This is a genomic window from Streptomyces sp. NPDC060028, from assembly GCF_042736725.1.
Taxonomy (GTDB): Bacteria; Actinomycetota; Actinomycetes; order Streptomycetales; family Streptomycetaceae; genus Streptomyces.
This window is the reverse complement of record NZ_JBHWVJ010000021.1, coordinates 1-57,671: the sequence shown is the minus strand read 5'-3', so window position 1 is coordinate 57,671 and position 57,671 is coordinate 1. Positions and strand designations below refer to the sequence as shown.

Annotated in this window: 42 protein-coding genes and 5 pseudogenes; 22 read left to right on the top strand and 25 right to left on the bottom strand. The window is 71.6% G+C overall.

The features are described 5' to 3' along the window. The first annotated feature begins 94 nt into the window (after nt 1–94). Both ACFWBF_RS13465 and ACFWBF_RS13460 read left to right on the top strand, forming a co-directional pair. On the top strand, nt 95–1,684 hold the full coding sequence (locus ACFWBF_RS13465) for an alpha/beta hydrolase (protein ID WP_385599880.1): 1,590 nt from the start codon (nt 95–97) through the stop codon (nt 1,682–1,684). Between the two features lie 65 nt (nt 1,685–1,749). Continuing rightward, nucleotides 1,750–1,845, top strand: a pseudogene (locus ACFWBF_RS13460) (RidA family protein); the annotation flags it as partial. On the opposite strand, the gene ACFWBF_RS13455 reads toward ACFWBF_RS13460, so the two are convergent. The 3 genes from ACFWBF_RS13455 to ACFWBF_RS13445 form a co-directional block, all read right to left on the bottom strand. After that, on the bottom strand, nt 1,846–3,399 hold the full coding sequence (locus tag ACFWBF_RS13455; protein ID WP_385599877.1) for an FG-GAP-like repeat-containing protein: 1,554 nt from the start codon (nt 3,397–3,399) through the stop codon (nt 1,846–1,848). 174 nt (nt 3,400–3,573) lie between these two features. Continuing rightward, nucleotides 3,574–5,139: an FG-GAP-like repeat-containing protein gene (locus tag ACFWBF_RS13450; RefSeq protein ID WP_385599874.1), complete on the bottom strand. Its 1,566-nt coding sequence runs from the start codon at nt 5,137–5,139 to the stop codon at nt 3,574–3,576. Between the two features lie 51 nt (nt 5,140–5,190). Further along, nucleotides 5,191–5,703 (bottom strand): hypothetical protein, encoded by a 513-nt coding sequence (locus ACFWBF_RS13445; RefSeq protein ID WP_385599871.1) that lies wholly within the window; start codon nt 5,701–5,703, stop codon nt 5,191–5,193. A 485-nt stretch (nt 5,704–6,188) separates the two neighbouring features. On the opposite strand from ACFWBF_RS13445, the gene ACFWBF_RS13440 reads away from it, so the two are divergent. Further along, complete coding sequence (locus tag ACFWBF_RS13440) at nt 6,189–9,827, top strand: ALF repeat-containing protein (protein WP_385599868.1); 3,639 nt, start codon at nt 6,189–6,191, stop codon at nt 9,825–9,827. Nucleotides 9,828–10,229: 402 nt separating this feature from the next. Here ACFWBF_RS13440 and ACFWBF_RS13435 read toward each other — a convergent pair whose 3' ends face one another. Then, on the bottom strand, nt 10,230–10,787 hold the full coding sequence (locus tag ACFWBF_RS13435; RefSeq protein ID WP_385599865.1) for an adenylosuccinate lyase: 558 nt from the start codon (nt 10,785–10,787) through the stop codon (nt 10,230–10,232). Nucleotides 10,788–11,174: 387 nt separating this feature from the next. Between ACFWBF_RS13435 and ACFWBF_RS13430 the strand changes: the two genes are divergently transcribed. The 11 genes from ACFWBF_RS13430 to ACFWBF_RS13380 all read left to right on the top strand — a co-directional run bounded on the left by ACFWBF_RS13430 (nt 11,175) and on the right by ACFWBF_RS13380 (nt 24,386). Continuing rightward, a complete protein-coding gene (locus ACFWBF_RS13430; RefSeq protein ID WP_385599862.1) occupies nt 11,175–12,977 on the top strand; it encodes a 3-hydroxyacyl-CoA dehydrogenase family protein in 1,803 nt (600 codons plus the stop codon). Nucleotides 12,978–13,140: 163 nt separating this feature from the next. Beyond that, nucleotides 13,141–13,953, top strand: a complete 813-nt coding sequence (locus ACFWBF_RS13425; protein ID WP_385226525.1) for a TetR family transcriptional regulator — start codon at nt 13,141–13,143, stop codon at nt 13,951–13,953. A 383-nt stretch (nt 13,954–14,336) separates the two neighbouring features. Continuing rightward, nucleotides 14,337–15,674, top strand: coding sequence for a crotonyl-CoA carboxylase/reductase (gene ccrA, locus ACFWBF_RS13420; protein WP_385599859.1), 1,338 nt, complete (start codon nt 14,337–14,339; stop codon nt 15,672–15,674). Nucleotides 15,675–15,714: 40 nt separating this feature from the next. Continuing rightward, nucleotides 15,715–17,793 carry a protein meaA gene (locus ACFWBF_RS13415; protein WP_385599856.1) on the top strand — a complete coding sequence of 693 codons (2,079 nt, stop codon included), beginning with the start codon at nt 15,715–15,717 and terminating at the stop codon, nt 17,791–17,793. Beyond that, entirely contained in the window at nt 17,790–18,764 is a 975-nt protein-coding gene (locus tag ACFWBF_RS13410; protein WP_385599853.1) for an HpcH/HpaI aldolase/citrate lyase family protein, read from the top strand. The genes ACFWBF_RS13415 and ACFWBF_RS13410 overlap by 4 nt, the downstream gene beginning before the upstream one ends. Nucleotides 18,765–18,769: 5 nt before the next feature. Further along, the gene (locus ACFWBF_RS13405) at nt 18,770–19,282 is read left to right on the top strand and encodes a MaoC family dehydratase (protein WP_112450492.1); all 513 of its coding nucleotides are present in this window, start codon (nt 18,770–18,772) and stop codon (nt 19,280–19,282) included. Nucleotides 19,283–19,284: 2 nt separating this feature from the next. Further along, nucleotides 19,285–20,490 carry an acyl-CoA dehydrogenase family protein gene (locus tag ACFWBF_RS13400; protein WP_385599850.1) on the top strand — a complete coding sequence of 402 codons (1,206 nt, stop codon included), beginning with the start codon at nt 19,285–19,287 and terminating at the stop codon, nt 20,488–20,490. A 185-nt stretch (nt 20,491–20,675) separates the two neighbouring features. Next, nucleotides 20,676–21,332, top strand: a complete 657-nt coding sequence (locus tag ACFWBF_RS13395) for a phosphatidylserine decarboxylase (protein WP_030010161.1) — start codon at nt 20,676–20,678, stop codon at nt 21,330–21,332. A gap of 25 nt (nt 21,333–21,357) precedes the next feature. Then, entirely contained in the window at nt 21,358–22,179 is an 822-nt protein-coding gene (pssA, locus tag ACFWBF_RS13390; protein ID WP_385226595.1) for a CDP-diacylglycerol--serine O-phosphatidyltransferase, read from the top strand. Between the two features lie 149 nt (nt 22,180–22,328). Continuing rightward, nucleotides 22,329–23,810 carry an AlkA N-terminal domain-containing protein gene (locus tag ACFWBF_RS13385; protein ID WP_385599847.1) on the top strand — a complete coding sequence of 494 codons (1,482 nt, stop codon included), beginning with the start codon at nt 22,329–22,331 and terminating at the stop codon, nt 23,808–23,810. Nucleotides 23,811–23,825: 15 nt separating this feature from the next. Then, nucleotides 23,826–24,386, top strand: coding sequence for a methylated-DNA--[protein]-cysteine S-methyltransferase (locus ACFWBF_RS13380; RefSeq protein WP_385599843.1), 561 nt, complete (start codon nt 23,826–23,828; stop codon nt 24,384–24,386). Here the strand turns inward: ACFWBF_RS13380 and ACFWBF_RS13375 are convergent. From ACFWBF_RS13375 to ACFWBF_RS13365, 3 genes are all read right to left on the bottom strand, one after another. Beyond that, nucleotides 24,329–24,757 carry a hypothetical protein gene (locus ACFWBF_RS13375; protein ID WP_385599840.1) on the bottom strand — a complete coding sequence of 143 codons (429 nt, stop codon included), beginning with the start codon at nt 24,755–24,757 and terminating at the stop codon, nt 24,329–24,331. The two genes, ACFWBF_RS13380 and ACFWBF_RS13375, sit on opposite strands and share 58 nt — an antisense overlap. 90 nt (nt 24,758–24,847) lie before the next feature. Further along, nucleotides 24,848–25,348 (bottom strand): NUDIX domain-containing protein, encoded by a 501-nt coding sequence (locus ACFWBF_RS13370; protein ID WP_385599837.1) that lies wholly within the window; start codon nt 25,346–25,348, stop codon nt 24,848–24,850. A gap of 37 nt (nt 25,349–25,385) precedes the next feature. Next, nucleotides 25,386–27,116: a BCCT family transporter gene (locus ACFWBF_RS13365; protein ID WP_385599834.1), complete on the bottom strand. Its 1,731-nt coding sequence runs from the start codon at nt 27,114–27,116 to the stop codon at nt 25,386–25,388. 143 nt (nt 27,117–27,259) lie between these two features. Between ACFWBF_RS13365 and ACFWBF_RS13360 the strand changes: the two genes are divergently transcribed. Next, nucleotides 27,260–28,408 carry a glycerate kinase gene (locus ACFWBF_RS13360; protein ID WP_385599831.1) on the top strand — a complete coding sequence of 383 codons (1,149 nt, stop codon included), beginning with the start codon at nt 27,260–27,262 and terminating at the stop codon, nt 28,406–28,408. A 570-nt stretch (nt 28,409–28,978) separates the two neighbouring features. On the opposite strand, the gene ACFWBF_RS13355 is transcribed toward ACFWBF_RS13360, so the two are convergent. Together ACFWBF_RS13355 and ACFWBF_RS13350 are read right to left on the bottom strand one after the other, a co-directional pair. After that, nucleotides 28,979–29,497: a hypothetical protein gene (locus tag ACFWBF_RS13355; protein ID WP_385599828.1), complete on the bottom strand. Its 519-nt coding sequence runs from the start codon at nt 29,495–29,497 to the stop codon at nt 28,979–28,981. A 100-nt stretch (nt 29,498–29,597) separates the two neighbouring features. Continuing rightward, nucleotides 29,598–30,203 carry a cysteine hydrolase family protein gene (locus ACFWBF_RS13350; protein WP_385599826.1) on the bottom strand — a complete coding sequence of 202 codons (606 nt, stop codon included), beginning with the start codon at nt 30,201–30,203 and terminating at the stop codon, nt 29,598–29,600. 111 nt (nt 30,204–30,314) lie between these two features. Between ACFWBF_RS13350 and ACFWBF_RS13345 the strand changes: the two genes are divergently transcribed. Next, nucleotides 30,315–31,301: a GlxA family transcriptional regulator gene (locus tag ACFWBF_RS13345; protein WP_385599823.1), complete on the top strand. Its 987-nt coding sequence runs from the start codon at nt 30,315–30,317 to the stop codon at nt 31,299–31,301. After that, complete coding sequence (locus tag ACFWBF_RS13340; RefSeq protein WP_385599820.1) at nt 31,298–34,057, top strand: SpoIIE family protein phosphatase; 2,760 nt, start codon at nt 31,298–31,300, stop codon at nt 34,055–34,057. Before ACFWBF_RS13345 ends, ACFWBF_RS13340 begins: the two co-directional genes overlap by 4 nt. Nucleotides 34,058–34,126: 69 nt before the next feature. On the opposite strand, the gene ACFWBF_RS13335 is transcribed toward ACFWBF_RS13340, so the two are convergent. The 6 genes and pseudogenes from ACFWBF_RS13335 to ACFWBF_RS13310 form a co-directional block, all read right to left on the bottom strand. Continuing rightward, nucleotides 34,127–36,199, bottom strand: a complete 2,073-nt coding sequence (locus tag ACFWBF_RS13335; RefSeq protein ID WP_385599817.1) for a SpoIIE family protein phosphatase — start codon at nt 36,197–36,199, stop codon at nt 34,127–34,129. Nucleotides 36,200–36,228: 29 nt separating this feature from the next. Further along, nucleotides 36,229–39,459, bottom strand: coding sequence for a DUF3376 domain-containing protein (locus tag ACFWBF_RS13330; protein ID WP_385599814.1), 3,231 nt, complete (start codon nt 39,457–39,459; stop codon nt 36,229–36,231). A 79-nt stretch (nt 39,460–39,538) separates the two neighbouring features. Beyond that, a complete protein-coding gene (locus ACFWBF_RS13325; RefSeq protein ID WP_385599810.1) occupies nt 39,539–40,963 on the bottom strand; it encodes a phytoene desaturase family protein in 1,425 nt (474 codons plus the stop codon). A gap of 101 nt (nt 40,964–41,064) precedes the next feature. After that, nucleotides 41,065–41,889 (bottom strand): inositol monophosphatase family protein, encoded by an 825-nt coding sequence (locus ACFWBF_RS13320; protein ID WP_385599807.1) that lies wholly within the window; start codon nt 41,887–41,889, stop codon nt 41,065–41,067. 329 nt (nt 41,890–42,218) lie between these two features. Further along, nucleotides 42,219–43,085: a TIGR03842 family LLM class F420-dependent oxidoreductase gene (locus tag ACFWBF_RS13315; RefSeq protein WP_385599804.1), complete on the bottom strand. Its 867-nt coding sequence runs from the start codon at nt 43,083–43,085 to the stop codon at nt 42,219–42,221. Between the two features lie 24 nt (nt 43,086–43,109). Next, a pseudogene (locus ACFWBF_RS13310) lies at nt 43,110–43,883 on the bottom strand (amidohydrolase family protein); the annotation flags it as partial. Nucleotides 43,884–44,261: 378 nt separating this feature from the next. Between ACFWBF_RS13310 and ACFWBF_RS13305 the strand changes: the two are divergent. Then, nucleotides 44,262–44,441 (top strand): annotated as a pseudogene (locus ACFWBF_RS13305) (aminobenzoate oxygenase); the annotation flags it as partial. 111 nt (nt 44,442–44,552) lie between these two features. Here the strand turns inward: ACFWBF_RS13305 and ACFWBF_RS13300 are convergent. Beyond that, entirely contained in the window at nt 44,553–44,771 is a 219-nt protein-coding gene (locus ACFWBF_RS13300; RefSeq protein ID WP_385599958.1) for an RICIN domain-containing protein, read from the bottom strand. Nucleotides 44,772–44,939: 168 nt separating this feature from the next. On the opposite strand from ACFWBF_RS13300, the gene ACFWBF_RS13295 reads away from it, so the two are divergent. Together ACFWBF_RS13295 and ACFWBF_RS13290 are read left to right on the top strand one after the other, a co-directional pair. Further along, nucleotides 44,940–46,655 carry an LPXTG cell wall anchor domain-containing protein gene (locus ACFWBF_RS13295; protein WP_385599956.1) on the top strand — a complete coding sequence of 572 codons (1,716 nt, stop codon included), beginning with the start codon at nt 44,940–44,942 and terminating at the stop codon, nt 46,653–46,655. A 184-nt stretch (nt 46,656–46,839) separates the two neighbouring features. Beyond that, nucleotides 46,840–47,079 carry a hypothetical protein gene (locus ACFWBF_RS13290; protein ID WP_385599974.1) on the top strand — a complete coding sequence of 80 codons (240 nt, stop codon included), beginning with the start codon at nt 46,840–46,842 and terminating at the stop codon, nt 47,077–47,079. A 375-nt stretch (nt 47,080–47,454) separates the two neighbouring features. Here the strand turns inward: ACFWBF_RS13290 and ACFWBF_RS13285 are convergent, their stop codons facing one another. The 4 genes from ACFWBF_RS13285 to ACFWBF_RS13270 all read right to left on the bottom strand — a co-directional run bounded on the left by ACFWBF_RS13285 (nt 47,455) and on the right by ACFWBF_RS13270 (nt 50,980). Then, nucleotides 47,455–48,852, bottom strand: coding sequence for a glycoside hydrolase family 43 protein (locus ACFWBF_RS13285; protein ID WP_385599801.1), 1,398 nt, complete (start codon nt 48,850–48,852; stop codon nt 47,455–47,457). A 301-nt stretch (nt 48,853–49,153) separates the two neighbouring features. Further along, nucleotides 49,154–49,348: a hypothetical protein gene (locus tag ACFWBF_RS13280; RefSeq protein ID WP_385599799.1), complete on the bottom strand. Its 195-nt coding sequence runs from the start codon at nt 49,346–49,348 to the stop codon at nt 49,154–49,156. Nucleotides 49,349–49,397: 49 nt separating this feature from the next. Continuing rightward, on the bottom strand, nt 49,398–50,381 hold the full coding sequence (locus tag ACFWBF_RS13275) for an NADPH:quinone reductase (protein WP_385599796.1): 984 nt from the start codon (nt 50,379–50,381) through the stop codon (nt 49,398–49,400). A 20-nt stretch (nt 50,382–50,401) separates the two neighbouring features. Then, complete coding sequence (locus ACFWBF_RS13270; protein WP_385599793.1) at nt 50,402–50,980, bottom strand: PadR family transcriptional regulator; 579 nt, start codon at nt 50,978–50,980, stop codon at nt 50,402–50,404. Between the two features lie 125 nt (nt 50,981–51,105). Between ACFWBF_RS13270 and ACFWBF_RS13265 the strand changes: the two genes are divergently transcribed. Further along, nucleotides 51,106–51,498 carry an ester cyclase gene (locus ACFWBF_RS13265; protein ID WP_267036548.1) on the top strand — a complete coding sequence of 131 codons (393 nt, stop codon included), beginning with the start codon at nt 51,106–51,108 and terminating at the stop codon, nt 51,496–51,498. A 183-nt stretch (nt 51,499–51,681) separates the two neighbouring features. After that, nucleotides 51,682–52,359 (top strand): annotated as a pseudogene (locus ACFWBF_RS13260) (MFS transporter); the annotation flags it as partial. Between the two features lie 207 nt (nt 52,360–52,566). On the opposite strand, the gene ACFWBF_RS13255 reads toward ACFWBF_RS13260, so the two are convergent. The 5 genes and pseudogenes from ACFWBF_RS13255 to ACFWBF_RS13235 form a co-directional block, all read right to left on the bottom strand. After that, entirely contained in the window at nt 52,567–53,583 is a 1,017-nt protein-coding gene (locus ACFWBF_RS13255) for a TIGR03842 family LLM class F420-dependent oxidoreductase (RefSeq protein WP_385599790.1), read from the bottom strand. Between the two features lie 13 nt (nt 53,584–53,596). After that, nucleotides 53,597–54,997, bottom strand: a complete 1,401-nt coding sequence (hydA, locus tag ACFWBF_RS13250) for a dihydropyrimidinase (protein WP_385599787.1) — start codon at nt 54,995–54,997, stop codon at nt 53,597–53,599. Nucleotides 54,998–55,014: 17 nt separating this feature from the next. Next, nucleotides 55,015–56,310: an aspartate aminotransferase family protein gene (locus tag ACFWBF_RS13245; protein ID WP_385599783.1), complete on the bottom strand. Its 1,296-nt coding sequence runs from the start codon at nt 56,308–56,310 to the stop codon at nt 55,015–55,017. Continuing rightward, on the bottom strand, nt 56,307–57,149 hold the full coding sequence (locus tag ACFWBF_RS13240; protein ID WP_385226484.1) for a nitrilase-related carbon-nitrogen hydrolase: 843 nt from the start codon (nt 57,147–57,149) through the stop codon (nt 56,307–56,309). Before ACFWBF_RS13240 ends, ACFWBF_RS13245 begins: the two co-directional genes overlap by 4 nt. 162 nt (nt 57,150–57,311) lie before the next feature. Further along, a pseudogene (locus tag ACFWBF_RS13235) lies at nt 57,312–57,671 on the bottom strand (hypothetical protein); the annotation flags it as partial.

Sequence of the window (57,671 nt, the reverse complement as noted above, 5' to 3'; positions counted from 1 at the left end):
GAGTCATCACATCGGGCCAATAGGCTGCACAATCCCGCCTTCCGGGCGCGGGTTCCGGGACGATTCCGCCCAGAACCCTCGGCTGGGAGGCCCCATGTTCCGACCCTCGATCCGCCCCTCGACCCTGAAGAAGCGCGCCGCGGTCCTGCTGTCAATCTCCACCGTGACCGCCGCCCTGGCGGGCCCGGTCACGGCAGCCCCCGTCGCGCCCACGCCGGCCGGGGCCGCTGCCGCCGCACTGAAGTGGGCCGGCTGCTCGACCCCGCGGTACCCCACCCTCCAGTGCGCCTCCCTCCGGGTCCCGCTCGACCACGACCGGCCGGGCGGGCGCTTGATCTCGCTGGCCCTCACCCGGGTCCCGCACACCGCCGCCACGTCCCAGGGCCCGCTGCTGGTCAACCCCGGCGGCCCCGGCGGCAGCGGCCGCACCCTGGCCGGGTTCGTCGCCTCCGCGCTCCCCAAGGACGTGGCCGCCCGGTACGACGTGATCGGCTTCGACCCCCGGGGCGTGGGCAAGAGCGAGCCGACCCTGGACTGCGGCTCCGGGTACTTCTCCCCCGTACGCCCGGACTCGGTGCCGCTGGACCAACAGACCGAGCGGGCCAACCTGGAGCGGGTCAGGAAGTTCGCCGAGTCCTGCCAGACCAAGCACGCGGACGTGCTCCCGTACATCGGCACGGTTTCGGCGGCACGCGACATCGAGGCGGTGCGCATCGCCCTCGGCGCGCAGAAGATCAGCTACTTCGGCTACTCGTACGGGACGTACCTGGGCGCGGTGTACGCCAAACTCCACCCGGAGCGGGTACACCGTCTCGTCCTGGACTCGGTCGTGGACCCGAGCGGGGTCTGGTACCAGGACAACCTCGCCCAGGACGAGGCCTTCGACGCACGCCACAAGGCCTTCCTGGCCTGGGTCGCGCAGTACGACGACAAGTACCGGCTCGGCAGCGACCCGGCGGCGGTCGAGCGCAGCTGGTACGCGATGCGGGACTCGCTGCGCGAGACGCCGGCGGGCGGCAAGGTGGGCCCGGCCGAGCTGGAGGACACCTACCTGCCGGGCGGCTACTTCAACGGCTACTGGCCGAACCTCGCCGAGGCCTTCTCGGCGTACTCGGTGGGCAAGGACCCCAAACCTCTGGTGGCGGCGTACGAGCGGTTCGGCGCGGTGGAGCCCTCCGCGGGCAACAGCTACAGCGTGTACACGGCCGTGCAGTGCCGGGACTCCGCGTGGCCGAAGGACTGGAACGAGTGGCGTGCGGACATGTGGCGCACGCATGCCAAGGCGCCGTTCATGACGTGGAACAACGCCTGGTACAACGCCCCGTGCGCGTTCTGGCCGGGAGAGCCGCTCCAGGCCCCGGACGTGACCAACGCCGACCTCCCGCAGGCGCTCCTCTTCCAGGCGACGGCCGACGCGGCGACCCCGTACGAGGGCGCGGTGAGCATGCGCGACAAGCTGGCGGGCGCGGCCCTGGTGGTCGAGGAGGGCGGCGGCAACCACGGCATCTCGCTGAGCGGCAACAAGTGTCTGGACGAGAAGCTGTCCGCGTACCTGCTCACGGGCAAGGCCGCGGACGCCACCTGCCCCGCGCAGCCGGCTCCGAAGCCGGCAGTGGCGACCCGGGCGGTCCCGCCCTCGGCGGGCGGCGCCGCCCTGCACGGGCTGCTGGGCTTCCGGGGATGATCTCCGGCGGACAGGATCAGGGGCATGACCGCTCCTGATCCTTCGCCCGCCCGCAGTCACCTCACCCGGACCGCCTCCCGGCCTCCTCCGCGGTCCAGGTCAGCGCCCTGTTCCACCCCGAACTCCTGGTGGAGGTGGAGGCCTTCGCGATCACCTCCTAGCTAGGGCGTGATGACCGTGCCGACGGGGTTCCAGCCGTGCGGGCCCGAGGGGTCGCCGCCGTCGAAGAGGTAGGCGCTGACGCCGGCGTCGGCCCCGCCGCCGGTGAGCAGGTAGTCCGCATGGCTGTCGGCGTTGAAGTCGACGAGCTGGACCCGGGTGTGGTCGGTGGTCACACCGGTGGCGGTCCGGCCGAGCACCTGCCAGCCGCCGTGCCCGTCGCCGCCCCGGTTGAGGTAGGTGGTGACGGCGCCGCCGGGGCTGATCATCCAGTAGTCGGCCCTGCCGTCACCGTCGTAGTCGGCCAGACGCACCCGGCTGCGGTCGGTGGTCGTCCCCGTGGCGACCTGGCCGAGGGGGCCCCACCCGCCGCGGCCGTCGCCACCGCGGTTCAGGAAGGCGGTGACGGCGCCGTTGTCGGCGATCGTGAGGTAGTCGGCCCGGCCGTCGCCGTCCCAGTCCGCGAGCCGAACCTGGTCGCTGCGGTTGGTGGTGCCGGTGGCGACCTTGCCGAGATCCTTCCAGCCGCCGCCCACGTCGCCGCCCCGGTTGAGGTGGACGTTGACGGCGCCGTCGGGGCTGATCGTCCAGTAGTCGGCCCGGCCGTCACCGTCGAAGTCGGCGAGACGCACCCGCGTGCGATCGGTGGTGGTCCCGGTGGCGACGCGGCCGAGGGCCTCCCAGCCGCCCCCGCCGTCGCCGCCCCGGTTGAGCCACGCCTTGACCTCGCCGTCGGCGGCGATCGTCAGGTAGTCGGGGCGGCCGTCCCCGTCGAAGTCGGCCCAGCGGACGGCGCCGGCGCCGCCGGCCTCGGTTCCCGCCCGCGGCGCGCGCGGCCGTACGCCCCAGCCGTCGGCGACGGCCCGCTCGAGACCGTCGTGGAAGGTCAGGGCCATCTTGCGGTAGCCCGCGTCGTTGGGGTGGAGGTGGTCGGGCAGCTCGGCCGCGACGTCCAGGCGGGGCGGCTCGACGTAGCGGAATCGCTCGCCGCGGCCGCGCCGCGCGCTCTCCTCGCCCTGGATGACGGCGTTGAAGACCCGGGTCTGCTGCTCGAATCCGGTGGTGTCGGTGAGCAGGCCCTGGACGATGACGCTCACGCCGGGCCGGTTCGCCAGCACCCGGTCGACGAGGGAGGAGAGCCGGCGCGCCGCTTCCTCGGGATCGGCGTGGTTGTTGTGGAGGTCGTTGATGCCCAGGTGCAGCAGGACGACGTCCGGGTCGGCCGCGGCCTGCCAGCCGTCGATGTTGCGTCGGACGTCGTCGATGGTCCAGCCGCTGTGGCCCTCGTTGTCCCCGTCCGCGACGCCGCCGAAGGAACCGGAGCCGACGAAGTCCGGCGTGTAGCGGGACTGGCCGGCCATCAGGTCCCAGAGGGGCGCCCGGTATCCGGCGCCGGTGGAGCTGTTGGCGCCGGCGGTGATCGAGTCACCGAGCGGCATGATCCGTACGAGGGGCGGGGCGGGCTGCGCGGCGGCGGTGGCGGTCGTGGCGCCGAGGCCCGCGGCGGCGATGGCGGCGAGCAGCGTGAGGCTGAGGGCGGCGGTGCGTTTCGTCATGCGTGCGATGCCTTAGGGGTGTGCGGAGCGGATCCCGCGTACGCATCCGCCCACCTCGCTCTCCTTGGGGGGATGACCGGGGTGGGCGGATGCGGCGTGCGGGGTCAGGCGGGTCGAACGGGGTCAAGCGGGGTCAGGCAGGGGCGCGCGCGGTCAAGCACGGGCGCGCGGGGCTCAGGTGCCGCTGGCGACCTTGCCCAGGTTGACCCAGCCGTTGCCCGGGTCGCCGCCGTTCCAGGCGTAGACGGAGGCGCTGTTGCCGGCGCCCGCGAGGACGTAGTCGGCGTGGGTGTCCGCGGAGAAGTCGACGAACTGGACCTTGGTGTGGTCGGTGGTCAGACCGGTCGCGATCTGGCCGACGACCTGCCAGCCGTTGCCCGCGTCGCCGCCGCGGTTGACGTAGAGGTCGACCTTGCCGTCCGGCTTGATGACGTAGTAGTCGGCCTTGCCGTCACCGTCGGCGTCCGCGAAGCGGATCCGGTTGCGGTCGCTGGTCATGCCGGTGGCCACGCGGCCGACGGACTGCCACGGGGCCACCTGGTCGCCACCGCGGTTGAGGTAGACCTCCACGGCTCCGGCGTCGTTGAAGACGAGGTAGTCGGTCTTGCCGTCGCCGTCCCAGTCCGCGAAGCGGACCTTGCTCGCGTCGTTGGTGACGCCGGACGCGACCTGGCCGATGGACTGCCAGCTGCCGTGGCCGTCGCCGCCGCGGTTGAGCCACACGTTGACCGACCCGTTGGCGTTGACGACGATGTAGTCGAACTTGCCGTCACCGTCGAAGTCCGCGAGGCGTACGCGGGAGCGGTCGGTGGTCGTACCGGCGGCGACCTCGCCCAGGGTCTCCCATCCGTTCACGCCGGCGGGGTCGCCGCCGTGGTTCAGCCACACCTTGACCGCGCCGTTGTCGGCGATGCTGACGTAGTCGGGCTTGCGGTCGCCGTCGAAGTCGGCCCAGCGCACGCGGTCGGTGCCGCCGGCCTCGTTGGAGGCGGCGGAGCGCCGCGGCTCGGTGGTCTTCGCCACCCACGCGGCGAGGTCGTCGACCCGCGTGGAGATCGCCCCGGTGCGGGTCTCGGCGGGGTCGGCCGCGAGGCAGCCGCCCAGCCAGGACTTGCTGTTGACGCCGACGAGCTCGCCCTTGGCGTTGAGCAGCGGGCCGCCGGTGTCGCCCTTGCACAGGACGTCGGTGCCCTTGCCGGTGATGGCGAGGGTGGTGGCGTCGGTGGTGTTGGTGGTGAAGGTGCCGGTGTGGAGCTTGCCGGGCACCCACTCGGTCTTCGTACGGCCGAACCCGGCCGCCGTCAGGTCGACGCCGGCGGCGGGCGCGGCGGGCGCGGCCTTGACCGTGGCCAGGCCCTTGGCCGGCGCCGCGAGGCGGGCCAGGACCAGGTCGCGGTCGGTACGCGGGGCGAGCTCGGTGACCTCCACGGCCGTACCGTTGCTCAGCGTGGCGGTGGTCTTCAGCGCGGGCTTGCCGGCCGGGACCTGTACACCGGGCGTGGTGGCGAAGCAGGAGGCGGCGGTGGCCACCCACCACTCGTCGACGATGGCGGCGGTGCAGCCGCGGGAGTTGGCCTCGTCGCCGATGGTCAGCTTCGCGACGTAGGCGTACTGGCCGGCCGGGGCCTCGGGGCCGGTGAGGGCCTGGGCGGAGCCGGCGGAGACGAGGGCCGTGGTGACCGCGGTGGCGGTGACGATCAGGCCGGTCATCCGCTTCGTGCGCGGACGGAGTGCAGACATGGGTGAGCTTCCTTACGAACGTGGGTCGGCGTTGGCGTGCGGAACCGGTGGTCAGCCGGTGACGCGGAGTTCGAGGAGGATGGAGCGCTCGCCGGTGTCGCCGGCCTCGCCGAAGGGCTTGTAGTCGTTGGCCGGGGCGTCGATGACGGTCTTGTCGGTGCCGTTGGCGGTGATGGTGGCCTTGACGGGGAACGCCTCGGTCCAGATGCCGAAGGCGTCGGGGAGCTCGAGGGTGACGTAGCCCTTGGGGGCGTTGACGTCGAAGCAGTACAGCTTCTGGCCGGTGCGGGACTTGACGGTGATGTCGGGGGTGCCGTCGCAGGTGATGAGGGTGATGTGGCCGTCACCGCGCTTGAGGACGATCTGCTGCTCGGCCTGGATCTTCGCGGCGTTCGGGTACGCGAAGTCCTCGACGGCGGTGGGCATTTCGGTGCCGGCCGCCGCGGCGGCGGCGCCGGACTGCGGGCCGGCGTACGCGACACCGAGCGAGGCCGCCGCGGCGAGCGCCGTGGCCGTGCCGACGAGACCGGTGAACAGTGCCTTGCGGGCACGGGATATCGCCATGAGTTTCCCCCTTGTACAGGCCGCACGCGGCCCTTGATGTCACGAAAATGAGCGTTCGGAAAAGTCGCCCGCCAGGTCTCGACCCACAGCGCTACGGCTGTGGGGACCGCCGCACATCCCCCGGATGCGGTCCTCGGCAGGCCTGTTCCCGAGCAGACGGTAACGCCCGAACCCCGGTTGGCTCAACCATAGCTGAGTACTGTTCAACTGTAATTGATTTTTGCCGGGTCAAGACATACGGTCTGGCAGGCCGGGCGAACGCCATGCCCGGCCGCGCCGCCGCGCCCCCGGACGACACCGTCGTACGGGGCATCCCGGCGACCTCACCGATGGCAACGGGAGAGACATCGGCGGGGTCGCCCGCGGCGGTGCCGGTCTTCCATGCCGCACCGGTGATGTCGTGCGGAGTCGATCTGCGGGGGCGCTCGACCAGGCACCCGCACACAAACGGCTCTGCCACGCACCAAAGTTGGGGGACCTGCCGCATGAGACGGCCCACACTCTTCACCGGGGCGAAACGCCCCAAGACCGGCCGCCGGGCCGGCACGGGCATTTCCAGGCTGAGCGCCGGCGCCACTGCCGGTCTCCTGCCGGTGGCGCTGATGGCCGGGCTGCTGGGGGCATGGCCCGCCGCCGCGGCCGAGGACCTCGACGACGGCCTGCCCAAGGTCTCCGACCGCGGCGTGGTCGTCGGCTACTGGAAGACCGGCGGCGCCGGTATCAAGGAAGCGGCCGAGCAGGCGCTCCTGGGGTCGGACGCCGACATCAAGAAGTTCCTGGACGGCAAGGACGCCATCCAGTACGACGACGACTACGTCGACGCCAGCCGCGTCTTCAACGCCGGTGGTCCGGCGGTCCGGGCAGCGGCCAAGCAGGCGTTGAAGGGCACTCCGACCGACCTCCGCATGTTCCTGCGGAGCGGGTGGCAGGGTCCACTCAACGAGGACCGTCAGGTCGAGGCCTCCCGGGTCGTCAACCTGGGCGGTACCGGGGTCAAGGACGCGGGCAAGGCCGCGCTCAAGGGCACCCCGGCAGACGTCGCCAAGTTCCTAGACGAGGGACAGTACGCGGCGCGCGAGACGGACAACGAGGTCGCAGTCTCGAAGCTCGCGTCGTCCGGCGGCCCGAACGTGAAGGCGGCCGCCAAGGTCGCACTGCGCGGCACCCAGGAGGACATGGTCGAGTTCCTCGAGATCGGGCAGTTCACGGCCCGTAACCGGGACCAGGAGTACGCCACCGTCGCGCAGTTGACGGAGGACGCCAAGCAGGCGGGCATCCAGGCCGAGGACGCCACGAAGGCGGCCGAAGAGGCCTCGGCCCGCGCCATCGCCGCCTCCGCCCTGGCGAAGGAGGCCGCGCTGAAGGCGGCCGACGAGGCGAACAAGGCGAAGAACGACGCCACGCGCGCCGCGGTCAAGGCCAAGCAGGCTGCGGACGCCGCCCGCGCCGCGGCCGCGGCCGCGCAGCAGGCCATCAGCTCGGCGAACGCGGCCAGTCGCGCCGCGCGGATCGCGGCGCTCGCCGCCGCGCAGACCGCGACCGCTGCCGCGAACGCGGCCAACGCGGCGAACGACGCCTACAACGCGGCCATCGCCGCGGGCAACGACGCCACGCAGGCCTCCCGCGCCAAGGACCTCGCGGGCATCGCGCGGATGGCGGCAGGTCTCGTCGAGACCTCGGCCATGGCGGCCGAGATGGCCGGCAAGGCCTCCCAGGCCGCCGGACTCGCGGCCAGAGCCTCGAAGAACGCCGGCGACAACGCCAACGCCGCGGCCGACGCGGCCGACCAGGCGAACAACTACGCGGACGCGGCCGGGAACTCCTCGGCCGAAGCCCGCCAGGCCGCGGCCGACGCCCGCCGCCACGCCAACGCCGCGAACCGCGCCGCCGACCAGGCCTCCGCGCTCGCCCAGCGTTCCGCCGACGCGGCGTTCCAAGCGCGTGACGCGGCCCGGAGCGCGGCGAAGCACGCCCGCGCCGCCGCCGACGCTGCCGACGAGGCCGCCGCCCACGCCGGCCAGGCGGCGAACGCCGCCGCCGAGGCGAACAAGCACGCCGCCGCGGCCAAGACGGCCGCCGAGGCCGCCGACACCGCGGTGAAGACGGCGAAGGACGTCGTCCAGATCGCCCGTGAGACCGAGGCCACCGATCTGGCGACCCGGACCGAGGCCGCGATCGAGCGTGCCAAGTCCCGCAAGGCGCGGACCGAGACCTTCGTCTCGACATCCGCGGCCGAGTACGCCGAGGGCATGAAGCTCGAGGCCACCGCGACGGCCCTGGCCGCCGAGGCGGCCAAGCCGAACGTGGACGCCAAGGCCACCGCGGCCAAGGGCCGCACCCTGGCCATGAAGGCCCTCAAGCTCCGCGGCCCCTGGAGCCAGGAGACCGCGGCCGCCGCCCTGTCGGGCACCGACGCCGAGGTGCTGGAGTACCTGCGCACCGGCTGGACGCAGGCCGGGCGCGACGAGATCCGCGCACGCGTCTTCCAGCTCAGCGGACAGAGCCCCTACCCATCGGTGCGTACTGCCGCGGCCGGCGCCCTGACGGGCAACGAGCAGCAGATCACCGCCTTCTACACCGACGGCCAGTTCACCGCCGGCGCGGATGACCTCGCAGTCGCCGTCTCGAAGTTCAACAACGCGGGAGGCCCCGGAGTCAAGGACGCCTCCAAGGCGGCCCTGGCCAAGGGCACCGGCAAGGCCCTGGCCGACTTCCTGGCCGTGGGCCAGTACTCGGCGCGCAACAGCGACGAGCAGGTCATCGCCTCCAAGCTCGTCAACGAAGGCGGCCCCGAGGTCAAGGCCGCGGCCAAGATCGCCCTGGCGGGTCAGGCCGACCAGCTCCACGAGTTCGTCGCGGTGGGCCAGTACATGGCGGACCGCAAGGACAAGCTCGCCGAGCACCACAGGAACCAGATCGACCGCCTGATCGCGGAAGCGTCCGGCGTCGCGGCCAAGGCCAACCAGAACCGCTGGCGCGCAGCCGAAGCCGCCGCCAAGGCCAACCAGGCCAAGTCCGAGGCCGACGCCGCCGTCATCGAGGCGCGGAAGTCCGCCGACTCCGCCGCCAAGTACGCCGAGGACGCCAACAAGTCCGCCACCGCCGCCGAGGCCAGCGCCGCCGCGGCCAAGAAGTCCGCGGCCACCGCCCGCAACGCGGCCGACGCCGCCTCCCGCGACGCGGACGCCGCCGAGGAGTCCGCCGCCCAGGCCGAGTTCTCCGCGAAGTACGCCCGCACTTCGGCGGCCCGCGCCAACGAGTCCGCAACGCAGGCCCGAGAGTCGGCGACCGCCGCCGGCAAGAGCAAGGACGAGGCCAACACCCTCGCGTCCGAGGCCTGGACCGAGGTCAAGAAGAAGTTCGAGGCCGAAGAGGCCACGGCGCGCCGCCAGGCGGAGGAAGAGCGCAAGAAGCAGGCCGAGGCGGAGAAGAAGGCGAAGAAGCCCAAGTGCGTCGTGCCCTTCAACCGCGACAGCCTGCCCCCGTGCATGCTGGGAGCCGAGCCTGACGAGATCATCTTCGCCAGCCCGGACCCCCAGCTGGCGAAGCTCGTCCTGAAGGGTGTCTGGGAAGTCATCGGCGGCGGTGACATCCAGCGGTGCATCCAGGACCCCACCTGGGGCGGCTGCGCCATGGCCATCGTCGGCGTGATCCCCGTCGGCAAGGGCATCAAGGTCGTCAAGTGGGGCTACGAAGGCGTCGAAGCCATGATCGCCGCTTCTCGCTTCAAGAAGGCCGCGAACGCCGCGGACGATCTGCTCAACCCCAAGCTGCTCGATGAGCTCGCTGAGAACGGCACCAAGTTCTCGCGCGAGAATGTGGTCGCCGCCGGTCGGACCTCCGACGGAAAGATCGTATTCCTGGAGACGGGCGACGCTCGGGCCGGACTTCAGCACGTGATGAATCACGGCGAGGAATTCGCCAAGGCCGGCATTCCCGAGGAAGACATTCCGGGATTCCTCATCAAGGCCGTCACCGAAGGAAAGGTTGTCGGTTACCAGGGGAAGGGGAAGGGCCGGCCGATCTACGAGGTAGTCTACAAGGGCAAGACTCAGACCGTCGCGGTCACCACCGGGAACAATGGCTTCATCGTGGGGGCGAACATGAGGGGCAGCGGATCCTGAACATTGACACCCAGGCCATTCGCGTCCTGGCCGATTACGAATGCCACCCGCTCTGGCTCAAGGGTCAGAATTCCGGTGACCTGGCACCGAACGATCCGATTCTGGGGCTGACGCCGGAGCTGGCCGAAAAGCTGGACGAATGGGCTGACGCATACGACGCAACCCTGTGTCTGGACGACCCCAGACTGTCCGGATTCTCCAGCGACGAAGCCGCGGAGGAATTCGCACAGACCGGCGAGGTGCTTGCCCGGCAACTCGCTGCGGAACTCGGTCCCGCCTGGAAGGTGACCTACTTCGATCAGCGCTTGGGCGCTGACCGGGAGATCTCTCCGTCCTGACCCGGGACCCGGGGCAGTCCGCCGTTTCTTCGGCGGGCTGCCCCGTTCGCGTATCCGCGAGCCGTCACGGCAGGTTGCGCAGGGCCTTCGTCGCCGCCAGGGCGAGGCGGGGGTGGGACTGGGCGCGGGTCAGGGTCTCGCGGGCTCGGGGGTCGGCCAGGGCGCCGAGGCCCTCCACGCAGGCCAGGGCGACCCGCCAGTACGGGTCGTTCGGCGCGAGCAGCCGCGACAGGGTGCTGATCAGCGCCGGGGCCGATTCCGGGGCCCGTAGCGCGGTGAGCAGCCGGACCGGCTGCAGGGCGTAGGCGGTGCGGAGCCCGTTGGTCGCCAGGGCCGCCGCGGCCCGGGCGGTGCGCCGGTCGCCCAGCACGGCCAGCGCCTCGGCGGCGGCGGCGCAGCGCGGCGGGTCGCGGTGGTTGAGCAGCAGCACCAGCGGCTCGAAGGCGCGGGCGTCGCCGCCCAGGCCCAGCCGGTACGCGGCCAGTTCGCGGGCCCACAGGGGCAGCCCGGCCGAGGTCAGGGAGGCCGCGAGGGCGTCCGGCGGCGCCGCCAGCAGCACCTCGTACTCCGCCTTGGCCGACTGCCCGGCCTCCGCCCGCAGGCGCTCCAGCACGTCGTTCACCCGGCCACCCTAGGCGGGTGCGGCCGCCGCCACGGTCCGTTCGCAGTGATTGATGATCGATGATCGATGATCGGTACATTTGGGCGGTACAGGTCACATCTCCGCACTCTGGCGCACCAGTTACCGGCGGGTTACTGTCGCTCCAACACGTACGGGGACGGCCTGGTGACGCAGCCGCCTCGTGCCAGTCGGTTCTGTACGACGTATGACGTGCGACGTATACACGGCGCACTTGCACGACCCACGGCGTGGCCCCGGGACAGGGCCCGCCGCTCTCCGCCCCTTCGGGCACTGCGTGCGATCTTCCGCATCAGCCCGCCGGCCGCGAACCGTGCGCCGCGCGCCGGGCCACCCTCAGTCGTCACCCTCTTCCACTGGAGTCCCGCGATGGACCGTCCGTCCACGTCCAGTCAGTCCACCCTCCAGACCATCGCCGTCGTCGGCCTCGGCACCATGGGCACCGGCATCGCCGAGGTGCTCGCCCGGTCCGGCCGCGAGGTCATCGGCATCGACGTCAGCGACACCGCCGCCGCCCGGGCCACCGCCGCCCTCGCGGCCTCCACGGCGCGTTCCGTGACCCGGGAGCTGCTCACCGAGCAGGAGCGCGCGGACGTGCTCGCCCGGTTCCGTACCTACTCCGAGCTGAGCGCGGCCGCCGACGCCGACCTCGTCATCGAGGTCGTCCCCGAGACCTACGAACTCAAGCAGCAGGTCTTCCGCGAGCTCGACGCGGTCGTGCGGCCCGACACGATCCTGGCCACCGGCACCAACGCCCTGTCGGTGACCCGCATGGCCGCCGAGTCGCAGCGCCCCGAGCGTGTGCTCGGCCTGCACTTCTTCAATCCGGCCCCGGCGATGAAGCTGGTCGAGGTGGTCTCCTGCGTGCTGACCGCCCCGACCGCCGTCGAGGCCGTCACCGCGCTGGCCCGCGAGCTCGGCAAGGAGCCGGTTGCCGTGGGCGACCGCCCCGGCTTCGTCGCCGACGGCCTGCTCTTCGGCTACCTCAACCAGGCCGCCGCGATGTACGAGTCGAAGTACGCCTCCCGCGAGGACATCGACGCGGCGATGCGGCTTGGCTGCGGCCTGCCGATGGGGCCGCTCGCGCTGCTGGACCTGATCGGTGTGGACACCGCGCGGACCGTCCTGGAGGCCATGTACGCCTCCTCCGGCGACCGGCTGCACGCCCCGGCCCCGATCCTCGGCCACCTCGCCGAGGCGGGCCTGACCGGGCAGAAGTCGGGCCGCGGGTTCTACACGTACGCGCAGGCCGGCAGCTCGGCGATCGTCGCCGACGCCCTGACCCCGGCGGCCGACGCCGGGCTCGGCGCGGGCCGCCCGGTCACCTCGGTCGGCGTGGCCGGCTCGGGCACCATGGCCAGCGGTATCGCGCAGGTCTTCGCGCAGTCGGGCTTCGACGTGGTGCTGGCCGCGCGCAGCCAGGAGAAGGCGGACGCGGCGAAGGCCGCGATCGCCAAGTCACTCGGCCGTGCGGTGGCCAAGGGCCGGCTGACCCAGGAGGCGGCCGACCTGACGCTGGGGCGGATCACTCCGGCCGGTTCGCTGGACGCCTTCGCGGACGTGGACCTGGCGGTCGAGGCGGTCGCCGAGAACCTGGTGGTCAAGCAGGAGCTGTTCGCGTCCCTGGACAAGGTCTGCAAGCCCGGCGCGGTGCTGGCGACGACCACGTCCTCGCTGCCGGTGATCGCGATCGCCCGTGCCACGTCGCGTCCCGAGGACGTGATCGGCATGCACTTCTTCAACCCGGCCCCGGCGATGAAGCTGGTCGAGGTGGTCCGGACCGTGCTGACGGCCGACGACGTGCACGCGACGGTCCGCGGGATCTGCTCGAAGGTGCGCAAGCACCCGGTGGACTGCGGGGACCGGGCGGGCTTCATCGTGAACGCGCTGCTGTTCCCGTACCTCAACAACGCGATCAAGATGGTCGAGCAGCACTACGCCAGCCTCGACCAGATCGACGCGGCGATGAAGCTGGGCGGCGGCTACCCGATGGGGCCCTTCGAGCTCCTCGACGTGGTCGGCCTGGACGTCTCGCTGGCCATCGAGCAGGTCCTCCACAAGGAGTTCCGCGACCCGGGCCTGGCCCCGTCCCCGCTGCTGGAGCACCTGGTGGCGGCGGGCTGCCTGGGCCGGAAGACCGGCCGCGGATTCCGTGAGTACGCCCGTCGGTGAGCCGCGGGCCCAAGAGCCGGATGCGTGGGGAGGGCTGCTCGGGTCCGCCGGACCCTCACGGCGGACTGACCCTCCCGAGCCCAGTGCGGGCTCTCCCCCGCATCCATCCCCGTCCCACCCCCCTCAGGCGCGCTCTCCTGCGCGAATGAAGTACTTTCGCTCTATGTCCCAGCCCGCCAAGACCTCGCCCCGCGCCTCTTCGTCCTCCGACGCTCCGGAGACCCCGGCCGGCACCAAGGCGGCCGCGCAGCGGCTCAAAATGCGCCGTGAGCTCGCGGCGGCCGCGATGGAGCTGTTCGCGACCAAGGGGTACGAGGCGACGACGGTCGACGAGATCGCCGCGACCGCGGGCGTGGCCCGGCGGACCTTCTTCCGGCACTTCCGGTCCAAGGAAGAGGCGATTTTCCCGGACCACGACGACACCCTGACCCGCGCCGAGGCCGTCCTCGACGTGGCCCCGGCGCACGAGCACCCGCTCGACACGGTGTGCCGGGGGATCAAGGAAGTCATGAAGATGTACGCCGCCTCGCCCGCGGTGTCGGTGGAGCGCTACCGGCTGACCCGCGAGGTGCCGGCGCTGCGGGAGCGGGAGATCGCCTCGGTGGCCCGGTACGAGCGGCTCTTCACGCGCTACCTGCTGGCCCACTTCGACGAGCAGGACCACCACGACGGCAACGACGACCCCCTGCTGGCCGAGGTGGCCGCCTCCGCGGTGGTGACCGCCCACAACCACGTGCTGCGGCGCTGGCTGCGGGCGGGCGGCCAGGGGGACGTGGAGGCGCAGCTGGACCACGCCTTCTCGATCGTACGGAAGACCTTCGGTTCGGGGATCGGCGCGGGCCGCACCCTGACCACCGCGCCGGCCGCGCCGGCCGCGGTCCGCACCCAGGGCGAGGTGCTGGTCGCGGTGGCCCGCACGGACGCCCCGCTCGACGAGGTCATGCGGACCATCGAAGAGGCACTGCGCAACAAGTAGCGATCCTCGTCACAGAGGGCCGCCCCCGTCTCGGGGGCGGCCCTCTTTGTTTGTCCGGCTTGCCCCTACTCGCGGGTAACTCTGATCGATCATGGCTCATGTGCGCAGGTCAATCGGCAAATGAGAGAAACTTTTGGCACGCGGTGCCTTGCCGGGTGACACGGGGTGCCATACGTTGAATCTCGTCCGGATGTCCCCGCGGCCCTCGCCCACTCGGCTCGGAACGCGCCCCGGATGCCTGCGTCACCAGGCTCCCGCTCGCCCCACCACAGGCGCGCCAGCACCACCGCTCCGCCGAACCGACGGCACACACACCACACCCGCTCCACGCACCCGCGTATCCCTCAGCGCACCCTCATCAGCGCTAAGCCGGAGGCTCTACCGTGAAGGACATCCTGGACGCGATTCAGTCGCAGTCCGCCACCGCCGCAGACTTCGCGGCCCTGCCGCTGCCCGACTCGTACCGCGCGATCACCGTGCACAAGGACGAGACGGAGATGTTCGCGGGGCTCACGACGCGCGAGAAGGACCCGCGCAAGTCGCTGCACCTCGACCAGGTCCCGGTGCCGGAACTCGGCCCGGGCGAGGCCCTGGTGGCCGTCATGGCCTCCTCGGTCAACTACAACTCCGTGTGGACCTCGATCTTCGAGCCGGTGTCCACCTTCAGCTTCCTGGAGCGCTACGGGCGCCTGTCGGAGCTCACCAAGCGCCACGACCTGCCGTACCACATCATCGGCTCCGACCTCGCGGGCGTCGTGCTGCGCACCGGCCCCGGCGTCAACGCCTGGCAGCCCGGCGACGAGGTCGTCGCCCACTGCCTGTCGGTCGAGCTGGAGTCCTCCGACGGCCACAACGACACGATGCTCGACCCCGAGCAGCGCATCTGGGGCTTCGAGACCAACTTCGGCGGCCTGGCGGAGATCGCACTCGTCAAGTCGAACCAGCTGATGCCCAAGCCGGACCACCTCAGCTGGGAGGAGGCCGCCTCCCCCGGCCTGGTCAACTCCACCGCCTACCGCCAGCTGGTCTCCCGCAACGGCGCCGGCATGAAGCAGGGCGACAACGTCCTGATCTGGGGCGCGAGCGGCGGCCTCGGCTCCTACGCCACCCAGTTCGCGCTGGCCGGCGGCGCCAACCCGATCTGTGTCGTCTCCAGCGAGCAGAAGGCGGACATCTGCCGGGCGATGGGCGCGACCTCGATCATCGACCGCAACGCCGAGGGCTACAAGTTCTGGAAGGACGAGCACACCCAGGACCCGAAGGAGTGGAAGCGCTTCGGCAAGCGCATCCGCGAGCTGACCGGCGGCGAGGACATCGACATCGTCTTCGAGCACCCCGGCCGCGAGACCTTCGGCGCGAGCGTCTACGTCACCCGCAAGGGCGGCACCATCACCACCTGCGCCTCGACCTCGGGCTACATGCACGAGTACGACAACCGCTACCTGTGGATGTCGCTCAAGCGGATCATCGGCTCGCACTTCGCGAACTACCGCGAGGCGTGGGAGGCCAACCGCCTGGTCGCCAAGGGCAAGATCCACCCCACGCTGTCCAGGGTCTACTCCCTCGAGGAGACCGGCCAGGCCGCGTACGACGTCCACCGCAACCTCCACCAGGGCAAGGTCGGCGTCCTCGCGCTGGCCCCCGAGGAGGGCCTAGGCGTGCGCGACCACGAGATGCGCGCCACGCACCTCGACGCGATCAACCGCTTCCGCAACGTCTGAATCGTCTGAGACCGTTCAAAGGCCAAAGGGACAGCCTGAGATGACAGAGCGCCAGAAAGACCGTCCGTGGCTCATGCGGACGTACGCCGGCCACTCCACGGCCGAGGCGTCCAACGAGCTGTACCGCCGCAACCTCGCCAAGGGCCAGACCGGCCTGTCGGTCGCCTTCGACCTGCCGACGCAGACCGGCTACGACCCGGACCACATCCTCGCCCGCGGCGAGGTGGGCCGGGTCGGGGTCCCGGTCTCCCATCTGGGCGACATGCGGCGGCTGTTCCAGGACATCCCCCTGGAGCAGATGAACACCTCGATGACGATCAACGCCACCGCCATGTGGCTGCTGGCGCTCTACCAGGTGGCCGCCGAGGAGCAGGGTGCGGACATCTCGCAGCTCCAGGGCACCACTCAGAACGACATCGTCAAGGAGTACCTCTCGCGCGGGACGCACGTCTTCCCGCCGGGACCCTCGCTCCGCCTGACGACGGACATGATCGCGTACACGGTCAACCACATCCCGAAGTGGAACCCGATCAACATCTGCTCGTACCACCTCCAGGAGGCGGGGGCCACCCCGGTCCAGGAGATCTCGTACGCGATGTCCACCGCGATCGCCGTGCTGGACTCGGTGCGCGACTCGGGCCAGGTGCCCGAGGAGCGCTTCGGCGAGGTGGTCGCCCGTATCTCCTTCTTCGTGAACGCGGGCGTCCGCTTCATCGAGGAGATGTGCAAGATGCGCGCCTTCGGCCGCATCTGGGACAAGGTCACCCGCGAGCGGTACGGCATCGAGAACGACAAGCAGCGCCGCTTCCGCTACGGCGTCCAGGTCAACTCCCTCGGCCTGACCGAGGCGCAGCCGGAGAACAACGTCCAGCGCATCGTCCTGGAGATGCTGGCGGTCACCCTCTCCAAGGACGCCCGCGCCCGCGCCGTGCAGCTGCCGGCCTGGAACGAGGCGCTGGGCCTGCCCCGGCCCTGGGACCAGCAGTGGTCGCTGCGCATCCAGCAGGTGCTCGCGCTCGAGAGCGACCTGCTGGAGTACGAGGACATCTTCGCGGGCTCGCACGTGATCGAGGCCAAGGTCGAGTCCCTGGTCGCCGAGTGCCTCGCCGAGATCGACCGGATCCAGGAGATGGGCGGCGCGATGGCGGCCGTCGAGTCCGGCTACCTCAAGTCCCAGCTGGTCTCCTCGCACGCCGAGCGGCGCGCCCGGATCGAGGCCGGCGAGGACAAGATCGTCGGCGTCAACTGCTTCCAGCAGACCGAGGAGAACCCGCTCACCGCCGACCTGGACGGCGCGATCATGACGGTGGACGGGGCGGTGGAGGCGCTGACCGTCGAGCGCATCGGCCGCTGGCGCGCCGAGCGCGAGGAGTCCTCGGACCGGCAGGGCAACGGCGATCCCTTCGTCTTCCCCACCACCCGTCAGGCCCTGGACCGTCTCAAGGAGGCGGCGGCCGGCACCGAGAACCTGATGGAAGCCACCCTGGAGTGCGCCCGCGCCGGTGTCACCACCGGCGAGTGGTCGACGGCGCTCCGCGAGGTCTTCGGCGAGTTCCGCGCCCCGACCGGGGTCTCCTCCGCCCCGGTGGCCGTCACCGCCGAGCCCGGTACGCCGATGCACGAGGTCCGCGCGAAGGTGGCCCGTACGGCCGACGAGCTCGGCTCGGGCCGGCTGCGCCTGCTGGTCGGCAAGCCCGGCCTGGACGGGCACTCCAACGGCGCCGAGCAGATCGCCGTACGGGCCCGTGACGCGGGCTTCGAGGTGGTCTACCAGGGCATCCGGCTGACACCGGAGGAGATCTCGTCGGCGGCGCTGGCCGAGGACGTGCACTGCGTGGGACTGTCCATCCTGTCCGGTTCGCACTGCGCGCTCGTCCCGGATGTCCTGGAACGCCTGCGTGCGGCGGGGGCGGGTGACATTCCCGTCATCGTCGGCGGCATCATTCCGAACGCGGACGCCGTCACACTCAAGGCGGCCGGAGTCGCCGCCGTCTTCACCCCCAAGGACTTCGGCATCACCGAGATCATCGGCCGTATCGTCGACGAGATCCGCAAAGCGAACAAGCTCCACCCCCTTCACGACACCGCAAACCTTGCAAGCACGGAGGTCCCCGCATGACCACGCCCGTCCACCCGGTCAACCGTCTTCGCCCGCGCCGTTCCTGCCTCGCGGTGCCGGGTTCGAACCCGCGCTTCCTGGAGAAGGCCCAGGGCCTGCCGGCCGACCAGGTCTTCCTCGACCTGGAGGACGCCTGCGCGCCGCTCGCCAAGGAAGGCGCCCGCCACACCATCGTGGACGCGCTGAACAACGGCGACTGGACCGGCAAGACCCGCGTGGTGCGCGTCAACGACTGGACCACCCACTGGACGTACCGCGACGTCATCACGGTCGTCGAGGGCGCCGGCCAGAACCTCGACTGCATCATGCTGCCGAAGGTCCAGGACGCCCAGCAGGTCGTGGCCCTGGACCTCCTCCTGACCCAGATCGAGAAGACCATGGGCTTCGAGGTCGGCAAGATCGGCATCGAGGCGCAGATCGAGAACGCCAAGGGCCTGGTGAACGTCGACGCCATCGCCGCCGCCTCGCCCCGCCTGGAGACGATCATCTTCGGGCCGGCCGACTTCATGGCCTCGATCAACATGAAGACGCTGGTCGTGGGCATGCAGCCGCCCGGCTACGGCGCGGACGCCTACCACTACATCCTGATGCGGATCCTGATGGCGGCCCGTACGCACAACCTCCAGGCCATCGACGGCCCCTTCCTCCAGATCCGCGACGTGGACGCGTACCGCGAGGTGGCCGGCCGCGCCGCCGCCCTCGGCTTCGACGGCAAGTGGGTCCTGCACCCCGGCCAGGTCGACGCGGCCAACGAGGTCTTCTCCCCCTCCCAGGAGGACTACGACCACGCCGAGCTCATCCTCGACGCGTACGACTGGTGCACCTCGGAGGCCGGCGGCAAGAAGGGCTCCGCGATGCTCGGCGACGAGATGATCGACGAGGCCAGCCGCAAGATGGCCCTGGTCATCGCGGGCAAGGGCCGCGCCGCGGGCATGGAGCGCACCACCAAGTTCGAGATCCCGGAGGCCTGATCCCGATGCAGTTCGGACGCACTTACGAAGAGTTCGAGGTCGGCGCGGTCTACAAGCACTGGCCCGGGAAGACGGTCACGGAGTACGACGACCACCTCTTCTGTCTGCTGACCATGAACCACCACCCGCTGCACATGGACAGCAACTACGCCGAGAACACGACCGACTTCGGCAAGAACGTGGTCGTGGGCAACTACATCTACTCGCTGCTGCTGGGCATGTCCGTCCCGGACGTCTCCGGGAAGGCCATCGCCAACCTGGAGATCGAGTCCCTGCGGCACGTGGCGCCGACCTTCCACGGCGACACCCTGTACGGCGAGACCACGGTCCTCGACAAGACCCCGTCGAAGTCGAAGAACGACCGCGGGATCGTGTACGTGGAGACCAAGGGCTACAAGCAGGACGGCACCCTCGTCTGCGTCTTCCGGCGCAAGGTGATGGTCCCGACCGAGACGTACATCAAGGAGCGCGGCGGCGAGCAGCCCGGCCGGCCCACGCTGAAGGAACAGGGGAAGTAGCCATGGCCCGACTCGCCCAGACCGCCGGGCTCAACGAAGTCCAGCGGGAGATCCTCAAGACCGTCCGGGAGTTCGTCGACAAGGAGATCATCCCGGTCGCGACCCAGCTGGAGCACCGCGACGAGTACCCGCAGGAGATCGTCGACGGGCTCAAGGAGCTCGGCCTCTTCGGGCTGATGATCCCCGAGGAGTACGGCGGCCTGGGTGAGTCGCTGCTCACCTACGCGCTGTGCGTCGAGGAGATAGCGCGTGGCTGGATGTCCGTCTCGGGCATCATCAACACCCACTTCATCGTGGCGTACATGCTCAAGCAGCACGGAACGCAGGAGCAGAAGGACCACTTCCTCCCGCGCATGGCGCTGGGCGAGGTGCGCGGCGCGTTCTCGATGTCCGAGCCGGGTCTCGGCTCCGACGTGTCGGCCATCACGTCCAAGGCGGTGAAGGACGGGGACGAGTACGTCCTGAACGGCCAGAAGATGTGGCTGACCAACGGCGGCACCTCCACGCTGGTGGCCGTCCTCGTCCGCAGTGACGAAGGACACCCGGAGGGCACGGCCCCCCACAAGTCGATGACGACCTTCCTCGTCGAGAAGGAGCCGGGCTTCGGTGAGGTCCGTCCGGGCCTGACGATCCCGGGCAAGATCGACAAGATGGGCTACAAGGGCGTCGACACGACCGAGCTGATCATGGACGGACTGCGCATTCCGGCCAATCGGGTCCTCGGCGGCCAGACGGGCCGAGGGTTTTACCAAATGATGGACGGGGTCGAGGTCGGCCGCGTCAACGTGGCGGCCCGTGGCTGCGGCGTCGCACAGCGTGCCTTCGAGCTGGGTGTCTCTTATGCCCAGCAACGTCACACTTTCGGCAAGGCCATCGCCGAGCACCAGGCGATCCAGTTCAAGCTGGCCGAAATGGCTACCAAGGTCGAAGCGGCCCATGCGATGATGGTCAATGCAGCACGCAAAAAGGACTCCGGGGAACGAAACGACCTCGAAGCAGGGATGGCGAAGTACCTCGCCTCCGAGTACTGCAAGGAGGTCGTGGAGGACGCCTTCCGTATCCACGGTGGCTACGGCTTCTCGAAGGAGTACGAGATCGAGCGCCTCTACCGGGAGGCCCCGATGCTGCTGATCGGTGAAGGTACCGCCGAGATCCAGAAAATGATCATTGGGCGACGCTTGCTCGAGGAGTACCGTCTCCAGGGCTGAAAGTCCCTTTTGCGGCGAATCCTCCAGTGATTTTCCGCAAAAGAGTCACTAGCAGTCACTGGTCGGAGGTCATCGACTCGGCTTCTGGCTTGCCCAGTTGTTGCGCGCAACCGATAGCATTCCAGTAAAGCCGCCGTCCCGTCCCCCCGTTTACGGCGCGGCATCACCCGCTACGAAGGTCATCCATGCCCCACAGCCAAACCTCTGCACCTCGCGACAGCCTCCTTGGCGTACGCCTCGCGCGCGGAGCATCGCCGTGGCTCCTGCCGACCGTCGCCACCGCGGCGCTCAGCCTCACCCGGGCCCGCAAGTCCGGACGCTGGGCCGCGGCGGCCGTGCCCGCCACCGCGCTCGCGGCGGGCATGCTGTGGTTCTTCCGCGACCCCGAGCGTGAGATCGCTCAGGGCCGTGTCATCTCGCCCGCCGACGGAGTGGTGCAGAGCATCATGCCGTGGAAGGACGGGCGGACCCGGGTCGCGATCTTCATGAGCCCGTTGAACGTCCACGTCAACCGCGCGCCCCTCGCGGGCACGGTGACGTCCGTGGAGCACATCCCCGGCGGGTTCGTCCCGGCGTTCAACAAGGAGAGCGAGAACAACGAGCGCGTCGTCTGGCACTTCGACACCGAGCTCGGCGACATCGAGATGGTGCAGATCGCCGGCGCCGTGGCGCGCCGGATCGTCCCGTACCTGCCGGCCGGCACCAAGGTGGAGCAGGGCGAACGCATCGGTCTGATCCGATTCGGCTCGCGCGTCGACATCTACCTCCCGGAGGGCGTCGAGGTCGCGGTCGAGGTCGGTCAGGCCACCACCGCGGGGGTGACCCGAATTGACCGTGACTGACCCTGAGACTCCCGCCGCGGGCTGGGTGCCCGAGGCATCGCAGGAGGAGTCCGCCGAGGACGACATGCCGCTGTCACTGCGGCTGTCGATAGCGGACACCCTCACGCTCGGTAACGCGACGTGCGGATTCATGGCGGTGTACTTCACCACCACCGGGATCCTCATCCCGCACCTCACCGGCAGCGGCGAGTCGGGCATGGCCCGCAGCAGCGCCGCGACGGCCGTGATACTGATGCTGCTCGCCGCGGTCTTCGACCTCTTCGACGGCATCGTGGCCCGCAAGCTGCGCAGCTCGCCGATGGGCGCGGAGCTGGACAACCTGTCCGACCTGATCAGCTTCGGGCTCGCCCCGGCGTACTTCGTGCTCGTCTACGGCATGGTCGCCGTGGACGCGCACCAGAAGATGTCGGCGCTGGCGGCGATCGTGGTGCTGCTCGCGGTCGTGCTCAGGCTGGCGAGATTCAGCTGCGTGACGATGAAGGACGGCATGTTCCAGGGCATGCCGAGCCCCTTCGGCGCGCTGACGGTCGTCTCGATCGTGCTGCTGGAGCTGCCGTTCGTCCCGACGCTGCTGGCGATCATCGGGGTGGCGTGGCTGATGGTGAGCCGGGTCGAGTACCCCAAGCCGCGGGGTGTCCTCGCGGTGGCGATGCTGAGCTGGATCGTCGGGGCGATGGGGCTGCTGGCGGCCTGGGCGTTCGACGCGCCCGGTGGTCAGCTGCTGCTCCAGACGGGCTGTGCGCTGCAGATCGCTCTGGCGGCGACGATTCCGCTGTTCGCCACGACGCGTCGGGCGAACACGTTCCGCCACAACCGCCGTGAGGCGCGGGCCACGCAGGTCCCGTAGCCGTAGCCGTACGAAGGGCCCCCGCCGCCGAACAGGCGCGGGGGCCCTTTCGCGTCCGCGGGGCCGCAGCTGGATGCGGCTGGCGCGGCGGTAGCCTTGATGTCGGAAAACCGCCAGCCCGGGGGCACGGCGGCCGGGATGCTGGAGCCATGTACACCGACACCGATCGCTGCGTCAGAGCCGTGCAGTCGAAGGACGCCCGCTTCGACGGGTGGTTCTTCACCGCGGTGCTGACCACGCGGATCTACTGCCGGCCCAGTTGCCCCGCCGTGCCGCCCAAGGTCGAGAACATGACCTTCCTGCCCAGTGCCGCCGCCTGCCAGCAGGCCGGGTTCCGGGCCTGTAAGCGGTGCCGGCCCGACACCAGCCCCGGTTCGCCCGAGTGGAACGCACGGGCCGACGCCGTGGCACGCGCCATGCGGCTCATCCAGGACGGCGTCGTCGACCGCGAGGGCGTGCCCGGGCTGGCCGCCCGTCTCGGGTACTCCACCCGCCAGGTGGAGCGGCAGCTGAACGCGGAGCTCGGAGCCGGCCCCCTCGCCCTCGCCCGGGCGCAGCGCGCCCAGACCGCCCGGCTGCTCATCGAGACCTCCGAGCTGCCCATGGGCGACGTGGCCTTCGCCGCCGGCTTCTCCTCCATCCGCACCTTCAACGACACCGTCCGCGAGGTCTTCGCCCTCGCCCCCGGCGAGCTCCGGCAGCGGGCCGAGAAGGCGGGCCGCCATCACCCCAAAGTCCCCGGGACGATCGCGCTCCGGCTGCCCTACCGGGCCCCGCTCAACCCCGACAACCTCTTCGGACACCTCGCCGCCACGGCCGTGCCCGGCGTGGAGGAGTGGCGGGCCGGGGCATACCGCCGGACGCTGAGGCTCCCGTACGGCACCGGCGTCGTCTCGCTCACGCCGCAGCCCGACCACATCGGCTGCCAGCTCGCGCTGACCGATCTGCGCGACCTCACGATCGCCATCAGCCGCTGCCGCTGGATGCTCGATCTCGACGCCGACCCCGAGGCGGTCGACGAGCAGCTGCGCGGCGACCCGCTGCTGGCCCCGCTCGTGGACAAGGCCCCGGGGCGCCGGGTGCCCCGTACGGTCGACGCGGCGGAGTTCGCCGTACGCGCCGTCCTCGGCCAGCAGGTGTCCACCGCGGCCGCACGCACCCACGCGGCCCGGCTGGTCACGGCCCACGGCGAGCCCGTCGCCGATCCGGACCCGGAGGGCGGTCTGACGCACCTGTTCCCGTCCCCGCAGGCACTGGCCGGGCTGGATCCGCAGTCCCTGGCCCTGCCCCGCACCCGGCGGACCACCCTGACCACGCTGGTCTCGGCGCTGGCCGACGGCTCGCTCCCGCTCGGCATCGACAGCGACTGGGAGGCCGCCCGTGCGCGGCTGAACGCGCTGCCCGGCTTCGGGCCGTGGACCACCGAGGTGATCGCGATGCGGGCGCTGGGCGACCCGGACGCGTTCCTGCCGTCCGATCTGGGGGTCCGGCGGGCCGCCAAGGAGCTCGGGCTGCCGTCCACGCCCGTGGCGCTGACGGCCCGGGCGGCCGGCTGGCGGCCCTGGCGCGCGTACGCCGTCCAGTACCTGTGGGCCACCGACGACCACGCCATCAACCACCTGCCCGTCTGAGAGGCATGCGAGACCATGAACAGCAGCAGCAAGCAGCACACCGTCGTCGACAGCCCCTACGGTCCGCTCACCCTGGTCGCCTCCGACGGCGTCCTCAGTGGCCTGTACATGACCGGGCAGCGCCACCGTCCCGCCGAGGAGTCCTTCGGCGAGCGGGTCGCCCCCGGCGAGGCGCCGTTCCCGGAAGTGGCCCGGCAGCTGGCCGCGTACTTCGCCGGGGAGCTCATCGAGTTCGACCTGCCGGTGCGGCTGGAGGGCACCGCGTTCCAGCGCAGCGTGTGGGACCAGCTCGTACGGATCCCCTACGGGCAGACGTGGTCGTACGGGGAGCTCGCCGCGAAGCTGGGCAAGCCGAGCGCCTCCCGCGCGGTGGGCCTGGCCAACGGGAAGAACCCGGTCGGCATCATCGTGCCGTGCCACCGGGTGATCGGGGCCTCGGGCGGCATGACCGGCTACGGCGGCGGCGTGGAGCGCAAGGTGCGGCTGCTGGCCTTCGAGGCCGGCAGCGCTGAGATCGGTCAGACCACCATCAGCGGCACCAGCAGGGCGAAGGCGGCGCCGGCCTCCACGGCGTAGCCGAACAGGGACGGGTGCTGGACGGGGGCGGCGAGCAGGACCACGCTCTGCTGGGTGGCGGCCGCCGCGACCCAGTCGCCGTCGGCGCCGAGGGTGCCCTGGTACCAGCCTTCACAGGAACCGGGGCCGGTGACGGCGAGGAGGTCGTCCTCGCGGCGGTAGAAGGCCTGCCAGCCGGCCGCGGGCACGGACCAGCCGTCGAAGTCGGTGAACTGGGCCCAGCCGCCGTCGCGTATCGCGGTGTCGAACAGCCAGACCGGCACTCCGTCGGGGGTCACCTCGCCGCCGGCCTGCTCTTCGGTGGTGAAGTGGACCATCGGGAGGGCGTCGGGCCCGTCGGCGGTGCTGGGCCAGGCGTACATCGTGATCATCTGCTGAATTCTGTCCTGCTCGATGTAGGCGCCGGATAATCGGGGGGTCCTGACAGGGCCTGGGTCCTGACCGGGTCTTCCGGCAGGGCCTCAGAGCCCTGCCGGGCGTCGCCCGTTCTCCAGCTCCGCCGTGCCCTCGCCGGATTCCAGGACCCGGTACGCCTCCGCGGTACGCAGGCCGAGGGAGCCGGGGAGGTAGGCGGTGAGCTCGGCCGGCTCGACGAGCCGCCACGAGGTCAGCTCCTCCTCCTGGAGCGTGACGGCGGCGAGCTGCGCCGCGTCGAGTACGCCGCCGTCGTAGACGTACGCGACCAGCGGCGGCCGGGCGGAACCCAGCGTCCAGTCGACGGCGAGCAGCCGGCCGAGCGGTACGTCGATGCCGATCTCCTCGGCGCTCTCGCGGCGGGCGGCCGTACGCGGGGACTCGCCCTCGTCCGACTCGACGGTGCCGCCCGGCAGGGTCCAGCCCTCGCGGTAGTTGGGCTCGACGAGCAGCACCCGGCCCTCGGCGTCCCGGTAGAGCGCGGCGGCGCCGGCCAGCACCCGGGGCAGGCTCGCGATGTACGTGGCGTAGTCATCCGTGGTGGTCACGCGGCAACCCTACCCAGATGCACGGGGAGGCCGGGGATCACGCCTCGGGGCCACCGGGTCCGGGGCCGCCGTTCTCGCGGCCCTGGCCCTTGGACTCGGCGAGCCGTCGCAGCCTGGGGTGGCGCGCCGGGCCCTGCTCGGTGACGGCGTCGCCGACCATCGCCTTGACCGCGTCCCGCATCCCGTGCAGGGCGTGGTGGCGGGCCGGGCCCGCGCCGGGGTCCTCGCGCAGCTCCTTCACCAGGGCCCAGCAGAGCAGCAGCATCACGAGCACGAAGGGCAGCGCGACCAGGATGGTGGCCGTCTGGAGGGACTTCAGGCCGCCCGCGACGAGCAGGACGGCGGCCACGGCGGCCATCAGCACGCCCCAGGTGACGACGAGCCAGGTGGGCGGGTGCAGCGAGCCGCCGCTGCTGAGCGAGCCCATGACGAGGGACGCCGAGTCGGCGCTGGTGACGAAGTACGTCATCACCAGGGCCATGGCCACCCAGGAGGTGACCGTGCCGAGCGGCAGGGCGTCGAGCATCGCGAAGAGCGAGGCCTCCGTCCCGTCCTTGATCTTCGCGGCGAAGTCGACGGCGCCCGTGGAATCGAGGCGGATGGCGGTGCCGCCCATCACGCAGAACCAGACGACTGTGGCGCCGCTGGGCACCAGCAGTACGCCGATCAGGAACTCACGGATGGTGCGGCCGTGCGAGATGCGGGCGATGAAGGTGCCGACGAACGGCGCCCAGGACAGCCACCACGCCCAGTAGAAGATCGTCCACGCGCCGAGCCACTTGCTGTCGGTGAACGCCCCGGTGCTGGTGGCCATGGGGAGCAGGTTGTGCAGGTAGCTGCCGACGCTCGCCGGGATCACGTCGAGGACGTAGACGGTCGGGCCGAGCACGAAGACGAAGAGCATCAGCACCGCGGCGAGCACGACGTTGATCGTGCTCAGCCATTTGACGCCCTTGTTCAGGCCGGAGAAGGCGGAGAGCACGAAGGCCGCCGACAGCGAGGCGATGATGACCAGCTCGACGGTGGTGGAGTCCTCGATGCCGGTGGTGATGTTCAGGCCCCTGGCGACCTGGAGCGCGCCGAGCCCGAGGCTGGTGGCCGTGCCGAAGACGGTCGCGAAGACGGCGAGCAGGTCGATGGCCTTGCCGGGCCGGCCGTTGGCCCGCTGCTCGCCCATGAGCGGGACGAAGGCGGAGCTGAGCCGGTTGCCGCGGCCCTTGCGGAAGGTCGCGTAGGCGAGGGCCAGGCCGGCGATGCCGTAGATCGCCCAGGGCGTGAGGGTCCAGTGGAAGAAGGAGTAGTCCAGGGCGGCGCGCGCGGCGTCCCCGGTGCCGGGGGCCGCCCCGGAGGCGGGGGGCGGCTTCAGGTAGTGGGTCAGCGGCTCGCCCACCCCGAAGAACATCAGGCCGATGCCCATGCCGGCGCTGAACATCATCGCGATCCAGGCGAGGTTGGTGAACTCCGGTTCCGAGTCGTCCGCGCCCAGGCGGATGCGGCCGAAGCGGCTGATCGCCAGCACGACGCACATGACGAGGAAGACGTCGGCGGCGATCACGAACAGCCAGGCGAAGTTGTTCAGCACCCAGGCCAGGGCGGTGCTCGACGCCGTGTCGAAGGAATCCTTGGCGAGGGCCGCCCAGGCGACGACGGCCAGCACGGCGATCACTCCGATGAGGACCACGCTGAGGTCGGGAGTGCCCTCGGCGGGTCCTTCAGGCCCCCCGCCGGGGGGATCCGGACGTGCCTGTTCCAGTGAATCCGTGCTCATGCGGCCACACTATGCGGGCTTATATACCCATTTACGGGGATGCCGCGCCGAGTGTGGCCCAGGCCACCCATGGGCATAGGAGGATCCTCCGGATAGGCTCATGGTGGCGCGACTGCACTGTTCGAAAGCAAGGGATTAGCAAGGTGACGGACGGAGCAGTAACTGAGACCGCGCGCGTGCTCATCGCCGCGGACAAATTCAAGGGCTCGCTCACGGCCGTGCAGGTCGCGGAGCGGGTGACGGCCGGCCTTCGCAGGGCCGTACCGGGCGTGGAGATCGAGACCCTCCCCGTCGCGGACGGCGGTGACGGTACGGTCGCGGCCGCCGTGGCGGCCGGGTTCGAACGCCGGGAGGTACGGGTCACCGGACCCCTCGGCGAGCAGGTCACGGCCGCTTTCGCACTGCGCGAGGGCACCGCGGTGGTCGAGATGGCGGAGGCCTCCGGGCTGCAGCTGCTGCCGGCGGGTGTCTTCGCCCCGCTGACGGCGACCACCTACGGCTCCGGCGAGCTGCTGAAGGCCGCCCTGGACGCGGGCGCGCGCTCGATCGTCTTCGGTGTGGGCGGCAGCGCCACCACCGACGGCGGCGCGGGCATGCTGGCCGCGCTGGGCGCGGTGTTCCTGGATGCGAACGGTGAACCGGTCGGTCCGGGCGGCGGCGCCCTGGCCGGGCTGGCCTCGGCCGACCTCTCCGGGATCGACCCCCGCTTCGCGGAGGTGGACTTCGTCCTGGCGAGCGACGTGGACAACCCGCTGACGGGTCCGAAGGGCGCTCCGGCGGTCTACGGCCCGCAGAAGGGGGCGTCGCCCGAGGACGTGGCGACGCTGGACGCGGCGCTCGCGCACTTCGCGGTGGTGCTGGAGAAGTCGATCGGCGCGAAGGCGGCCGAGTGCGCGCTGGCGCCGGGCGCCGGTGGCGCGGGCGGCATCGGGTACGGGGCGCTGCTCCTCGGCGCGACGTTCCGCCCCGGCATCGAGCTGATGCTGGAGGTACTGGGCTTCGCCCCCGCGCTGGAGCGGGCCACGCTGGTCATCACCGGTGAGGGCTCGCTGGACGAGCAGACCCTGCACGGCAAGGCCCCGGCCGGTGTCGCGGCCGCGGCCCGCGCGGCGGGCAAGGAGGTCGTCGCGGTCTGCGGCCGCCTGCTGCTGACCCAGGAGGCCCTCCAGGGTGCCGGGATCCGCCGGGCGTACCCGCTGACGGAGATCGAGCCGGACACGGCGAAGTGCATCGCCCATGCCGGTCCCCTGCTGGAGCAGGTCGCGGCGAACATCGCCGCCGACGTGCTCTGAGCCTGCGCACTGCGAGGCCCGGAACCCCCGACCGGGGTTCCGGGCCTTCGTGTTGCCCTGGCGCTTTGCCCTGGCGCTTTGCCGTGGCGCTTTGCCGTTGCCCGAAAGGGCAGGCGTGGGGTGCCGGGCGGGTGCCCCGGCGGGGGTTGGTCCGCGGCCCGGGTGGTGGCGAGCATGGCCGGGTGACCAACTGCACGGTGTGCGGCACCCGCTGTGAGCCCGGGGAGCGGTTCTGCGGGAACTGCGGGGCGTTCCTGGAGTGGGGCAATGACGCGGCGGCTGCGGCGGGCCCCCGTCCGGCTCCCGCGCCCGTCGTGCCGCCCAGGCCGGCCCGGCCGCCCGACGGCTCCCCTGTGGGGGCGGTCCAGCCGCCCGCCGCCGGGAGCGTGCCCGTCGCCGAGCCCGTGCGGCGGCGCCCCGAGGCGCAGGAGGCGCCGCCGCGGCCGGGGGAGCTCATCTGCGGCCAGTGCGGCGCCGGCAACGTGCCGAGCCGCAAGTTCTGCCGCCGCTGCGGGGCCTCCCTCGCGGACGCGCCGGTGGTCCCCCGCCCGCCCTGGTGGCGGCGCCTGTTCACCCGCCCCCGCCGCGTGCACGCCGCCGGGGAGCGGCCCCGGTTCCGCCGCCCGCGTCGCGGGCCGCCGAGGCCAGTCGTACGGTCGCGGCGGTGTCGTACGCCGCCCACGCGGCCCTCGCCCCGGCGAGCAGGGGCCCGGGGTCCTCGGTGAGGCCGCCGGCCAGCCGCCACTCGGCCAGCCGCAGCGCGTCCCCGGCGCGGCGCGCGCCGGCCGCCTCCACCGCCCGTACCAGCGCCCGGTGATGGCGGCGCCCCCGCAGCCTGGGGCAGCGCGCCGCGGCGACTTCGGCGTACAGCGGATGGGCCATGCGCACGTAGGTCCGCCGCCCCTCGTCGGCCACGGTCAGCAGACCGCGGGCCTCGGCCTCCTCCACCAGCCGTACGTCGGCCAGCCCTAGCAGCAACGAGAACTCCAACGGCTGGCCCAGGGCTACGAGTTCGAGGACCTCGCGCAGTTCCGGCCGGTCCTGCCCGTAGCCGCCGATGCGGTTCTCCACCAGGTCGGCCACCCCCACCCGGCCCGGGATGCGCTGGCCGAAAATCCTGTCACCCGTACGGGTGCACCTTGTCACGGGGTGTGCGCGGGCCGGTCCCGCCGCGGCCGCCCCGGCGGACCTACACGACCGCCCCGGCCGCCCCGGCCGCCGCCAGCAGCTCGTCCGTGGTGACCACGCGGGCGAAGCCGCCGCCCTGGAGGTTGACGGCGGTGGCGGTGGCGAGCTGGTCGGCCGTCAGGTGCAGTCCGTCCGGGCCGGCGAGGTCGAAGGTGTGGGTGGCGTCGAGGGGTACGAGGACGTCGTAGCCGAGGTTTCCGCCCATCCGGGCGGTGGTCTCCACGCACATGTTGGTCTGGATCCCCACGACGACCAGCTGGCGGACGTCCTGGGCGGTGAGCCAGTCGGCCAGGTCCGGGGTGCCGTAGAAGGCGGAGTTCACCGTCTTGGTGATCAGCAGGGACTCCTTGCCCGCACGCTCGGCGACGAGGTCCTTGAAGGCGTGTCCCGGCTGGTCCGGGGCGAGTACGGAGCCGGGGCGCGAGGCGTGCTGTACGAGCACCACCGGGCGGCCGGTCTCCTGCCAGGCGTCCATCAGCGCGGCGATGTTCGCCTCGGCGGCCGGGTTGTTGCGCGGCCCCCAGAAGGAGGCGTCGTCGAAGCCCTTCTGCACGTCGATGACCAGCAGGGCACTGTTCGCGGCAATGTCGATCTCGGTGTTCGTCATGGCTCCATCCTCGGCGGCGGCCACGGCCCGCGACAGCGGCTACGGGGACCCGAACCGATGGGATCCTGCCACCTTGGCAGGGATGGCGGCGCCCGTGGCAGACTCACCGCCATGCACCGCGTCGCGATCGTCGTCCAGCCCGGCATCCGCGCCTTCGACCTCGCCGTCATCACCGAGGTCTGGGGACCCGACCGCAGCCGCCTGGGGGTGCCGCCCTTCGAACTGCGCCGGTGCGCCCTGGACCAGGGCCGCCCCATCCCGCTCCCCGGCGGTCTGACCCTGGTCCCCGACCGCGGGCTCGACTGGCTCGCCGAGGCCGACCTGGTCGTCGTACCGGCGCTGGCCGAGCCCGCCGACCCGTCGCCCGGGCCCGTCCTCGCCGCCCTGCGGGAGGCGCACGCCCGCGGGGTCCCGGTGGCCGCCCTGTGCGCGGGGGCGTTCATCCTCGCCGAGGCCGGGCTGCTGGAGGGCCGCCGCGCGGTGACCCACTGGTGGCTGGCCCCGCAGCTCGCCGCGCGCCACCCCGGAATCCTGGTCGAGGAGGACCTCCTCTACGTGGCCGACTCCGGGCTGTGGACCTCCGCCGGGGTCGCCTCCGGAATCGACCTGTGCCTGCACCTGGTCCGCGAGGCCCACGGCGCCGAGGCCGCCGCCGCCATCGCCCGCTCGATGGTGACGGGCCCCTTCCGCACCGGCGACCACGCCCAGTACCTGGACCGCCCGACGCCCGCCGCCGACCGGACGGCCGAAGCACTGGCCGCCGTACGGGAACGGGCCCTGCGCCGGCTGCACGAGCCGCCGGACGTGGCCACCCTGGCCCGCTGGGCCGGCATGTCGCCACGCACCTTCGCCCGGCACTTCGTCGCGGCCACCGGCACCACCCCGCACAAATGGCTGCTCGGCCACCGGCTCGACGAGGCCCGCAAACTGCTGGAGCGCACCGACCACCCCGTCCCCGAGGTGGCCCGGCGGGCCGGATTCGCCAGCGAGGTCACCTTCCGCCAGCACTTCACGTCGTACGTCGGCGTCAGCCCGCGCGCCTACCGGGCGGCCGCCGCCCCCCGCAACCGGGACGACAGTGTTAGAAAGGGCTCATGACCGGACGCTTTGGCCGACCCAGGGGCAAGCCCCTGGGTGCCCGCAGCGTCGCCGGTCAGGTCTTCGCCCTCCAGGCCGTGCTCGTGCTGCTGCTGATCACGGCGGCGGCCCTGGCCCTGGTGTTCCAGGCCCGCTACGACAGTGAGCGCGACGCCCGCCACCGCTCGCTCGCGGCCGCGGAGGCCTTCGCGCACGCGCCCGGCCTCCCGGCGTCTTTGAAGTCCCCCGACCCCGGCGCCGAGCTCCAGCCGCTGGCCGAGGGCGCCAGGAGGGCCTCCGGGGTGGACTTCATCGCCGTCCTGAGCACCGACGGCATCCGGTACACCGACTCCCGCCCCGATCTGATCGGCAAGCGCGCCACCGGCGACCTCTCGCGCGCCAAGGCCGGCCAGGCCTTCACCGAGACCTTCACGGGGAAGCCCAGCAACGTGGTCCGCGCCGTGGTGCCCGTACTGGACTCCACGGGCGCCGTCGTCGGACTGGTCTCCACCGGCATCGACGTCGCCAGCGTGGGCGACGCGGTCGAGGGCCAGCTCCCCCTGCTCCTCGGCGCCGCTGTCGGCGCCCTGCTGCTCGGCACCGGCGGCGCCGCCCTCGTCAGCCGCCGGCTGCGGCGCCAGACCCACGGTCTCGGCGAGGACGAGATGACCCGGATGAACGAGCACCACGAGGCCGTTCTGCACGCGGTCCGCGAGGGTGTGCTCATCATCGGCGCCGACGGCCGGCTCGTCCTCGCCAACGACGAGGCCCGCCGCCTCCTGGACCTGCCGCCCGACGCCGAGCAGCGGCACGTGGGCGACCTGGGCCTCGACCCGCGCACCGCCGCCCTGCTCTCTTCCGGGCGGGTCGCGACCGACGAGGTCCACCTGGCGGGCGACCGGCTGCTCGCCGTCAACGTGCGGCCGACCAAGCCCTACGCGGGCCGGCCCTCGGGCACCGTCATGACGCTGCGCGACTCCACCGAGCTCGCCTCGCTGTCGGGCCGGGCCGACGTCGCCCGCAGCCGCCTGCAGCTGCTCTACGACGCGGGCGTGCGGATCGGCACCACCCTGGACGTGGTGCGCACCGCCGAGGAGCTGTCGGAGGTGGCGGTCCCGCGCTTCGCCGACTTCGTCACCGTCGAGCTGCTGGAGCCGGTGCTGCGCGGCGAGGAGCCCTCGGTCGTGTCCGGCACGTACACCGAGATGCGCCGGGCGGCCATGAGCGGGATCCGCACCGACCAGCCGCTGCAGCCGGTCGGCGACACCATCCGGTTCATCGTGCCGACGGCGCCGATGGCGGCCGCGCTGGACGCGGGGCGGGCGGTGCTCGCCGCGGATCTGAACGCCGCCTTCGGCTGGCGGGCGCAGGACAACGAGGGAACCAGGGTGGCCCTGGATTACGGGCTGCACTCGCTGATCTCCGTACCGCTCCAGGCCCGTGGCGTGGTCCTGGGCATGGCGAACTTCTGGCGGGCGGACACCCCCGAGGCCTTCGGAGAGGAGGACCTGTCCTTCGCCGAGGAGCTGGCGGCGCGGGCCGCCGTCTCCATCGACAACGCCCGCCGCTTCACCCGCGAGCACGCGGTGGCCGTGACCCTCCAGCGCAGCCTGCTGCCGCGGGTGCTGCCCGACCTGAGCGCCGTGGACGTCGCCTTCCGCTATCTGCCCGCGAAGGCCGGGGTGGGCGGCGACTGGTTCGACGTGATCCCGCTGCCGGGCGCGCGGGTCGCCCTGGTCGTGGGCGACGTCGTCGGCCACGGCGTGCACGCGGCGGCCACGATGGGCCGGCTGCGGACGGCCGTGCACAACTTCTCCACCCTGGACCTGCCGCCCGACGAGCTGCTGGGGCACCTGGACGAGCTGATCAACCGGATCGACCAGGACGAGTCCGGCGCCGACCCGGACACGGCGGCGGGCTGGACCGGAGCCTCGGAATCCGCCGGCGTCACCGGCGCCACCTGCCTGTACGCCGTCTACGACCCCGTCTCCGGGCGCTGCACCATGGCCAGCGCCGGACACCCCGGGCCCGCGCTGGTCGGCCCCGACGGGCGCGTGGAGTACCCCGAGCTGCCGGTGGGGCTGCCGCTGGGCGTCGGCGGCATGCCCTTCGAGGCCGCCGAGCTGCACCTGCCGGAGGCGAGCCGGCTCGTCCTGTTCACCGACGGCCTGCTCGAAGACCGCGACCGGGACTTCGACACCGGCCTGGAGATGCTGAGCGCCACCCTGTCCCGACCGGGCCGCAGCCCGGAACAGGCCTGCGCCGACGTCCTGGCCGCGCTGCTGTTCCCGTCGCCGAGCGACGACATCGCGCTGCTGATCGCCGACACCCGCCGCCTGGACCGGGGCCACATCGCCGAATGGGAGGTGCCGGCCGATCCGGCGGCCGTCTCGCGGGTGCGGGGCGCCGGCGCGGCCCAGTTGGCCGACTGGGGGCTGGGGGACATCTCCTTCACCGCCGAGCTCATCCTCAGCGAGCTGATCACCAACGCCATCCGGTACGGGACCGCGCCCATCCGGGTCCGGCTGCTGCGCGACCGCAGCCTGATCTGCGAGGTCTCCGACGGCAGCAGCACCTCCCCGCACCTGCGGTACGCGGCCACCACCGACGAGGGCGGGCGCGGACTGTTCCTGGTCGCGCAGTACGCCGAACGGTGGGGCACCCGCTACACCGAGCGCGGCAAGGTGATCTGGGCCGAGCTTCCGCTGACCGGCGACGCGGAGCCGCCGTCGCAGACCGTGCCGGACCTGGACGCGCTGGAGGACCTGGCCTGGTGATCCGCCCGGGCTCCCGGGGCCCGACGGCAGGCTCTACGAGGGGGCGCCGCCAGCCGCCGCCAGCCGCCGCTACGCCGTCTGCGGCGCCACCGTGCGGGCCAGCAGCACCGCCACGTCGTCCTGCGGATCGCCCGGCAGCAGCCGGGCCAGGATGCCGTCGCACAGCTCCTCCAGCGGCTGCCCGGACCCCCGCAGCGCCCCGGCCAGCTCGGCCATGCCCTGGTCCAGGTCCCGGTCGCGGGCCTCGATCAGGCCGTCGGTGTAGAGCACGAGCAGGCTCCCCGGCGGCAGCTGTACCTCCTCGGTACGGAAATCGTGTCCGCCGGTGCCGAGCGGGGTCCCGGGCGGCCCGTCGAGGAAGCTGATCGACCCGTCGGCGCCCACGACGGCCGGCGGCGGGTGCCCCGCGCGGGCGATCACACAGCTGCCCGTCGCCGGGTCGTGGACGGCGTACACACAGGTCGCCATCTCGTCCTCGCCCAGGTCGGCCACCACCGCGTCCAGCGAGCTCAGCATCCGCGCCGGGGGCACGTCGTGCCGCGCGAGGGTCCGTACGGCCGTACGCAGCTGCCCCATGACGGCGGCCGCGTGGATCCCGTGCCCCATCACGTCCCCGATGACCAGGCCGGTCCGGCCGCCCGGCAGCTGGATGGCGTCGAACCAGTCGCCGCCCACGTCGTGGTCGCTGGCGGGCAGGTAGCGGCCGGTCAGCTCCAGTCCGGCGACCTCGGGCAGCTCGCTGTTGGTGAGGCTGCGCTGCAGGGTCAGCGCCGCCGCGCGCTGGGTGGTGTACATCCGGGCGTTGTCGATGTTGAGCGCCGCCCGGGCGACCAGTTCGTCCACGAGGACGCAGTCCTGCTCGTCGAAGGGCTCGCGCCCCTTCACCCGGGTCACCACGACCGCGCCGAGCACCCGGCCGCGCGCGACGAGCGGGACCATGCGGGCGGAGCCGAGGGTGGCGAGGTAGGCGCGCAGCGCCTCGGCGCCCGCCCCCGGCTCCGTGATCAGTGCCGGGATGTCGGACACGTACAGGTTCATGGGCCGCCCGTCGGCGATGACCCGCTCGTAGACGGTGCCCTCGGGGATCTGGAAGGTCTGTCCCGCGACCAGTTTGGCGGTGGGCGCCGCCGGGTCCGGGAAGACGGCGGCGAGGCGCCGCAGCACCCCGCGCGTGGAGGCTCCGGCGTCGTCGGGTTCCAGCACCGCCGCGAGCAGTTGTACGTCGGCCGAGTCCGCGAGCTGCGGTACCAGCACCTCCACGATCTCCTCGGCGGTCTGCCGCAGGTCCAGGGTCGTGCCGATCCGGGTGCCGGCCTCGGCGAGCAGGGCGAAGCGGCGCCGGGCCCGCTCGGCCTCGGCCTGCGCCCGCTGCCCCTCGGTGATGTCGATGAGGGAGGCGATCAGGCCGAGCGGCCGGCCCGAGCCGTCGAGGAGCGGGGCGTACGAGCAGGACCAGGTCCGGTCGTTGTCCGGGTCGGAGGCGGTCCGCCCGGTGCGGCGGACGTCGACGACGGCGGTGCCCCGGTCCAGGACCTGCTGCATCAAACGCTCCAGCGCGTCGGCGTTGACCCCGGGCACGACCTCGGTGAGCCGTTTGCCGATGTGCTCGGCGGCGGAGACGCCGTTCATCCGGGCCAGGGCGTCGTTGACGCGCAGGAAGCGCAGGTCGGGGCCGAGGGTGCCGAGGCCGATGGGCGACTGCGTGAAGAGGCTCTGGAGCGCGGCGAGGGAGTCCCGCATGCGCAGGACCTCGGAGGTCTCCACGGCGATCAGCATGGCTCCCGTGCGCCCCTGGGGGTCGGCGGCCGGGACGATCCACATCTCCATCGGGAGGGTGTGGCCGTCGCGGTGCCGTACGGGCAGGGTGCCGACGACGGTCTCGCCCGCCTGGACGCGGCGGGTCAGGTCGTCGGCGAGCTCGCGGTTGGCGCCGGGGACGAGCACGGAGGTGCCGGGGCGGCCGAGGATGTCCTCGGGGCGGTGTCCGAGCAGGTCCTGGGCGGCCAGCGACCACTCCACGACGCGGCCTTCGGCGTCCTCCCGCCACAGGGCGATCGGCAGCAGCTCGCGGAGCACGCCCGCGTACCCGACAGCCGCCACCGGCTGATCCGGTACCTCGCTCGTCTCCTGGTAAGTGTCCAACGCACGACCTCACCCCGGGGGGCTGATTCCTACCGATTCACCCTAGCCGAGGGCTCGGCCGAGGGCGCTGCGTCGGGCTGCCGCCGCCCCCTCCACGGCCTGGGGTAGAGCCAGGGCAGGATCCAGCTGGTCCAGGCGAGGACGGCGTACAGGACCAGGGCTCCCCACCAGCCGCCGGGCTCGCCGCCCAGGTGCTGGAGGACGCCGACGACGAGCCCGGCGATCAGGCCGGCGGCCAGGGACGCGCAGGGCACCTGGCACCAGCGGTTCGAGCCGAGGTAGAGCAGGGCCGCGGCGGCGATCGCGAAGGCGGCCGCGACGACCAGGGTGCGCTCCCAGGGGCTGGTGTCGTCCGTCGGGTGCAGTCCGCGCAGCTGCCAGAGGGCGACGGGCGGACCGAGCACGAGGAGGTACAGCGGCACTCTCAGCCAGCCGAGGCCGCTCTGCTGCCGGATGCCCGCTCCCAGGGCGATCATGGCGTAGCAGCACAGGGGGATGTGGGCGAGCAGCGAGGACCAGTGGTCGCTGGCGAAGGCGACCCCGATCCACATCAGTACGAACGCGATCAGGGCCGTCGCGGGCGCCAGGAGGGCGGCCAGCGTCGGAAGCCAGAACAGCGGCGCCACCGTGTCCAGCAGCACCCGTACCGGGCGGGCCCAGAGCCGTCCGGAGGGCTGGATCGCCGGCCAGGCGACCAGTCCCGTACGCAGGGCCGCGCGGCGCGGATCGGGGGCGCGGACCAGTTGGTTGACGCCTTCGGCGCCGATCTGGGCGAAGGACTCCACGGCCCCGTCGAAGACTTCGGGTGCGTTCAGGTCCAGGTTCGGCGTCCGGGCGGGGATCTCCTGCGGCCGGTTGCCGGACACGATGCCGTCCTTGTGCATTGCGGCGATCAGCGGGAGTTCCTCGTCGAGGATCTCGCGCTGGCGCACGGCGGTGAGTACGTACCGCACCCGGTCCCAGCGGTCCCGGTCCGGCTCGTTCTCCAGGTCCTGGTTCCAGTACTCGGTGAAGCGCGGTCCGAGGTGCATCTCGGCGGCGACCCGCTGCCCGAGCGCCGGATGGCCCCTGACGTTCCCGAACTTGGCGGCCAGGCGTTCGTCGGTGGCGGCCACGGCGACGAGGGAGGCCGCCGCGTCGAGCCGGCCCCAGGTCCAGTCGCCGAGCCGCCAGCGGACGCTGAGGAAGGCGGCGAAGTTGCTCAGCTGGTTGCCGCTGAGCTTGGCCTCGACCATCACCTCCGGGGTGCGCCCCCTGCCCAGCACCCGGTCGGTGGCCCAACTGCCGTTGGCGGCCGAAATGGTGTGGAACTTGATGTCGGTGGCCTCGGCCAGCGGGTCGGGGCGCAGCGGGCCGAGCAGCACCTCGGCGGCGAGCAGCGCCTCGAGCATCGCGGCCTTGCCGAGGAGCGCGGCCTCGCCCAGGGCCGTGTAGCCGGCCGGGGGCGGCTGCAGGACCCGCCCGATGTGGCGGCCGAGTGCGGCGAGCCGGTCCCAGAGGTCGTCGTAGAGGGGCTCGGACGCGTCGACGGCGGTGGATGGCCAGGGCGGTTGGGCGACCTCGGCGGCGAGGTCCACCGACCAGCGGTGCCAGGCGGTCACCTCCGCCCCGGCGAGGGGTACCGCGGGCAGGGCGTCGCGCAGGCGGCCGTTGGCCGTGGCGAGCGGGCGGATGGGGTCGGTGGGGATGCCGCCGTCGGCGAGCGAGTTGCGGTACGCGTCGAGGAGCATCCGGTCCCGGGCGGCGATGAGGGTGGCAACGGCGAGCCGGTGGGCGTACAGCAGTTCCCGGCAGTCCGCCACGCGTTGCGCGTGGCCGTGGGCCGCGCCGCTGTCCTCGTAGGCCCACAGCCAGTCCATGAGCAGCCGTACCGCGCGGGCCAGGGCCAGCGGCGAGCTCTTCGGGGTGGGCACCAGCCGCTCGGCGCAGTCGCGGAGCTGCGCGAAGAGGGCCGAGGCCTCCCCGCGGCCCTCGTCGAGCGGCTCGAGCGGGCCGGGGCCGCAGGGCAGTGGGAGCGGGTCGGGTCCGGTGACGTCCGCCGGGTCGGTCAGCAGCCGGATGAGCCGGGTGGCCTCCGCCAGGCCGACGGTCCGGGGGTACCGGACGGTCCGGGGGTTCGGGTCCTCGCGGTCCCGCGCCGCGCCCCGCAGGGTGGCGAACTTCGAGGGCAGTACGCCGGCGATGCCCTGTTTGAGCTGGGTGGCGGCGTCGGCGTCGCGCAGTTCGAGGGCGTCGTCGCGCAGGGACTCCGCACCCGACTTCACGGCCAGGGACTTCGTGGCGATGCTCACGAGCCGGGTGACGCGGCGCCTGCCGATGGGCTCGGGTTCGGGCGGCAGGGGCGGTACGGGCTGGAGGAACAGCAGCCACCTGTCGACCTTGCGGGTCACCGGGACCCCGGCGATGGCGCGGACCGCCCAGGCCACCGGGATGTTGTCGAGCAGCCCGCCGTCGATGAACTCGGCGCAGCCGTCCTGGTTCTCGTCCGGGTAGCCGGTCTCGCTGCTCACCCCGCGCATGTTGACCCGCGGCGGGTCCTCGACCGGCTGCGGGGTCTCGTTCCCGACGAACAGGCGGCCGGGTTCGAAGGCTCCGGGGAAGGAGGACGTGGTGCGCGCCGCGTAGGCGAGCCGGTCCAGGGCGGCTTTCCGGGCCTCGCCGTCCGGGGGGAAATCGGTGAAGCCGCCGCGGTGACGGAAGCGGAAGTACGCGTTCGAGCGGCCGACCAGCAGTGGCCGGCCGAGCGTGGGCCGCACCCAGTCCCGGCGGGGACGCAGTCTGGTCGCCGTCAGGATCAGCCGCAGCGAATCGACGGGCCGGTGGCCTTCCGGGGCCTTCTCGATGAGGGTGCGCAGCGCCTCGCGCAGTTCCCCGTAGAAGACCTCGTCGCCGCGCATCAGCGAGTCCGGCACCTGGAAGAGCTGTCGGCGCCGCAACAGGCCTTCCACGTCGCCGAGGCGCAGCCACACGTCGCGGACGCCGTCACCGAAGGGCATCCCGTACACGAGGTGGCAGGCGAGGAGTACGCCGTTCAGTCCGCCGGCGCTGGTCCCCGCGAGGACGTCGATGCCCACGGTCCGGTAGCCGCAGCAGTCCAGCAGTTCGCGGTAGACGGGGGTCACCGGGGCGGTCGGCGGGTCGGCCGCGTCCGGCGCCGCCTCCCGGAGCCGGGCGGTCTCACAACAGGCCCCGCCCATCCAGACGGCAAGGCTCACGCCACCCCGCATGGCGAGCGCCAGCCGCAGCTCGGAGCTGCTCATGCCTCCAGCTTCACCCCGGACCGCCCAGCCCGCACCCCGCCGGGCGCGGCGGGCGGGCCGGGTGTGCGCTCGCTCCGGGCTACGGGTGGCGCTGGTTGCGCAGGTGGCGCCAGACGGCCTTGGCCGCGTTGTGGCCCGACATGCCGTGGACGCCCGGGCCCGGCGGGGTGGCGGAGGAGCACAGGAAGACCGCCGGGTGGGCCGTCGTGTACGGGGAGAGGGAGAGCTTGGGGCGCAGGAGGAGTTGGAGTCCCGAGGCCGCGCCGCAGGCGATGTCGCCGCCGACGTAGTTTGCGTTGCGGGCGGCGAGCTCCGGCGGCCCGGCCGTGGCGCGGGCCAGGACCAGGTCGCGGAAGCCGGGTGCGAAGCGCTCCAGTTGGCGCTCGACGGCGTCGGTGAGGTCCCCGCGCCACCCCGCGGGGACGTGCCCGTACGCCCAGAACACGTGCTTGCCCTCGGGCGCCCGGCCGGGGTCGACGAGGCTGGGCTGTGCGGTGATGAGGAAGGGGTTGCGCGGGGCGCGGCCGCCGGAGGCGAGTTGCAGGGCGGCGTCGATGTCGCGGGTGGTCGGGCCGATCTGGACGGTGCCGGCGCGGCGCGGCGCCTCGGCGGTCCAGGGCACCGGGCCGGAGAGCGCGTAGTCGAGCTTGAACACGGCGGCGCCGTACTTGTAGTTGTCGTACACGTGGCCCAGCCGGGCGATGCGGGCCAGCGCGGTCGGCGAGGTGTCGAACACGTACGCCCGGGCCGGCGGAAGGTCGTCGAGCCGCTTGACCTCGAAGCCGGTGTGGATGGTGCCGCCGAGGTCCCGCAGGTACGCGGCGAGCGCGTCGGAGATGGACTGCGAGCCGCCGCGCGGCATGGGCCAGCCTCCCGCGTGCGCGGCGAGGGCGAAGACCAGCCCGACGGCGCCGGTGGCGATCCCGTTCAGGGGGGCGATGACGTGCGCGACGAGCCCCGCGAAGAGGGAGCGCGCGCGGTCGTCCCGGAAGCGGCGCAGCAGCCAGGTCGACGGCGGCAGCCCGGCGAGGCCGAACCGGGCCAGGGTGAGCGGGTCCCGGGGCAGCGCCGTCGACGGCAGCGACATGAAGTCCCGGACCAGGGTGTCCCATCTGCCGAGGAACGGCTCCACCAGCCTCCGGTACGCGCCCGCGTCGCGCGGCCCGAAGGACGCGGCCGTCTCCGCGACCGACCGGGAGAGCACGGCGGCCGTGCCGTCGTCGAAGGGGTGCGCCATGGGCAGCGGGGCGTGCAGCCACTGCAGCCCGTACCGCTTGAGCGGCATGGTGGCGAAGACCGGCGAGCCGATGCCGAGCGGGTGTACGGCCGAGCAGGGGTCGTGCCGGAAGCCGGGGAGGGTGAGCTCCTCGGTCCGCGCCCCGCCGCCGACGGTGTCGGCGGCCTCGAAGACGGCCACCGAGAAACCGCGCCGGGCCAGCTCGACGGCGGCCGTCAGCCCGTTGGGCCCGGCCCCCACCACGACCGCATCGAGAATCGACGGCACTTGTGACTCCTTAGTCCGGCGACGGCGACGGCGCCGGCGCCGCCCCCAGCGTATTGCGCCCGTCTACACGCGGGCTCGCACGACCGCCTCCCTCGCGCCCCTCACTCCCCCCGCAGCAGCTCGCGGATCCGTACCACCGTGGCCTCGTCGCGGCCCACGGCGAACGGCAGCGCATTGTCCCGGTCCACCCGGAAGGGGACGCCCTCGACCGTGCTCTGCGCGCCGCCCGCCTCGGCGACCAGCAGCAGCCCCGCCGCGTGGTCCCAGGCGGAGGGCCAGGTGAAGGCCAGGGCGTCCATCTCGCCGCGGGCCACCTTCAGGTACTCCAGGCCCGCCGACCCGCACGCCCGGGCGGCGACCCCCGGCACGTCCAGCCGGGCCAGCGCGCGCTTGTCCTGCTCGGAGGTGTAGAGCGGGTGGGCGGTGGCCACCCGGAGCTCGGCGCCCGGCTCCGGCGCACCGCTGTATATGCGCTCGCCGTTGACGAAGGCGCCCTGCCCGCGCACGGCGGTCGCGATCTCCTCCAGCGCCGGGGCGAAGGTCCAGGACGCGAGGATCTCCCCGCGGTGGGCCAGCGCGACCAGGGTGCAGAAGCCCGGGTCGCCCTCCACGAACTGGCGGGTGCCGTCGACCGGGTCCACGATCCACACCGGCGCGTCGGCGCGCAGCGCCCCGTACACGGTGGGATCGGCGTGCACCGCTTCCTCGCCGACCACGGCCGAGCCGGGCAGCAGGCGGGTGAGGGTGGCGGTGAGGTGCTCCTCGGCCCTGCGGTCGGCGACGGTCACCAGGTCGTGGGGGCCGTTCTTCTCGTCCACCTCGTGGTCGGCGAGCCGGCGGAATCTCGGCATGATCTCCACCGCCGCGGCCTTGCGGACGGCCTCTTCGACGGCGGACAGGTCACGGGCGAGAAAGTCATCGATCATGCCCCCCAGCAAAGCACGACCGACTGACAAACCCCACCGTCCGTCGCGTCCTGCGGCCGGACACCGGATGCACTCCCGGTGAACCGGCAGCCCGGCCCCCGCACCGGCACGGGATCACACGGACACCCCTTCAGCCGCGTCAGACCGACGCAGTCACGCCGAGACGGTCTGCGGGGTCGTCATCCACACCGCGGGCTGGTGGGGCACCTTCTTCAACACCGGCGTGCGGGTGACGAGCCCGTCGGACAGCCAGGCCGACTGGGGCCGGTACCGGTACTACGCGGGGCCGCGGACAGTCCGGCTCGGCCACGTCGAGCGCGTGGGCACCGTCACCGTGGACGAGGCAGGCGAGTGGAACGACTCCTTCTGCTGACGGGGGCCGCGCTCGTACTCGACGATCGGCCGTGGTGGCTGTAGTCGTAGCCTTGGCGGGCCTTGACGTACTCGGTGAGCTCGTCCGGGACCAGCGAGGAGTGCTCGCCGTAGCGGCCGACCAGGTCGGCGACGTGGTTGCCGACCATGCCGCCGAACCACCGGCACTGGTCGCGGGCGTGGGCGAGGTCCTCGCCCACGTACGCGGGAGCCGCCACGCAGATGGTGATCGAAGCCGGGTCGCGGCCGGCCGCCGCCGCGGCCTCCCGGACCGACTTGACCATCCACTCCGTGAGGTAGAGATCGGCGAGCTGGAGGATGAACCCGTCCGCCTTCTGCCCGGCCAGGGCCAGGGCCTTCGGCCCGTACGCGGCCATCCAGACGGGGAGCTTCCCGTCCCTGATCCAGGGGATGCGGATCGGGTTGCCGTCCACCACCGCCTCCCGGCCCTCGGCGAGGTCCCGGATGACCTCGATGGCCTCGCCGAGCCGGGCCAGGGTGTTCGGCGCCCGCCCGGCCACCCTCATCGCGGAGTCCCCGCGCCCGATCCCGCACACTGTGCGGTTGCCGTACATGTCGTTGAGCGTGGCGAAGGTGGAGGCGGTCACCTCCCAGGTGCGGGTGCCGGGGTTGGTGACCATCGGGCCGATGTGCAGTTTCTGCGTGTTGGCCAGGATCTGGCTGTAGATGACGAACGGCTCCTGCCATAGCACGGCCGAGTCCAAGGTCCAGCCGTAGCGGAAGCCGTTGCGCTCGGCGCGCTTCATGAGGCTGACGACCGCCGAGGCGGGCGGGTCGGTCTGCAGGACGAGGCCGAAGTCCATGGGGCTGCTCCTTACGCGGCGCGCTTACAGGTACTGGCAGGTGGAGCGGTGGATGAAGGCCCCGTGGCCGGCCCGGCCGGTGTATTCGAGCCGGTCGATGACGAGTTCGCCGCGCGAGAGCACGGTGTCGACGCGTCCGGTGATCCGCTTGCCCTCGTACGCCGAGTAGTCCACGTTCATGTGGTGCATCTCGGCGGAGATGACCTGCTCGGCGTGCGGATCGTAGAGGACGATGTCGGCGTCGGAGCCCGGCGCGATGGTGCCCTTCTGCGGGTAGAGGCCGAACATTCGGGCCGGGCTCGCGCAGGCGATCTCGATCCAGCGGCGGCGGGTGATGTGCCCGTCCAGGACCGCCTGGTGCTCGCGCGGACGCAGCGGGGTGGAGCAGACGTACTTGGCGCCCTGGAAGTCGGGCTCCGCGAGGTTGTCGGTGGACAGGAAGAGGTACTGCGGGCAGGTCTCCCCGAAGACGGGCAGCCCCTTGTCCCGGGCCGCCGCCAGCTCGGCCACCGCCTCCTCGGCCGACACGTGGACCACGTACAGCGGGGAGCCGGCCACCCGCGCGAGCTGGATCGCCCGGTGGGTCGCCTCGGCTTCGAGGAGGACCTTGCGCACCTCGCCGTGGTGGCGCGGATCGGTCTCCCCGCGCGCCAGGGCCTGTTCGACGAGGACGTCGATCGCGATGCCGTTCTCCGCGTGCATCATGATCAGCCCGCCGTTGCCGGAGGCCCGCTGCATGGCGCGCAGGATCTGGCCGTCGTCGCTGTAGAAGACGCCGGGGTAGGCCATGAACAGCTTCACCTATCCCGACACCCTCCAGCATCGTAACGTCACTTTGCGTGAGATTCCAAGGGCGTCCGACGAGCAGGCCGCCTGTGGCGGGCCAGCCGCCGACCCGGCGGCTGAAGGCTTGCCTGGGTGCCTGAAGTGGGGCTGCCACGGCCTGGCCGTGACAGCGTCCCGACTGGAATGACTCGGGGAACAAGCGGTGAAGATCACGGCGATGGTGCCGTGCTTGAACGCCCCATCTGCAATGCACCCGGGCCGGATGGAGCCGTCGGCGAGCTGCTGCATGAATCGGTACGCGATCAAGGCGTCCTGAGCCCAGGCGGAGCCCGGTGAAACGCCCCGCGCATACGCGGTGGCGTCCTCAAGTCTCCTTTGCCGCCGGGATGGCGTGACTCCCGCTGGGACCTGCCCTACCTGGGCATGCAGGTGCTGACCGAGGGACTGGCCCTGGCTGCCTTCGGGCTCCTCCGGAACACCACCACCAAGCCGCTGCCCCGCCTGCTGCTCGCCTACGTGATGCAGGACGAGGCCCGGCACGTGGCCTTCGGCCAGATGGCGCTGCGCGACCGCACCCGCGACAGCTGCTCGTCCAGTGGCGTATATCGGCTACCCCGGCCAGCAGAAGGCCCTGGACAGGTCGGGCGCCGGGTTGCCGGCCCGCGCCCGACCTGTGTTGGTTCAGCTCTTGCCGGTCAGGCGCCAGACCTGGTTCTTCTTGGTGGCCAGGGCAGCCGCGGAGTCACAGGTCCACTGGTGGACCAGTGCTCCGACGGCGGTGGAGATCTCGCTGACGTCCACGCACTTGCCGCTGTGCACCGCGACGAGCTGGTAGTCGTTGGCGGCGACCTGCCGCAGCCTGAACTGCTGGCTGGTGCCGCCGTGGCAGGTCCACGGCAACCTTTCCGCTCTGAGTGGCCACTTAGGGGTGTACGGACGAGGGCAAGCCGTGGTCAGCGGCGCTACGCCCTCTGTGTCAACACCCGATCGGAGCCCCACGTGTCACCAGACGACCCGAGATCCGCAGAGCAGCCGATGCCCTGGGATCGCACGCCCCGCCGTAGCCGGATGCGCCGGCGCTTTGTCGCGGGGGCGGTGGCGGTGCTCGCCGCCTCGGTCGGCCTCGGTGCCCTGGCGCCCAGCGCGGGCGCCGCGCCGACCGTCGACATCAGTGTGAATGCCGGTGCCTCCCTGGGCACGGTGCCCAGCAGTGGTGTCGGCCTCAACACGGGCTACGGCGACGAGCACATGGGGGACGCCAAGCCGACATCGCTGATGAAGGCCGCCGGAGTCCGGCAGCTGCGCTTTCCCGGCGGCTCCGGCGCGGACGAGTACCACTGGAAGACCCACACCTACGGCGACGGCAAGGGCTGGATCCCCTCCAACACCGACTTCGACCACTTCATGGCCACCGCGAAGACGGTCGGCGCCCAGCCGATCCTGACCGCGAACTACGGTTCCGGCACCCCCCAGGAGGCCGCCGACTGGGTCAAGTACGCCAACGTCGACAAAGGTTACGGCGTGAAGTACTGGGAGATCGGCAACGAGGTCTACGGCAACGGGCACTACGGCAACGGCAAGGGCTGGGAAACCGACACCCACGCCGACAAGAGCCCGAAGGAGTACGGAAAGAACCTGGTCGCCTACTCGAAGGCGATGAAGGCCGTGGACCCGAAGGTGAAGATCGGAGCGGTGCTCACCACCCCCGGCGGCTGGCCGGACACGGAGAAGGCTCCCGGTGACAGCGCCGACTGGAACCACACGGTGCTCTCCATCGCGGCAAGCTCGATCGACTTCGTCATCGTCCACTGGTATCCGGGCGGCACCACCACGGCCGACCTGCTGAACACCCCCTCGCGGATCGCCGGTGCCACATCCTCGCTGCGCTCGCTGATCGCCAAGTACGCGGGCACGCGCGCCGCTTCGGTGGAGATCGCGGTCACCGAGACCGACGCCGTCGGCTCGCCCGCCTTGACCAGCCAGGCCGCGGCCCTGTTCGCGCCGGACACCTACATGACCTGGTTCGAGCAGGGTGCCACCCACGTGGACTGGTGGAACCTGCACAACGGCTCGGGCGAAACACCCACCACCGTCCACGGCGAGACCGACTACCGGGACGGGGGCATTCTCTCCGCTGGAACCTGCGCCGGGGGGAAGTGCCAACCGCCGCGCGACACGCCCTTCCCCACCTACTGGGGCATCCGCTCGCTGACCGCACTGGTGCAGCCCGGCGACACCATGGTCAAGTCGTCCTCGGGCAACTCGTCGGTTGCCGTGCACGCGGTGCGGAGCGGCAACGGCGGTCTGAACGTCATGCTGATCAACAAGAGCCCGCAGAACGCGGCGCCGGTGTCGCTCTCGTACGCCGGATTCACCCCGGCCGCCGGGGCGGTCACGACCGTTTCGTATGCCAAGGGAGATACTGCCCTGACGACGGCGCAGCGGGGCACGGCGGCCGCACAGACGCTGCCGCCGTACTCGATCACGACTCTTCAGCTGAAGCCCGCGTCGGGGACCGCCGGCGCTGCCAAGCCGACGCCCGCCCCCACGCCGACCGCCGCCACGCCTGTTGTTACCGCCTCCGGCACGAACGGCACCCGTGCGCAGGCGGAGCGCGGCGTACCCGTCGGCCGGCCGACCCCGGGCAACACGTCCGGCGGCCTGGCTTCCACCGGGGTGAGCAACACCATCACCTACAGCGCCCTCGGTGGCCTGCTGGTCATCGCCGCCGGCATCGTGCTGGTGCTTCGCGGACGTCGCCGCGGGGCTTTGCACGGGAAGTGAGACCGCGTGAGTGACCAACGGCCCGGCAGCAACGCCACCCACCCGTGTCGCGCGCCGGGCCGTCGGCCTCCGCGCCGGCGGTCAGGTAACAAACAAGGCCGGGGTCGTTGACCTAAACCTGGCCTACCTCGGCACCGGTCCCGGCCCGTGGGGTGGCCCGCAGGCGGCTGCGTTCCGGGCCACCGTGGAACTGCCGCGTGAGGACTTCGCGATCTTCGGGGACCTGGCGGTGTTGCCCGCCTGGCGGGGTCAGGGCATCGAACGGCGACTCCACGACGCCGTTCTGACCTTCCGGGACGAGACCGGGACGGTGCTGGTCGCAGACTCCACCGATGCCACCATGCGGGGCATCTACCGGAACTGGCGCTACGTCTGGCGCACCGCAGGAGGCAGCGCCGATCGCTGCGCCCCGCCCCGCTGCTGATCTCCGGCCTTTTGCAGACCGGTAGCGCCGCCTCGGACACGTCCGTGGGCGCCACCTGCACCACCGGCGCCGACGGTTTCTGCACCGCGACCGTCCCGCTGGGGAGCTACTACTGGTAGGAGACCAAAGCACCGCACCGCTGGGAGCACTCCCATGCGAAGGCACATGAAGCCAGCCCCGCGCGGTGCGCGTCAAGACATGCGCCCACGTTCACCTTCCGTAACCGGACTTCCCCCTGCCCCACCGCGTACGGTCGACGGGCCCGTCCGGGTCGATCTCCCCACGGACACCGCCTGGTCCCTTCGGGTTCACCCCGAGGGGACCAGGCCGGCGTTTCCCAACGGCCGCGAAGCCAAAGGCCCGAGCCGACCCCCGTCAGTAGCCGACGTGGAAGGTGGCGTCGGCCTTCTCCGTGGTGGTGGCGATCGGGTCGATGCGCAGGACGTAGCCGGTGTGCCGGATGTAATGCGTCGGGAAGTTATGCGAACGGAAGGACGACCAGGAGGAGTCAGCCAGGCCGGCGGTCCTGTGGAACGTGGCGTCCGCGGCGAAGGTCGCGGTGCCGTCGTTCTCTTCCAGCCGCAGGTCGTAGTTGTAGTGCCGCAGATAGCGGGTCGGGAAGTCGACCGACTGGAAGGACACACCCGCGCTGTCGGCCAGGCCGCGTACGAGCTTCCACTGCGACTCGGTGTACGGGTCGAACGGGTAGACATCGATCCGGCCGACGGAGTTGGCATGACGGACGTAACGGTCGGGGTAGTTGTAGGACTTCAGCCGGTTCCAGGCGGGGCTGCCCCACTTCGCCACGAGGTTGTCGTACTCGGTCATGGTGATCGTCGCGATCGTGCAGTGCTTGGAGTTGAGCGGCTGGGTGTAGAGGCGCTGGTCGAGCGCGGTCCAGGTGCCGGCGGCAAGGTCGTTGCTCTGCCAGGCGTAGAAGACGCCGTTCGGCGAGTAGGTGTCGCCCCACAGGTACCAGGATCCGGAGGTCAGGGACTTCACCAGGGTCGGCGCCTCGGTGGCACCGTGAGCGGCCGCCGTGCTGAAGGGCGTGAAGCTGCCCGGATTGAGGGTGGTCGACCGCGCGCCGACCAGGGTCTCGTCCCTCTTGTGGTAGAGGTAGTTGACCCCGTTGACGCCCACGGCCAGAGTGCCGTCAATGATGTCGTGGCCGGGATCGAAGAAAACTTGCGGGGACGACACCGTCTGGAAGTCGGTGGTGTAGTTCACCATGATCACGCCGTGGCCGCTGGCATTGACGGACGAGTAGATGATCCCGTACGCGCCCCGGCCGGCGTCCCAGAACGACTCGGGCGCCCAGCTATGGGTGACCATGTCGTGCAGCTTCAGGCGTCGGTAGCCCGTGAAGCTGCGCAGGTCCGCGGAGTCCCAGACGTGGATGTACTGACTGTTGTAGCCCCAGTCGAAGCCCTTGAGGTCGGTGGCGAGTACGACGAAGGTGCCGTCCTGCTTGCGCATGATGAACGGATCACGCAGGCCGCCCGCACCCGCGGTCGGGGTCACCACGGGGTTGTTCTGGTTGAGCGGCATCCAGCGCAGGCCGTCGGTGCTGACGGCCAAGTGCAGGCCGTAGTTGGCGTCCAGCAAGGCCGCGGACTCGGTGAAGTAGCCCATGACGTAGGCCGCATCCGCGGCGTAGGCGGGCCGCGCGCCCAGGGCCAGCGTTCCGGACAGGGCCAGCGGGACGGTGGCGGCCATACCGAGGAACAGGCGTCGCGACGGGTGGGGGCCGGGGCCGGTTGTTGCGGTCATTTGCGCTCCAGGGTGCGTGGGGGCGGGCGGCCGTTCTCGGCAGTCACGGCATGCACCGTCGCAGTGCTGGGCGGGGGCGCCCGGACCACGGGATGCAACGGGTCCCGCGGGTGGTCGCGGACGTTGCGTCCCGGGGCGGGATGGTTGCTGCCCGTTCCGTGGAGCCCAGCCCGTCGGGAGGGCGGGGACGATGGAAGCAGTATTGATTGTTAGCGCTAACAATCAATTCGGCCAGATCACGCGGTAGATGAGAGCGGCTCGGTGGCCATCACTATGGGTCAGCCCGAATAGCGCGTCAAGGTCACGCGCAAGGTCGTCCCGCTGCCCGGCCGGGAATGGCAGCCCGACCCGATCCGTCGTCCCGGACGGGCACGTCGGCCTCGACGAAGTCCAGCCGCCGGTTCATGCCGATGGCCGCAGCGTTGCCCGGGTGGTGGAAGGCCCGCATCCAGTGCACGCCGCGCGAACGCGCGAAGCTGATCGCCAGAAGCTTCACCGCCAGCGCGACGCCCCTCCCCCGTTGGCCGGCCAGCACTCCGTCTGCGCTATTGGGGGATGGTGACCAGGATGCGGCCGTGGCCACCGCCGGCGTCGACGTGGTCGTGGGCCTTGGCGATGTCGTCCAGCGGGTGACGGTCGCCGACGGCGACGGTGAGGGCGCCGACGGCGGCTGCGGAGGTGAGGTCGCGGGCGGCCTGACCCTTGGCCTCGGTGGGGAAGTCGTCGCTGCCGAGCAGTCGCAGGGTGACGTTGTTGAACAGCAGCGGCCAGAAGGGGATCTCGGTGCGGTCCGTGCGGGTGGCGTAGGCGGCGATGACGGCGTTGTTGGCGGCGACGGCGTTGTCGAGATCGGCGTTGTCGGACAGCGCGACCTCGATGATCCGGTCGACGCCCCGCGGCGCGTACGAGCGGATGGCCGCTGCGGGGTCGCCGGTATCCAGGGCGACGGCGTGGGAGACGACGGCCGGGTCGACGTGGTGGAGGTCCGCGGTGCGGCGGACGGTGGCGATCACGGTCGCGCCGGCCCAGTGGGCGAGCTGGGCGGCCAGGGAGCCGACGCCGCCGAGGACTCCGTGGACCAGGACCAGTCGGCCGTCGACCGGGCCGTCGGCGAAGACGGTGCGGTGGGCGGTGATGCCGGGGATGCCGAGGCTCGCCCCCAGCTCGTCGCCGAGGTGGTCGGGCAGAGGTACGGCTTGGTTCTCAGGTACGACGGTGTACTGAGCAGCTGTGCCGAAGGGCCGGTAGGACTGGGCGCCGTACACCCAGACCCGCTGTCCGACGCGACGAGTGTCGACTTGGGCGCCCACGGCGTCGATGACCCCGGCGGCGTCGCTGTGCGGGATCACCCGTGGATAGGGCATGGACGAGCCGAGCCAGCCGCGCCGCTTCTTGGTGTCGCCGGGGTTGACGCCCGAGACGGTGACGCGGACGCGGACCTCGCCGGGGCCGGGGACAGGATCAGGGAGTTCGCCGACGTGCAGGACATCGGCGGCGGGTCCCTGGTCGTCGTACCAGGATGCAAGCATGGGGGTACCTCCGTGGGCGGTCAGCTCGCGGGAGCGGCGGGCGCATGCGGATCGTTGTCAGTGACCGTGGTGTCGAATGCGGGCGGTTTCTCGCCGAGGGTCTCGCGCAGCCAGGTCCGTTCGGCGCGGCTGGTGGCGCGGGCGGTGAGCAGCATGCCGCGCCGGTAGGGGTCGGCGATCTCTTCGGCACGCAGGGGCCGGTCGTGGTCGTAGAAGAAGCTCGCCGGTTCTTCCAGGAACTCCAGCCGTCTGCGCAGCACCGCGTGCTGTTCGGCTACGTCGGGCAGGTGGGAGAGGAATGCCAGGACGATGTAGAACCGTGTGAAGTCGGTGATCTCGTGGTCGGCGGGCTTGCGCAGACGCTGAAGCATGTCGGCCCGTCCGGCCGCGGTCAGGCTGAGCACGTACCGGGCCGCCCCCGCAGCCGGGTCGGTGCGCCGCTCGATCAAGCCCGCCTTGGCCAGACGATTGATCGCCGGATACAGGCTGCCGTCGCTGACCGGCCGCGTGTAGCCCGTCAGCTGTGAGACGCGGCGGCGCAGCTCGTGTCCGGGCAAGGGTCCCTCGGCCAGGAAACCGAATATCGCGAGTTCCAGCATGGGTCCATCCTCGCACGCCTACATCGAATCGATGTAAACATCGTTTCGATGTTAAGCTCCCAGGTATCCACCCATCGTCTTCGGAGAGGCACAGCAAGATGCCGGCGCAGTCCAGCGAGTCAGTGATGAACCGCTTCGTCGAGTTCATCAACACGGGCAACGAGGATCTCGCCCGCGAGGTCATTTCTCCGGACGCGGTGTTCCACGCACCCAGCCACCCGGAACCGCTGCGGGGGCCCGATGGGTACATGGAAGTCCTCGGGATGATGCGCAGCGCCTTCCCGGACGTCCAGTGGACGCTGGAGGAGACGGTCACCGAAGGCGACACGGTCGCCGCGCGGTTCACCATGCGGGGAACCCACGACGGTGAATTCTTCGGGATCCCGGCGAGCGGCAACAAGATCTCGGTGCAGGCCATGAACTTCTACTATCTGGCCGACGGCCGGATCGTCGGCGAACGAGGCCAGCCCGACCTCCTCGGGGTGATGCAGCAGATCGGTGCCGTACCGGCGCCGTGAGGCAGACAGTCGCCTCCTCCTCCCGCGCAACCGTCCAGGTCCGCGCTGCCGCCCTCCCACAAGACACATCATGGAATCCCTCGCACCCGCACCGCCCGCTCCGCCCTGGACGCGTGGGGGTGGCGCATCCCCTTCCTGTTCGGCGCGCTGCTCGCCACCACGGTGCTGATCGCCCGCTCCACCATGCGCGAATCCCCCGCCTTCGAGCAGCAGCCCCCGCCCGACACCAAGGGCGCGGGCCCACTGATGACCACTCTGCGCACCCAGCGCCCCGCGCTCTACCGGACGTTCGCGATCTCGGCACTCGGCTCGGTGACGTACTACGTCGGCATCAGCTACGTCCCCACCTACCTCGGCGCGGTCAGCGGCTTCAGGGAGTCCGACGCCCTGTGGCTGTCGACCACCGCGGCCCTCGTCGTCATCGTCGTCACGCCGTTCGCGGGTGCCCTGTCCGACCGGGTCGGCCGCCGCCCCGCACTCACGCTCTTCGGTGCCCTGGCGGTGATCCTGCCGCCGGCCGTGTTCGGCCTGATGACCCAGGGCAGCTTCGCCGCCGCACTGACCGGCGCGGTCGTCCTGGCCTGCGTGGCAGGCGGCATCAGCGCGGTCGCGGCCTCCGCGATCGCTGAACAGTTCCCCGTCGCCCAGCGCCTCAGCGGCCTCGCGCTCGGCGCCACCGCTGCTACCGCCCTCTTCGGCGGACTCACCCCTTACGCCTCCCAGGCCCTGGTCGACTCCACCGGCTGGGCCCTGATGCCCGGCGCCCTGATCGCCGCCACTGCCCTGGCCGTCCTGCCCGTCCTGCGCCGCCTCCCGGAAACCGCACCAGCCATCCGTGCACCCCAGCCCGGCCATCTCACCCCGGAACCCGAACCCAAGCCCACTGAGCGAGCCGACGCACTGTTCCGAGCGCGCGTGGCCGATCTGGGCGGCCCCGAGACCACCACCAGAGCACCGCTCCGCCTGCTCCGACACCCGCTTCCGGGCAGCAGCCCCGGCGGCCCGGCCACCCGATTGGTTCCCACCGCCCGGACCGCCTCCGTCGCGCCGGAGCCCGATTCGGTGGCGCTAACCGTTAACGGCCGGGATCACATGCTGCCCGTACGCATCGATGGTGGCCTCACGGGCATCGTGCATGTCGTAGACGGCGAACTGGTCGACACCCAAGTCGCGCAGGGCTCGGAGTTTGGCGATGTGCGCCTCGGCCGGGCCCAGGAGGCAGAAGCGGTCGACGATCTCGTCGGGGACGAAGTCGGTGGACGGGTTCCCGGCCCGGCCGTGGTGGCTGTAGTCGTACCCCTGGCGGGACTTGACGTACTCGGTCAGCTCCTCGGGAACCATCGAGGAGTGCTCCCCGTAGCGGGAGACCAAGTCGGCCACGTGATTGCCGACCATCCCCCCGAACCAGCGGCACTGGTTCCGGGCGTGGTCCAGTGCCTGTGCCGAGTCGTCAGCCGTGACGTACGCCGGGGCCGCCACGCAGATGGTGATCGCGGAGGGATCCCGGCCAGCCTCGGCCGCGGCCTGGCGGACTGCCTTGATCATCCACTCGGTGAGGTAGAGGTCGGCGAGTTGCAGGATGAACCCGTCGGCCTTCTGTCCGGCGAGTGCGAGGGCCTTGGGCCCGTACGCCGCCATCCACACGGGCAGCTTCCCGTCCCGGATCCACGGAATCCGCAGCGACTTCCCGTCGACCTCGGCCTCACGCCCCTCCGCCAGGTCACGGATGACGTCGATGGCCTCGCCGAGGCGGGCCAGGGTATTGGGCGCGCGCCCGGCGACCCGCATTGCCGAGTCCCCGCGCCCGATCCCGCAGACCGTGCGGTTGCCGTACATGTCGTTGAGAGTGGCGAAGGTGGAGGCGGTCACCTCCCAGGTGCGCGTCCCCGGGTTGGTGACCATCGGACCCACGTGCATGCGCTGCGTGTTGGCCAGGATCTGGCTGTAGATGACGAACGGTTCCTGCCACAGGACCGCCGAGTCGAAGGTCCAGCCGTAGCGAAAGCCGTTGCGTTCGGCACGCTTCATGAGGCTGACGACCTGAGAGGCCGGCGGGTCGGTCTGGAGGACGAGGCCAAAGTCCATGCGGGGACTCTCCTTACAAGTACTGACAAGTGGAGCGGTGAACGAAGGCCCCGTGACCGGCCCGCCCGGTGTACTCGCGCCGATCGATGACGACCTCACCTCGGGAGAGGACCGTGTCGACGCGTCCGGTGATCCGCTTGCCCTCGTACGCCGAGTAGTCCACGTTCATGTGGTGCGTCTCGGCGGAGATGACCTGCTCGGCGTGCGGATCGTAGAGGACGATGTCGGCGTCGGAACCCGGCGCGATCGTGCCCTTCTGCGGGTAGAGGCCGAACATCCGGGCCGGGCTCGCGCACGCGATCTCGATCCAGCGGCGGCGGGTGATGTGCCCGTCCAGGACCGCCTGGTGGAGGAGGTCCATGCGGTTCTCCACCCCCGGCAACCCGTTCGGGATCTTCGAGAAGTCGCCGCGGCCCAGCTCCTTCTGACCCCGGAAGCAGAACGGACAGTGGTCGGTGGAAACCACCTGCAGGTCGTTCGTCCGCAGCCCCCGCCACAACGCCGCCTGATGCTCGCGCGGACGCAGCGGGGTCGAGCAGACGTACTTCGCGCCCTGGAAGTCCGGCTCCTCCAGGTTGTCCGTGGACAGGAACAGGTACTGCGGACAGGTTTCCCCGAAGACCGGCAGACCCTTGTCGCGGGCGGTCGCCAGCTCCGCGACTGCTTCCTCCGCCGAGACGTGGACCACGTAGAGGGGGGATCCGGCGACCCGGGCGAGCTGGATGGCTCGGTGCGTGGCCTCGGCTTCCAGGAGGACCTTGCGGACCTCGCCGTGGTGGCGCGGGTCCGTCTCTCCACGAGCCAGGGCCTGCTCCACGAGCACGTCGATCGCGATGCCGTTCTCCGCGTGCATCATGATCAGCCCGCCGTTGCCGGAGGCCCGCTGCATGGCGCGCAGGATCTGGCCGTCGTCGCTGTAGAAGACGCCGGGGTAGGCCATGAACAGCTTGAAGGAGGTGACCCCCTCCCCCACCAGGTGGTCCATCTCTTTGAGGGTGCCCTCGTTGACGTCGGAGAGGATCATGTGGAAGGCGTAGTCGATGGCGCACTTGCCGTCGGCCTTGTCGTACCAGGTGTCGAGCCCCTCGCGCAGCGAGTGGCCCACGCCCTGCACGGCGAAGTCCACGATGGTCGTGGTACCTCCCCAGGCGGCGGCCCGGGTGCCCGTCTCGAAGGTGTCCGAGGCGGCCGTGCCCCCGAAGGGGAGCTCCATGTGGGTGTGCGCGTCGACCCCGCCGGGGATGACGTACTTCCCGCTCGCGTCGATCGTACGGTCGGCCGTCCAGGCCTCGGCGGCAGCCGAGCCGTGTGCGGCGAGGGCGGCCACGCGGCCGTCCTCGATCAGGACGTCGGCGTGCAGTTCGTCGGCGGCGGTGATGACGAGGCCGCCGCTGATCAGGGTGCGGATGCTCATGTACGGCTCCCTCGGGGCTAGGTCAGGACGCGCAGGGCCTGTTCGAGGATCTCGGCGCCCTCTTCCGCCTCGGCGACGGTGAGGGAGAGCGGCGGCGCGATGCGCAGCACGCTGGTGTTGTGGCCGCCGCCCTTGCCGAGCAGCAGGCCGCCCTCGCGGGCGGCCTCCAGGACGGCGGCGGCCGCGTCCGGGTCGGCCTGGTCGGTGCCGGGCCTGACCAGTTCCAGTCCGGCCATCAGGCCCCGGCCGCGGACCTCCCGTACGGCGGGCACGTGCGCGGCGATCGCGCGCAGCCGCTCCAGGAGCAGGCCGCCGACACGGCGGGCATTGCCCTGGAGGTCGTGCTCCAGCAGGTACGCCAGGTTCGCGACGCCGGCCGCCATGGTGACCGGTGAGCCGCCGAAGGTGGAGATGGAGTTGGAGTCCAGGCAGTTCATCACGTCGGCGCGGGCCACGACCCCGCCGATGGACATGCCGTTGCCGATGCCCTTGGCGAAGGTGAGGATGTCCGGCGGGCCGCTTTGGGCGTGCGCCTGCCAGCCCCAGAAGTGCTCCCCCGTACGTCCCCAGCCGGTCTGCACCTCGTCGCTGATCCAGAGGATGCCGTGCCGGTCGAGCTCCTCGCGGAAGGCCCCGTACAGCCCGTCGGGCGGCGCGGTGAAGCCGCCGACGCCCTGGATCGGCTCGGCGATCAGCGCGGCGACCCCGCCGCGGGCCTGCCCGAGGACGTCCTGGAGGTCCTCGACGGCGGCGGCGGTGAAGTCCGCGTCGGACAGGTGCGCGAAGGGGCCGCGGCTGCGCACCGCGCCGTGGACGTAGTACGTCTGCAGCGGCGAGAGGCTCGTCGGGGACCAGCCGCGGTTGCCGGTGACGGAGACGGTGGAGAAGGAGCGGCCGTGGTAGCTGTTGCGCATCGCCAGGATCTGGTTGGAGCGGCGGTACGTCGTCGCGAGCAGCAGGGCGGTGTCGTTGGCCTCGGTGCCGGAGGTGGTGAAGAAGACCCGGGCGTCCGGGATCCCGGACAGGGTGGCGACCCGCTCGGCCAGCTCGATCATCGGCCGGTTGAGGTAGAGGGTCGAGGAGTGGATGATCCGGCCGGCCTGCTCGGAGACGGCCTTGGTGACCTCGGGCAGCGCGTGCGCGGTCATCGTGGTGAGGATGCCGCCGAAGAAGTCGAGGTAGCGGTTGCCGTCGGCGTCCCACACGTGGCGGCCCTCGCCGTGGGTGAGCTCGATGGGACGGTCGTAGTAGAGCGCGAGCCAGTCGGGCAGGACGCTGTGGTGTCGGCTGTGCAGGGGAATCGGGTTGGTCACGGCTGTACGAGCCCTCCGTAGGCGTCGGGGCGGCGGTCGCGGTAGAAGGCCCACTGGTCGCGGACCTCCTTGATCAGGTCGAAGTCGAGGTCGCGGACGAGGAGTTCCTCCTCCTTGTCGCTGGCGGTCTCCCCGACGAACCGGCCCCGCGGGTCCACGAAGTAGCTCGTCCCGTAGAAGTCGTTGTCGCCGTACTCCTCCTGGCCGATGCGGTTGATGGCGGCGATGAAGTACTCGTTGGCGACGGCCGCGGCGGGCTGCTCCAGCTGCCAGAGGTACGCGGAGAGGCCGCGGTGCGTGGCGGAGGGGTTGTAGACGAGCTGGGCTCCGGCCAGGCCCAGTTGGCGCCAGCCCTCGGGGAAGTGGCGGTCGTAGCAGATGTACACGCCGATCCGGCCGACGGCGGTGTCGAAGACGGGCCAGCCGAGGTTGCCGGGGCGGAAGTAGTACTTCTCCCAGAACCCTTTGACCTGGGGAATGTGGTGCTTGCGGTACTTGCCGAGGTAGCTGCCGTCGGCGTCGATGACGGCGGCGGTGTTGTAGTAGAAGCCCTCCGACTCCAGCTCGAAGACCGGGACGACGATCACCATGCCGGTCTCGCGGGCCAGTTCCTGCATCCGCCGGACGGTGGGGCCGTCGGGGACGGCCTCGGCCCAGCGGTAGTGCTCGGGCTCCTGGACCTGGCAGAAGTAGGGGGCGTTGAACACCTCCTGGAAACCGATGATCTTCGCGCCCTGGGCGGCCGCCCGGCGGGCGTGCTCCTCGTGTTTGGCGATCATCGACTCGGTGTCTCCGGTCCAGGTGGCCTGGACGAGTGCGGCGCGGACGACATGGGCCATGAGCTGCTCCTCGCGACGGGAACGCCGACTTCTACGCACGTAGATGGTGTGCGTAGGGAGTAGAACGTAGGCCGCGTCACCGCGTGGGGCAAGAGCGCCTTGCGCGGTTGGAGTAGTCGATCAAGATACGACCGCGTTACGTCGGCACGTGGTCGTTTCCGGTCAGGAGGTGGGCGGTTTCGCGACGCGCAGGGCGTGCACCAGGTCCCGGTGGTGCGTGCTCGAGAGCGCTTCGGCGGCCCGCAGCAGCCGGGGCCCGAACCACTGCGGGTCGCGGCGGGCGAGGCGGGCGGACTCCTCGGCGGTGCGCAGCCGGACGAAGGCGCCGAGCAGGGCGTCGGCCTCCCGTGTGCGGCCGGCCGCGCCGAGCGCGAGGGCGGCTTCGGCGATCTCGGCGGCGGGGCGGGCCGCGGCCTGGCGCAGCAGGGTCTCGCAGTCGGCGGCCCGGCCCGCCTCCCCGAGCGCGGCGGCGGCCGCGGCGAGCCGCTCGGGCGGCAGCGAGGCCGCCTCCCAGAGCAGGGT

What these genes read in the sequence shown, in the direction of transcription:
- ACFWBF_RS13285 (WP_385599801.1), bottom strand. Translation starts at nt 48,852, where the DNA reads ATGACCGCAACAACCGGCCCCGGCCCCCACCCGTCGCGACGCCTGTTC.
- ACFWBF_RS13385 (WP_385599847.1), top strand. Translation starts at nt 22,329, where the DNA reads ATGTACACCGACACCGATCGCTGCGTCAGAGCCGTGCAGTCGAAGGAC.
- ACFWBF_RS13410 (WP_385599853.1), top strand. Translation starts at nt 17,790, where the DNA reads ATGACCACGCCCGTCCACCCGGTCAACCGTCTTCGCCCGCGCCGTTCC.
- ACFWBF_RS13270 (WP_385599793.1), bottom strand. Translation starts at nt 50,980, where the DNA reads ATGCTGGAACTCGCGATATTCGGTTTCCTGGCCGAGGGACCCTTGCCC.
- ACFWBF_RS13345 (WP_385599823.1), top strand. Translation starts at nt 30,315, where the DNA reads ATGCACCGCGTCGCGATCGTCGTCCAGCCCGGCATCCGCGCCTTCGAC.
- ACFWBF_RS13320 (WP_385599807.1), bottom strand. Translation starts at nt 41,889, where the DNA reads ATGATCGATGACTTTCTCGCCCGTGACCTGTCCGCCGTCGAAGAGGCC.
- ACFWBF_RS13365 (WP_385599834.1), bottom strand. Translation starts at nt 27,116, where the DNA reads ATGAGCACGGATTCACTGGAACAGGCACGTCCGGATCCCCCCGGCGGG.
- ACFWBF_RS13395 (WP_030010161.1), top strand. Translation starts at nt 20,676, where the DNA reads ATGCCCCACAGCCAAACCTCTGCACCTCGCGACAGCCTCCTTGGCGTA.
- ACFWBF_RS13400 (WP_385599850.1), top strand. Translation starts at nt 19,285, where the DNA reads ATGGCCCGACTCGCCCAGACCGCCGGGCTCAACGAAGTCCAGCGGGAG.
- ACFWBF_RS13465 (WP_385599880.1), top strand. Translation starts at nt 95, where the DNA reads ATGTTCCGACCCTCGATCCGCCCCTCGACCCTGAAGAAGCGCGCCGCG.
- ACFWBF_RS13445 (WP_385599871.1), bottom strand. Translation starts at nt 5,703, where the DNA reads ATGGCGATATCCCGTGCCCGCAAGGCACTGTTCACCGGTCTCGTCGGC.
- ACFWBF_RS13405 (WP_112450492.1), top strand. Translation starts at nt 18,770, where the DNA reads ATGCAGTTCGGACGCACTTACGAAGAGTTCGAGGTCGGCGCGGTCTAC.
- ACFWBF_RS13415 (WP_385599856.1), top strand. Translation starts at nt 15,715, where the DNA reads ATGACAGAGCGCCAGAAAGACCGTCCGTGGCTCATGCGGACGTACGCC.
- ACFWBF_RS13330 (WP_385599814.1), bottom strand. Translation starts at nt 39,459, where the DNA reads ATGAGCAGCTCCGAGCTGCGGCTGGCGCTCGCCATGCGGGGTGGCGTG.
- ACFWBF_RS13375 (WP_385599840.1), bottom strand. Translation starts at nt 24,757, where the DNA reads ATGATCACGATGTACGCCTGGCCCAGCACCGCCGACGGGCCCGACGCC.
- ACFWBF_RS13450 (WP_385599874.1), bottom strand. Translation starts at nt 5,139, where the DNA reads ATGTCTGCACTCCGTCCGCGCACGAAGCGGATGACCGGCCTGATCGTC.
- ACFWBF_RS13265 (WP_267036548.1), top strand. Translation starts at nt 51,106, where the DNA reads ATGAACCGCTTCGTCGAGTTCATCAACACGGGCAACGAGGATCTCGCC.
- ACFWBF_RS13255 (WP_385599790.1), bottom strand. Translation starts at nt 53,583, where the DNA reads ATGGACTTTGGCCTCGTCCTCCAGACCGACCCGCCGGCCTCTCAGGTC.
- ACFWBF_RS13295 (WP_385599956.1), top strand. Translation starts at nt 44,940, where the DNA reads ATGCGCCGGCGCTTTGTCGCGGGGGCGGTGGCGGTGCTCGCCGCCTCG.
- ACFWBF_RS13240 (WP_385226484.1), bottom strand. Translation starts at nt 57,149, where the DNA reads ATGGCCCATGTCGTCCGCGCCGCACTCGTCCAGGCCACCTGGACCGGA.
- ACFWBF_RS13425 (WP_385226525.1), top strand. Translation starts at nt 13,141, where the DNA reads ATGTCCCAGCCCGCCAAGACCTCGCCCCGCGCCTCTTCGTCCTCCGAC.
- ACFWBF_RS13315 (WP_385599804.1), bottom strand. Translation starts at nt 43,085, where the DNA reads ATGGACTTCGGCCTCGTCCTGCAGACCGACCCGCCCGCCTCGGCGGTC.
- ACFWBF_RS13275 (WP_385599796.1), bottom strand. Translation starts at nt 50,381, where the DNA reads ATGCTTGCATCCTGGTACGACGACCAGGGACCCGCCGCCGATGTCCTG.
- ACFWBF_RS13380 (WP_385599843.1), top strand. Translation starts at nt 23,826, where the DNA reads ATGAACAGCAGCAGCAAGCAGCACACCGTCGTCGACAGCCCCTACGGT.
- hydA (WP_385599787.1), bottom strand. Translation starts at nt 54,997, where the DNA reads ATGAGCATCCGCACCCTGATCAGCGGCGGCCTCGTCATCACCGCCGCC.
- ACFWBF_RS13430 (WP_385599862.1), top strand. Translation starts at nt 11,175, where the DNA reads ATGGACCGTCCGTCCACGTCCAGTCAGTCCACCCTCCAGACCATCGCC.
- ACFWBF_RS13455 (WP_385599877.1), bottom strand. Translation starts at nt 3,399, where the DNA reads ATGACGAAACGCACCGCCGCCCTCAGCCTCACGCTGCTCGCCGCCATC.
- ACFWBF_RS13440 (WP_385599868.1), top strand. Translation starts at nt 6,189, where the DNA reads ATGAGACGGCCCACACTCTTCACCGGGGCGAAACGCCCCAAGACCGGC.
- ACFWBF_RS13340 (WP_385599820.1), top strand. Translation starts at nt 31,298, where the DNA reads ATGACCGGACGCTTTGGCCGACCCAGGGGCAAGCCCCTGGGTGCCCGC.
- ACFWBF_RS13350 (WP_385599826.1), bottom strand. Translation starts at nt 30,203, where the DNA reads ATGACGAACACCGAGATCGACATTGCCGCGAACAGTGCCCTGCTGGTC.